This is a genomic window from Arthrobacter sp. 2RAF6 (genome assembly GCF_052115205.1).
In the GTDB taxonomy this organism is placed as follows: Bacteria; Actinomycetota; Actinomycetes; order Actinomycetales; family Micrococcaceae; genus Arthrobacter.
The window spans coordinates 57,672-115,342 of sequence record NZ_JBFRGF010000009.1; the positions used below are offsets into that span (position 1 = coordinate 57,672).

Annotated in this window: 43 protein-coding genes and 5 pseudogenes (1 of these 48 only partly in view); 19 read left to right on the forward strand and 29 right to left on the reverse strand. The window is 59.6% G+C overall.

Annotation, left to right across the window (positions count from 1 at the left end; translation table 11 throughout):
* The 8 genes from iolD to AB4Z38_RS09120 all read right to left on the reverse strand — a co-directional run.
* Positions 1 to 1,602, reverse strand: the 5' portion of a protein-coding gene (gene iolD, locus AB4Z38_RS09085; protein WP_441429402.1) for a 3D-(3,5/4)-trihydroxycyclohexane-1,2-dione acylhydrolase (decyclizing). Its footprint begins 348 nt before the window's first position; the window shows 1,602 of its 1,950 coding nt (coding positions 1-1,602); the start codon lies at positions 1,600 to 1,602; its stop codon lies beyond the left edge, outside the window.
* Between the two features lie 183 nt (positions 1,603 to 1,785).
* Positions 1,786 to 2,919 carry a Gfo/Idh/MocA family protein gene (locus AB4Z38_RS09090; protein WP_441429403.1) on the reverse strand — a complete coding sequence of 378 codons (1,134 nt, stop codon included), beginning with the start codon at positions 2,917 to 2,919 and terminating at the stop codon, positions 1,786 to 1,788.
* Between the two features lie 81 nt (positions 2,920 to 3,000).
* On the reverse strand, positions 3,001 to 4,761 hold the full coding sequence (locus AB4Z38_RS09095) for a hydantoinase B/oxoprolinase family protein (RefSeq protein WP_441429404.1): 1,761 nt from the start codon (positions 4,759 to 4,761) through the stop codon (positions 3,001 to 3,003).
* A gap of 2 nt (positions 4,762 to 4,763) precedes the next feature.
* Positions 4,764 to 6,854, reverse strand: coding sequence for a hydantoinase/oxoprolinase family protein (locus AB4Z38_RS09100; protein WP_441429405.1), 2,091 nt, complete (start codon positions 6,852 to 6,854; stop codon positions 4,764 to 4,766).
* A 34-nt stretch (positions 6,855 to 6,888) separates the two neighbouring features.
* Positions 6,889 to 7,788, reverse strand: a complete 900-nt coding sequence (locus AB4Z38_RS09105; RefSeq protein ID WP_441429406.1) for a fumarylacetoacetate hydrolase family protein — start codon at positions 7,786 to 7,788, stop codon at positions 6,889 to 6,891.
* 2 nt (positions 7,789 to 7,790) lie between these two features.
* The gene (locus tag AB4Z38_RS09110) at positions 7,791 to 9,083 is read right to left on the reverse strand and encodes an aspartate aminotransferase family protein (protein ID WP_441429407.1); all 1,293 of its coding nucleotides are present in this window, start codon (positions 9,081 to 9,083) and stop codon (positions 7,791 to 7,793) included.
* A gap of 20 nt (positions 9,084 to 9,103) precedes the next feature.
* Positions 9,104 to 10,051, reverse strand: a complete 948-nt coding sequence (locus tag AB4Z38_RS09115) for a C-terminal binding protein (RefSeq protein WP_441429408.1) — start codon at positions 10,049 to 10,051, stop codon at positions 9,104 to 9,106.
* A 246-nt stretch (positions 10,052 to 10,297) separates the two neighbouring features.
* Entirely contained in the window at positions 10,298 to 12,097 is a 1,800-nt protein-coding gene (locus AB4Z38_RS09120; protein ID WP_441429409.1) for a sigma-54-dependent Fis family transcriptional regulator, read from the reverse strand.
* 235 nt (positions 12,098 to 12,332) lie between these two features.
* Here AB4Z38_RS09120 and AB4Z38_RS09125 point away from each other — a divergent pair, with 235 nt between their 5' ends.
* Positions 12,333 to 12,980, forward strand: a complete 648-nt coding sequence (locus AB4Z38_RS09125) for a TetR/AcrR family transcriptional regulator (RefSeq protein ID WP_441429410.1) — start codon at positions 12,333 to 12,335, stop codon at positions 12,978 to 12,980.
* 98 nt (positions 12,981 to 13,078) lie between these two features.
* Positions 13,079 to 13,383: pseudogene (locus tag AB4Z38_RS09130) on the forward strand (DDE-type integrase/transposase/recombinase); the annotation flags it as partial.
* Here the strand turns inward: AB4Z38_RS09130 and AB4Z38_RS09135 are convergent.
* Positions 13,384 to 13,636 (reverse strand): annotated as a pseudogene (locus AB4Z38_RS09135) (IS30 family transposase); the annotation flags it as partial.
* A 156-nt stretch (positions 13,637 to 13,792) separates the two neighbouring features.
* Here AB4Z38_RS09135 and AB4Z38_RS09140 point away from each other — a divergent pair.
* The gene (locus AB4Z38_RS09140; RefSeq protein WP_441429411.1) at positions 13,793 to 14,113 is read left to right on the forward strand and encodes a transposase; all 321 of its coding nucleotides are present in this window, start codon (positions 13,793 to 13,795) and stop codon (positions 14,111 to 14,113) included.
* Positions 14,114 to 14,160: 47 nt separating this feature from the next.
* The gene (locus tag AB4Z38_RS09145) at positions 14,161 to 14,967 is read left to right on the forward strand and encodes an IS3 family transposase (RefSeq protein ID WP_441429412.1); all 807 of its coding nucleotides are present in this window, start codon (positions 14,161 to 14,163) and stop codon (positions 14,965 to 14,967) included.
* Between the two features lie 17 nt (positions 14,968 to 14,984).
* On the opposite strand, the pseudogene AB4Z38_RS09150 reads toward AB4Z38_RS09145, so the two are convergent.
* Positions 14,985 to 16,013: pseudogene (locus tag AB4Z38_RS09150) on the reverse strand (IS30 family transposase); the annotation flags it as partial.
* Between the two features lie 583 nt (positions 16,014 to 16,596).
* On the opposite strand from AB4Z38_RS09150, the gene AB4Z38_RS09155 reads away from it, so the two are divergent.
* From AB4Z38_RS09155 to AB4Z38_RS09175, 5 genes are all read left to right on the forward strand, one after another.
* Positions 16,597 to 18,057 carry an APC family permease gene (locus AB4Z38_RS09155; protein WP_441429413.1) on the forward strand — a complete coding sequence of 487 codons (1,461 nt, stop codon included), beginning with the start codon at positions 16,597 to 16,599 and terminating at the stop codon, positions 18,055 to 18,057.
* Between the two features lie 169 nt (positions 18,058 to 18,226).
* Positions 18,227 to 18,976, forward strand: coding sequence for an SDR family NAD(P)-dependent oxidoreductase (locus AB4Z38_RS09160; RefSeq protein WP_441429414.1), 750 nt, complete (start codon positions 18,227 to 18,229; stop codon positions 18,974 to 18,976).
* Positions 18,977 to 19,188: 212 nt separating this feature from the next.
* Positions 19,189 to 20,886, forward strand: a complete 1,698-nt coding sequence (locus AB4Z38_RS09165) for an aldehyde dehydrogenase family protein (protein ID WP_441429415.1) — start codon at positions 19,189 to 19,191, stop codon at positions 20,884 to 20,886.
* A gap of 333 nt (positions 20,887 to 21,219) precedes the next feature.
* Positions 21,220 to 22,851 (forward strand): sigma-54-dependent Fis family transcriptional regulator, encoded by a 1,632-nt coding sequence (locus tag AB4Z38_RS09170; protein WP_441429416.1) that lies wholly within the window; start codon positions 21,220 to 21,222, stop codon positions 22,849 to 22,851.
* An 889-nt stretch (positions 22,852 to 23,740) separates the two neighbouring features.
* On the forward strand, positions 23,741 to 25,531 hold the full coding sequence (locus tag AB4Z38_RS09175; protein WP_441429417.1) for a flavin-containing monooxygenase: 1,791 nt from the start codon (positions 23,741 to 23,743) through the stop codon (positions 25,529 to 25,531).
* Positions 25,532 to 25,677: 146 nt separating this feature from the next.
* Here the strand turns inward: AB4Z38_RS09175 and AB4Z38_RS09180 are convergent, their stop codons facing one another.
* The 3 genes from AB4Z38_RS09180 to AB4Z38_RS09190 all read right to left on the reverse strand — a co-directional run bounded on the left by AB4Z38_RS09180 (position 25,678) and on the right by AB4Z38_RS09190 (position 29,063).
* Positions 25,678 to 25,848: a hypothetical protein gene (locus AB4Z38_RS09180; RefSeq protein WP_441429418.1), complete on the reverse strand. Its 171-nt coding sequence runs from the start codon at positions 25,846 to 25,848 to the stop codon at positions 25,678 to 25,680.
* A 1,167-nt stretch (positions 25,849 to 27,015) separates the two neighbouring features.
* Complete coding sequence (locus AB4Z38_RS09185; RefSeq protein ID WP_441429419.1) at positions 27,016 to 28,434, reverse strand: aldehyde dehydrogenase family protein; 1,419 nt, start codon at positions 28,432 to 28,434, stop codon at positions 27,016 to 27,018.
* Positions 28,435 to 28,658: 224 nt separating this feature from the next.
* Positions 28,659 to 29,063 (reverse strand): cupin domain-containing protein, encoded by a 405-nt coding sequence (locus AB4Z38_RS09190; protein ID WP_441429420.1) that lies wholly within the window; start codon positions 29,061 to 29,063, stop codon positions 28,659 to 28,661.
* 148 nt (positions 29,064 to 29,211) lie between these two features.
* Between AB4Z38_RS09190 and AB4Z38_RS09195 the strand changes: the two genes are divergently transcribed.
* The gene (locus tag AB4Z38_RS09195; RefSeq protein WP_441429421.1) at positions 29,212 to 30,129 is read left to right on the forward strand and encodes a helix-turn-helix domain-containing protein; all 918 of its coding nucleotides are present in this window, start codon (positions 29,212 to 29,214) and stop codon (positions 30,127 to 30,129) included.
* A 153-nt stretch (positions 30,130 to 30,282) separates the two neighbouring features.
* On the opposite strand, the gene AB4Z38_RS09200 is transcribed toward AB4Z38_RS09195, so the two are convergent.
* Both AB4Z38_RS09200 and AB4Z38_RS09205 read right to left on the reverse strand, forming a co-directional pair.
* Positions 30,283 to 30,792, reverse strand: a complete 510-nt coding sequence (locus AB4Z38_RS09200; RefSeq protein WP_441429422.1) for a group I truncated hemoglobin — start codon at positions 30,790 to 30,792, stop codon at positions 30,283 to 30,285.
* Between the two features lie 11 nt (positions 30,793 to 30,803).
* Entirely contained in the window at positions 30,804 to 31,826 is a 1,023-nt protein-coding gene (locus AB4Z38_RS09205; protein WP_441429423.1) for a carbon-nitrogen hydrolase family protein, read from the reverse strand.
* Positions 31,827 to 31,968: 142 nt separating this feature from the next.
* Here AB4Z38_RS09205 and AB4Z38_RS09210 point away from each other — a divergent pair, with 142 nt between their 5' ends.
* Positions 31,969 to 32,874, forward strand: a complete 906-nt coding sequence (locus tag AB4Z38_RS09210) for a helix-turn-helix domain-containing protein (protein ID WP_441429424.1) — start codon at positions 31,969 to 31,971, stop codon at positions 32,872 to 32,874.
* A 128-nt stretch (positions 32,875 to 33,002) separates the two neighbouring features.
* On the opposite strand, the pseudogene AB4Z38_RS09215 reads toward AB4Z38_RS09210, so the two are convergent.
* Positions 33,003 to 33,263 (reverse strand): annotated as a pseudogene (locus AB4Z38_RS09215) (pyridoxal 5'-phosphate synthase lyase subunit PdxS); the annotation flags it as partial.
* A gap of 538 nt (positions 33,264 to 33,801) precedes the next feature.
* Between AB4Z38_RS09215 and AB4Z38_RS09220 the strand changes: the two are divergent.
* Positions 33,802 to 33,942, forward strand: a pseudogene (locus tag AB4Z38_RS09220) (DUF4192 family protein); the annotation flags it as partial.
* Between the two features lie 65 nt (positions 33,943 to 34,007).
* Positions 34,008 to 34,187: a hypothetical protein gene (locus AB4Z38_RS09225; RefSeq protein ID WP_441429425.1), complete on the forward strand. Its 180-nt coding sequence runs from the start codon at positions 34,008 to 34,010 to the stop codon at positions 34,185 to 34,187.
* Between the two features lie 142 nt (positions 34,188 to 34,329).
* Here the strand turns inward: AB4Z38_RS09225 and AB4Z38_RS09230 are convergent, their stop codons facing one another.
* The gene (locus tag AB4Z38_RS09230; protein WP_441429426.1) at positions 34,330 to 35,076 is read right to left on the reverse strand and encodes an NADPH-dependent F420 reductase; all 747 of its coding nucleotides are present in this window, start codon (positions 35,074 to 35,076) and stop codon (positions 34,330 to 34,332) included.
* Between the two features lie 94 nt (positions 35,077 to 35,170).
* On the opposite strand from AB4Z38_RS09230, the gene AB4Z38_RS09235 reads away from it, so the two are divergent.
* Entirely contained in the window at positions 35,171 to 35,797 is a 627-nt protein-coding gene (locus tag AB4Z38_RS09235; RefSeq protein ID WP_441429427.1) for a TetR/AcrR family transcriptional regulator, read from the forward strand.
* A 982-nt stretch (positions 35,798 to 36,779) separates the two neighbouring features.
* Here AB4Z38_RS09235 and AB4Z38_RS09240 read toward each other — a convergent pair.
* From AB4Z38_RS09240 to AB4Z38_RS09275, 8 genes are all read right to left on the reverse strand, one after another.
* Positions 36,780 to 37,745 (reverse strand): aldo/keto reductase, encoded by a 966-nt coding sequence (locus tag AB4Z38_RS09240; protein ID WP_441429428.1) that lies wholly within the window; start codon positions 37,743 to 37,745, stop codon positions 36,780 to 36,782.
* Between the two features lie 47 nt (positions 37,746 to 37,792).
* Positions 37,793 to 38,626: an SDR family NAD(P)-dependent oxidoreductase gene (locus tag AB4Z38_RS09245; RefSeq protein WP_441429429.1), complete on the reverse strand. Its 834-nt coding sequence runs from the start codon at positions 38,624 to 38,626 to the stop codon at positions 37,793 to 37,795.
* 439 nt (positions 38,627 to 39,065) lie between these two features.
* Complete coding sequence (locus AB4Z38_RS09250) at positions 39,066 to 40,448, reverse strand: NAD-dependent succinate-semialdehyde dehydrogenase (RefSeq protein WP_441429430.1); 1,383 nt, start codon at positions 40,446 to 40,448, stop codon at positions 39,066 to 39,068.
* Positions 40,449 to 40,512: 64 nt separating this feature from the next.
* Complete coding sequence (locus tag AB4Z38_RS09255) at positions 40,513 to 41,310, reverse strand: enoyl-CoA hydratase/isomerase family protein (protein ID WP_441429431.1); 798 nt, start codon at positions 41,308 to 41,310, stop codon at positions 40,513 to 40,515.
* Positions 41,310 to 41,696, reverse strand: a complete 387-nt coding sequence (locus AB4Z38_RS09260; RefSeq protein ID WP_441429455.1) for a Zn-ribbon domain-containing OB-fold protein — start codon at positions 41,694 to 41,696, stop codon at positions 41,310 to 41,312. Before AB4Z38_RS09260 ends, AB4Z38_RS09255 begins: the two co-directional genes overlap by 1 nt.
* A 31-nt stretch (positions 41,697 to 41,727) precedes the next feature.
* Entirely contained in the window at positions 41,728 to 42,864 is a 1,137-nt protein-coding gene (locus AB4Z38_RS09265) for a thiolase family protein (protein ID WP_441429432.1), read from the reverse strand.
* Positions 42,865 to 42,963: 99 nt separating this feature from the next.
* Positions 42,964 to 44,274: an NAD(P)/FAD-dependent oxidoreductase gene (locus AB4Z38_RS09270; protein ID WP_441429433.1), complete on the reverse strand. Its 1,311-nt coding sequence runs from the start codon at positions 44,272 to 44,274 to the stop codon at positions 42,964 to 42,966.
* A complete protein-coding gene (locus AB4Z38_RS09275; protein ID WP_441429434.1) occupies positions 44,240 to 44,560 on the reverse strand; it encodes a 2Fe-2S iron-sulfur cluster-binding protein in 321 nt (106 codons plus the stop codon). Before AB4Z38_RS09275 ends, AB4Z38_RS09270 begins: the two co-directional genes overlap by 35 nt.
* 189 nt (positions 44,561 to 44,749) lie before the next feature.
* On the opposite strand from AB4Z38_RS09275, the gene AB4Z38_RS09280 reads away from it, so the two are divergent.
* A complete protein-coding gene (locus AB4Z38_RS09280; RefSeq protein ID WP_441429435.1) occupies positions 44,750 to 45,973 on the forward strand; it encodes a cytochrome P450 in 1,224 nt (407 codons plus the stop codon).
* A gap of 914 nt (positions 45,974 to 46,887) precedes the next feature.
* On the opposite strand, the gene AB4Z38_RS09285 is transcribed toward AB4Z38_RS09280, so the two are convergent.
* The 4 genes from AB4Z38_RS09285 to AB4Z38_RS09300 all read right to left on the reverse strand — a co-directional run bounded on the left by AB4Z38_RS09285 (position 46,888) and on the right by AB4Z38_RS09300 (position 53,475).
* Positions 46,888 to 48,126 (reverse strand): IS30 family transposase, encoded by a 1,239-nt coding sequence (locus AB4Z38_RS09285; protein ID WP_441429456.1) that lies wholly within the window; start codon positions 48,124 to 48,126, stop codon positions 46,888 to 46,890.
* A gap of 1,372 nt (positions 48,127 to 49,498) precedes the next feature.
* Positions 49,499 to 51,055 carry an aldehyde dehydrogenase gene (locus AB4Z38_RS09290; protein ID WP_441429436.1) on the reverse strand — a complete coding sequence of 519 codons (1,557 nt, stop codon included), beginning with the start codon at positions 51,053 to 51,055 and terminating at the stop codon, positions 49,499 to 49,501.
* Between the two features lie 13 nt (positions 51,056 to 51,068).
* Entirely contained in the window at positions 51,069 to 52,361 is a 1,293-nt protein-coding gene (locus tag AB4Z38_RS09295) for a CaiB/BaiF CoA transferase family protein (RefSeq protein ID WP_441429437.1), read from the reverse strand.
* Positions 52,354 to 53,475 (reverse strand): CoA transferase, encoded by a 1,122-nt coding sequence (locus AB4Z38_RS09300; protein WP_441429438.1) that lies wholly within the window; start codon positions 53,473 to 53,475, stop codon positions 52,354 to 52,356. The genes AB4Z38_RS09295 and AB4Z38_RS09300 overlap by 8 nt, the downstream gene beginning before the upstream one ends.
* A gap of 104 nt (positions 53,476 to 53,579) precedes the next feature.
* On the opposite strand from AB4Z38_RS09300, the gene AB4Z38_RS09305 reads away from it, so the two are divergent.
* The 4 genes from AB4Z38_RS09305 to AB4Z38_RS09320 all read left to right on the forward strand — a co-directional run bounded on the left by AB4Z38_RS09305 (position 53,580) and on the right by AB4Z38_RS09320 (position 57,212).
* A complete protein-coding gene (locus AB4Z38_RS09305) occupies positions 53,580 to 54,254 on the forward strand; it encodes a TetR/AcrR family transcriptional regulator (protein WP_441429439.1) in 675 nt (224 codons plus the stop codon).
* Positions 54,255 to 54,495: 241 nt separating this feature from the next.
* Positions 54,496 to 55,440 carry an SDR family NAD(P)-dependent oxidoreductase gene (locus tag AB4Z38_RS09310; RefSeq protein ID WP_441429440.1) on the forward strand — a complete coding sequence of 315 codons (945 nt, stop codon included), beginning with the start codon at positions 54,496 to 54,498 and terminating at the stop codon, positions 55,438 to 55,440.
* Between the two features lie 91 nt (positions 55,441 to 55,531).
* Positions 55,532 to 57,022, forward strand: a complete 1,491-nt coding sequence (locus tag AB4Z38_RS09315; RefSeq protein ID WP_441429441.1) for a CoA transferase — start codon at positions 55,532 to 55,534, stop codon at positions 57,020 to 57,022.
* A gap of 58 nt (positions 57,023 to 57,080) precedes the next feature.
* Positions 57,081 to 57,212 (forward strand): hypothetical protein, encoded by a 132-nt coding sequence (locus AB4Z38_RS09320; RefSeq protein WP_441429442.1) that lies wholly within the window; start codon positions 57,081 to 57,083, stop codon positions 57,210 to 57,212.
* Positions 57,213 to 57,671 lie beyond the last annotated feature (459 nt).

Here is a 57,671-nt window from a genome sequence, read left to right on the forward strand (position 1 = left end):
GAATTCACGGCCCGGGCCGCCCTTGGCAACCTGGAGCGGCCAGATGCATTGGTGTCCGCGGTTGTCGATCACGATGGTAATGATCTTTTTTCGTTCCTGAACCGCCGTTACCAGTTCAGTGGGCTGCATCAGGTAGGTGCCGTCACCGATCAGCACGAACACGTCACCCGGCGCGTCGGGACGGGCCAAGCGGTAGCCGAGGCCTGCCGGGATCTCGTGGCCCATGCAGGAGTTGGCGTATTCGAAGTGGATATCGGTGCCGTTGGACGGATCCCACGCCTTGTGGATGCCTTCCACGGTGCCGCCGGAACCCAGAACCAGTGCGTCCTGGCTGTTCGTTTCCTTGTTGAGTATCTCGATGACCTGCGCCTGGCTCATGTTTTCGCCGGGGAAGGCCTGGAGGTCATGCTTGCGTACTTCGGCGGTAGCCTTCCGGGCATCGGCGATGTCGTTGCGGAAGTCCCCGGACGTGCTGTAGCCATCCGCCGCGAGACGCTCACGCAGTGCAGCCAGGTTCAGCTTCGCGTCACCGATCACCGGGAATGAGCCCATCTTGTGCGCGTCAAAGGACCCGACGTTGAGGTGCACGAACTTGACGTCCGGGTTCTGGAACAGTGAGTGCGAGGCTGTGACGAAGTCCTGCAGTCGCGAGCCCACGGTGATCACGCAATCAGCGCCGCCGGCGATTTCGTTGGAGCCAACGGTTCCTGTGACACCCAGGCCGCCCAGGTTCAATTCACTGATCGGGCCGCTGCCTTTGCCGGAAAACGTTTCCGAGACAGGGATGCCGAATTCGGCACTGAAGCGCGCCAGTTCCTCCTGCGCCTTGGAGTAGCGGACTCCGCCGCCGGCGATCAGCAGGGGACGCTTGGCATTGCGGATGATTTCAGCCGCGTCACGGATCTCGTCCTCCACTGCCGGACGACGACGGATGTGCCAAACACGCGGGGTGAAGAACGACTCCGGGAAGTCGAACTCCGCGCCCTGGATGTCCTGCGGGAGGCAGACCACCACTGCGCCGGTTTCCACGGGGTCGGTGAGGACACGCATGGCTTCGGGGAGAGTGGAGAGCAGCTGAGCCGGGTGGGTGATGCGGTCGAAGTAGCGGCTCACCGGGCGGAAGCAGTCATTGGCGGAGACATCGCGTTCGACCGGGTGTTCGATTTGCTGCAGAACCGGGTCACCGAAGCGATTGTTGATGATGTCTGCCGGGAACAGGAGGACCGGGAGGCGGTTGGTGGTGGCCGTTGCCGCGCCGGAAATCATGTTGGTGGATCCCGGGCCGGCGGAGGCCGTGCAGGCGAGGGTGGCTGCACGGTTGGAAGCCTTCGCGAAGCCGATGGCTGCGTGGACCATCGATTGTTCGTTCTTGCCTTGGTAGTGGGGGAAGTCCACGCCGTATTCGTCGATACCTTGGGCCAGTCCAACGGAGTTTCCGTGGCCGAAGATGCCGTACATGCCGGCAACCAAGCGCCTCTTCTGGCCGTCCAGTTCGCTGTACTGGACCTGGAGGTATTCAACGATTGCTTGTGCGACTGTGCGGCGACGGACGGCTTTGATGTCGACGTCGGTGCCGATATCAGCAGCGGCTGTGCTAGTCATGCGTTCTCCTAAATTCGTAGGTGCGTCGGCATTTGCAAACCGATTCGCCCGAACATCAGGTTTTCACCGTGGAGGACCAATATTGTGTCCCAGTTTGATACGCAGCCCACGGGCCCGGCACAAGAAAACAGCAGCCGACGGCGGCACATGAGTACCGCCGTCGGCTGCTGTTTTTGCTGGCCGTCAGTCGAATCGGTAAGGTTCCTGCGGGCCTACTGAAGGCAGCGGCCGGGGCCGCTCGCAGGTGCTCTCGATCTCGATATGGCGTCCTTGCTCGGAGGATGCTTCAAAGGCGAGGAGGACCTCCAGCACGTGGTAGGCGAAATCGCCGCCCGTGCGGGGCTCCAGCCCCTTGCGGATGGCGTACCCGAATTCGGCCAGGCCGATGCCTCGGTACGCGTCGTCGCGGTGGGTGATGGGCGTTTCCCGCCAGTCACCACCGCCAGGAGGGGTCATGTCCAACGAGAGATCACGGGGCTCACCGCGCCGAAGCACCGGCGCGCCGGAGAAATGGTCCGGGTTGGGCGCTGCGAGGGAGCCGCCCGTACCGTAAATCTCCAAGTGCGGCAGGTTGTGGTTCCAAATGTCCCAGCTGACGATCACCGTGGCCGCGGCACCGGACTCGAAATCGATGGTGCCCGTAACGTGGGTGGGGGTCTGGATGTGGATCACTTCCCCTTCTTTGCCGGGGCGGGGACGCGTCTCCGAAGAGCGGGGCGCCGTAGCGGAAACCCGCTTGACCGGACCGAAGAAGTTCACCAGGTTGGTGATGAGGTAAGGCCCGATGTCCAGCATGGGCCCGGCGCCGGGGCTGTAGAACGGGTCCACATTGGGGTGCCAGTGCTCGTAACCCCGGCACGCAAAGGATGCAAAGGCTGCTACCGGCTTGCCGATCCACCCATCGTCAATGAGTTTGCGGCTGGTCTGCATGCCCGACCCCAGGAAGGTGGTGGGCGCGGAACCTACCTTAACGCCGGCTTCCCGCGCCGCATCGAGGATTTCCCTGGCTTCCTCCAGCGAGGTGGCAAAAGGCTTCTCGGAGAGGACGTGTTTGCCGGCGGCGATGGCCTTGAGCGTCACCGGCGCGTGGAGCTTGGGCGGGGTGAGGTTGAGGACCAGCTCCACGTCCTTGTCGGCCAGCAGTTCATCCGGTGTGAGGGCTTTGGGAATCGAGTACTCTGCCGCCCTCGCTTTCACGGCATCCGCGTTCACGTCCGCCAGCGCCACGATCACTACGTCCGGGTGGACGCTGATCTTGTCCAGGTATTGGTTCAGAACGTTTCCGACGCCAATGATCCCGACTCGAATGGGTTCCATGTCTATCTCCGTTGTTGATCGTTGGAACATTCCGGGGCGAGGAATATACCCCTCCCCGGAAATAATTGCCATGACTGTGTTCTAGCTGGCCAGACGCTCCTGGCGGTTCTTGAAGGTGGCCTCTTCGTCCAGCACTCCGTTGGTGAAGACCACGCCGTAGTCCGTGAGTGCGGCGTCGGGGCTGACCCGGGACTCGCGGACGTCGTCCAAGACCGCAAGAAGGTCCCTCTCGAGAGGGTCCCCGTATCCTCCACCGCCTGGAGTGATGGACACGACTTTCTCCCCCGACTGCAGGTCGTAGCGGCCCACCACAGGAATTTCTCGGCGTTCTCCGGTCCGCAGGTCCTCGACCCAAGTGGCAGGGGCTTTGCCGTCGTGCCCGCCGCGGACACCCTTGGGTGGGTTGAGGCTGCCTTCAATGCCGTAGGTGAGGGTGACGCTTTCCCCTCGGGGTTCCATGGTGACGCGTGTGGCGAGTCCACCGCGCTGCCGGCCTGCTCCGCCGGAGTCGGCGACGAGAGTGCGTTCGTGGATCAGGATCGGGTAGCGCTGTTCATCCACCTCGGCACTGTCGTGGTAGAGCAGGGAGCCGCAGACAGGACGCTGGTAGGTCGGCCACCCGTCAACGTAGGGGGTTGCCGGGCCACCGACACCGCCCACCAGGATCTGGTTCACGTAGGGGTTGCCGTTGCGTTCGTCGATGCCGGAGATGACGGATTTCGCCGGTGCCTGGCCGGCCGCGCCTTCGGCCGTCCCATAACCGTCGTCGATCTGTGAGAAGGCAGCCTGCACGATGTTCACGACGCGGTCGGCGAGGTTGGTCGTTCCGGACGAGCAGGAATAGGGGTGCTTGGGTACACCGACGGCGCAACCGTCACGCAGCAAGACGTCGACGCGTCGGAAGGTTCCCGCGTTGCTTGGCAAGTTCTCCGGGATGCCCGAGAGGATACCCGCCAAAGCGGCGCCAGTGGCCGTTGCCTTCGTGAGGTTCAGGCCGTTGGGCAGGTTGTCCGGGTTGTCCCGCAGGTCGATGACGATTTTGCCCTGCTTGGGCTTCACTTCGAGGGTCGCCTGCAAGTGCACGCCGTCGGGGCCGGTGCCGGGGAAAGGATCGTGTGTTGATGTGCCGTGCAGGACGTACTCGGGGAGTTTTTCGATGGCGCTTGCTGTGAGGCGTTCCGAGTAGTCGAACCAGGCGTCAACGAAGTCCACCAGGTCTTCGACTCCGAACTTTTCGGCGAGTTCGTGGATGCGGCGCTCAGCGATGCGGGAAGCACCGACGGAGGCGAGGTAGTCGCCGTACCACTGGTCCGGGACACGGATGCGGGAGCGGCACATGCGGATGATGTCGTCGATGTCGGTGTAGTCGCGCTGGATCCGCACGCAGGGGAAGATCAGGGCGCCTTCTTCGTACACGTCCCGGGCGGTGGCGAAGAACGTGGTGGGCAGGGAGTTGCCGCAGTCTGCCTGGTGGGCCTTAGTCACGGCGGTGAAAAGGTGGCGTCCTTGGATGAAGATCGGCACCAGGATGACGTGGTCCGCGGCATGGGAGTTGCCCATGTAGGGGTCGTTGTGGAGGAAGGCGTCGCCTTCACTGATGTCGTCGTGCAGTTCCACCATGTCTTCGCCGAGCGGGCCGGCGCCGAAGACGTGCACGGGGACACCTTCTGCCGCTGCGAGTAATTGGTTGTCTGCCGTCAGGACGGCGCAGGAGAAGTCCCGGGCTGTGTTGATGACGGACGAGCGTGCCGAGCGGAGCAGGCCGCTGGTCATTTCACGGACGATGCCGTCGAATGCATTGGCAAGTACCGAGAGTTTTACGGGATCGAATTCGCGCGCCACGGTTATGCCTCCTTACGCGTGAGGTAGATGTTGGATCGTTCGTCGAGCGTGGCGTTCCATTCCGGCGGCACGACGATGGTGGTGGTGGGCTGGTCGATGACGGCCGGCCCAAGGATCTTGTCGCGCGGGGCGAGCGTGACTCCGCGGTACCGCTGGGTGCTGAAGCTCTCGCCACCGAAGACGATGGCGTCGGTTCGGTGGACCTCGGTGGTCCGTGTGCGTTCGTTTTCGGACTTGGTGTGCTCGGGCCGCGGGATTTCCACCCGGACGCCCCAGGTGATGATCTCCACCCGGCTGTCCGGATCGTGGGTGCCGTTCCGTCGGTCGTGTTCTTCGTGGAAAGCCCGTTCAATGATTCCGGCGGCATCGCCGGAGGTGTCGGGTGCGGCATCCAGGTAAACCTTCAGGTCCCAGGCCTGGCCCGGGTAGCGGGCGTCGACGAAATAGGTGATGTTGGGTGCATCTCCTACGCCATCGAACCGCTTCACGAAGAGTTCTGCCTTGGCGGTGAGCTCCTCGACAGCGCGGGAGGCTGAACCGGCGTCGAAACTGCGGGTGTCGTTGTGCAGCGGCGAGAGGAACTCGGTGGCGATGGGTGCGCGGTGGGCGCCGTAGGCGGCCAGGACACCTGCGGTGGCCGGGATGAGGATCGTGTCGGCTTCAAGGAGGACACCGATCGCGGCGGCGACCATGGCGCCTGCGCCGCCGCCGGCAACAATGAGCGCACCGCGAGGGTCGACGCCATGCTCGAGTGCGGCCTGTCGGATGGCCGTGGCCATGTGGTTCGCGGAGACGTCCAGGATGGCTTGTGCTGCCTGCAGAGTGTCCATCTTCAGCGGCCCGGCGATGCGGGTGTCGATAGCCTGGACAGCGGCCTTGCGGTCCAGGGTGAACCCGCCTTCGAAGCCCTCTGTATCGAGATACCCGAGTGCCACGCAGGCATCGGTGACGGTGGGCTCTTCGCCGCCGCGTCCGTAGGCGGCCGGCCCGGGGGTGCTGCGCGCACTCTGCGGACCGACGCGGAGCAGGCCGCCGCCGTCGATCCATGCGATGCTGCCGCCGCCGGCGCCGATGCTGGACACCGCCACGGAGGACAGTCCGGTGAGGTGCCCAACGAATGGCTCGCCCAGCCATGCTTCACGGGTGTGGCGGACAACGCCTTCTTCAACGAGCGACACGTCAAAGGTAGTCCCGCCCATATCGCATACAACGACCGTGTCGCGGTCCGGGGCGGCCGCCGCGCCGACCAGCGGCGCCATGGACGGGCCGGAGTTCAGCAGCAGCACGGGACGGTCCAGGACGTCTGCGACGTCGAGAACGGCACCTTCGGAGGTGACCACCAGGAGGTCGCCGGCGAAGCCATACTCCTGAAGGTCAGAGCGGAGCTTGCCCAGGTGGTCTGCCATCAGCGGCTTCAGGGAAGCGTCGATTGAGGCCGCGGAGGAGCGGCGGTATTCGCGGATGGTGGGGTTGGCTTCGTTGGAGAGTGTGTAGGGAATGCCGGGGAGGATTTCCTTGATGAGTTCGGCAACCCGCTTCTCGTGGGCGTCGTTGATGATCGACCAGAGGAAAGAGACGGCGACGGCTTCGATCCCGTGTTCCTTGAAGGAGCCGAGGACTTCCCGGACCTGTTCTTCGTCCAGCGGCACCAGGATGTCGCCTTCGGCAGAGATGCGTTCGGTGATCTCGAAGGTCAGCTGGCGGGGGATGTAGGGCGGCGGGTAGGCGGCCTTGGAGTCGAAGGCGTCCCGGCGTCCGCCTTCGCGCAGCAGCAAGGTGTCGGCGAAGCCGTCCGTGGTCAGCAGTGCGGTTCTGGCGACCTTGCCGGTGAGGACGGCGTTGGTGGCGTGGGTGGTGCCGTAGACAATGACATCGGCGTTGCGCAGTACCTCGTCGCCGCTCCAGCCGACGGACTCGGCCGCACGGCGGACAGAGGCTTCGAAGCCGGTGAATACGCGGTCGTACGTGGTCAGTGCTTTGCCGACCGCCATGTCGCCGCTGTTGGAACCGACCACGACGTCGGTGAACGTACCGCCGGTGTCGACGGCGATGCGGTACCTGGCCTCACCTGGTTGTGTTTGAACTTCACTCATAGGTCTTCATTACTTTCGTAGAGCTTGCAGGGAATTAGAGCTGAGGTTTGCCGACCCGGTTACGGAGCGCCCCGACCTTTTCGATCTCGATCTCCACCGTGTCTCCAGGTAGAAGCCAGACAGGCGGGTTCCGCTTGGCACCGATGCCCTGTGGGGTACCTGTGGCAATGACGTCGCCCGGCTCGAGTGTGAGGAAACTTGAGAGGTAGGAGACGATCCGGGCGATGGGGAAGATCTGGTACCGGGTGTTGGAACGCTGAACTTCAATGCCGTTCACGCGCGTGACCAGTTCCAGGGCTTGCGGATCACCCACTTCATCCAAGGTGACCAGGGCAGGACCCCAGGGGGTTGAGCCGTCGACGGCTTTGCCGGCCAGCCACTGGGTGCCGCGGTATTGGAGGTCCCGCGCAGTGACGTCGTTCAGTGGGGCGAGCGCGGCCACGTAGTCCAGCGCTTCCTCCTCTGTTACCTCGCTGGCCCGACGTCCGATAACGACTGCCAGCTCACCTTCGAAATCAAGGTTTTCGCTGACCTTGGCGCCCCCGATCTCGTCTTCGGGGCCAACCATGGTGGAGGCGAACTTCGCGAAGACGTCGGGGTACTCGGGTAAAGCCCGTCCGGTTTCGGCTACGTGGTCCTTGTAGTTCAGCCCGATGCAAAGCACCTTGGAGGGATCCGACACCGGTGTGGTGAGGCGCACGCCGTCCCGTGAACCCACGCGGGCAACAGGGTCTTGGCTGACCAGAGTCCCGATTTCGGCCGAAATTTCCTCAAGCCGGTCACCGTACAGTTCCAGGAACTCACGAACGGAGATTGTGGCGCCTTGAACAGCGTGGCTGGAACCCTGCAGGAGCAGTTCTAGGTCGTAGACAGCATCGTCAACCAGGACTCCGCCGCGAACTCCGGATTCGTGTTCGTAGGAAACGATCTTCATGCCTATTTGCCGCCTTCCGTTGCCGGAGCGTGTTCTGCGACTGCCAACACAGCATCCGCTAGGCGGTCGGCGATGTCGCAGACGACCTTCTCGTCCATCGGCGTGGACAGGGACAGCAGGTTGGCAGGGGAACCGAGAAGTCCCCGTTCGTAGGAGGCCCACCACAGCTGGTGCTGGGTTTGCTCGTCCACTTTCTCGGCTCCGGCAGGAACGGCGCGCAGCAGCGATCCACGTCCGCGGATCTCCCAGCCAGCATCGGCGATCCTAGCGTTCACGGTGTCCCGCGCGGAATCGCCCAAGTGGTTGAGTCGCTTGACTTCCTCCTGCGTGTACAAGCGCAACGACACCGCCCCGGCGGCCATGCTGACCGGGTTGCCGGAGAAAGTGCCGCCGTGTGGCAGGCTGCCCGGACGGGTCGGGTCCACTTCGGCCATGAGTTCGGCTTTGCCGCAGACGGCGCCAACGGGGAATCCGCCGCCGATGAGCTTGCCGGCGGTCAGCAAGTCGGCCGCAACGCCGTATTCTCCGCTGAACCCGTTGAACCCGAGGCGCAGGCTGATGACCTCGTCGATGATCAGGACAATGCCGTGCCGGGTCGCGAGTTCCCGGGCGGTCCGGACGAACTCGTCGGAGATCGTGAGCAGGCCGGCGCGGTTGGGCAGCAGGTCGAGGATGATGGCGGCGTACTGGTCGGGGGCGGCTTCCACCGTCTGGCGGAGGACCTCGACCTCGTTCAGCGGTACTGCTGAGACGTCGTCGATAACACCTTGGGTCACGCCGCGCTGGTAGGAGGGCCCGCCAGGGACCAGGGCCACTTCGGACGTTCCGTGGTAGCCGCCCTTGGTGACGATGACGCGTTCGCGTCCGGTGCTTGCCCGCGCGATACGGATCGCGGACATGACGGCTTCGGTGCCCGAATTCGTGAAACGGACCTGGTCAAGGTCGGGCAGGCGGGACAGCAGGAGATCAGCGAGTTCCCACTCGTAGAGGTTCGGAATGCCCCAGCTGGATCCCGTGGTGAGGGCCTTCGTTGCGGCCTCCACGATTTCCGGGTGGGCGTTGCCGTGGATCAGGGACGTGAAGTTGTTGTTCGCGTCGATTAGCTCGCGGCCGCGGTCATCCCACACGAGGTAGCCTTCACCCTTGATGGCGTAAGGGCTCGGAGCTCCGGTGTAATAGGTTGAGCGCCCGTAGCCACCAGGGAGCAGCGGGAAGCCGCGTGGCCCGCGGCGCAGGTGGGGATCTTCCGCGGGGTTAATGCCCGCGACGTTTTCCAGATGATTGGTTATTCCCAATTTCGAGTTCTCCAGTCTATTCAGTTCACAAGGTCGATCAGTGGCTGGCCGGTCAATGCAAGTCGGACCCGTTCGACGGCGCCGTCCTGGAGCGCGCCCGTGGACCGGTTGGAGCGCCAGGCAATGTGCGGAGTGAGGATCGTATTGGGGGCGGAACGAAGCGGGTGTTCCGGGCTCAGTGGCTCTTCGGCGAAGGTGTCGATGCCGGCGCCGGCGATGTGTCCGGAGGTTAGTGCCGACGCGAGAGCGGCTTCATCGATCAGGCCACCCCTGGAGACGTTGACGACGACCGAGCCCTTCCGCATCCGTGCCAAGACGTCCTCGGAGATGAGGTTGGCAGTGTCCTGGTTCAGCGGCAGGTGCAGCGAGACGACGTCGGAGTTTTCCAAGATGTCTTCCATCCCGGTCAGATCGACGAAGCTCTCGGTGACGAAGGGGTCGTAGGCGCGGACGCGGGCGCCGACAGCCGAGTACATCCGGGCCACGTGCTGGCCGATGCGTCCCATGCCCAGCACGCCGACTTCCAGCTCGGAGAGAACCGGTGTGTCGTAGCCGATGGTTCCGGCCCATCCCAGGTCGCGGATCGAAGCGTTGCCTGCCGGCAGGCGACGGGCCAGAGCCACGCCCATGGCAAAGGCGTGGGAGGCAACTTCCTCCGATGCCGTTCCCGGGACGATTGACACCGGGATGCCGGCTTCCGTGGCCGCGGCAACGTCGATGTTGTCATAGCCGATTCCGTACCTGATGACCGCGCGGCATTTGGACATCACCGGGAAGTCCGAGGCGGTGAGTTTGGCGTAGGGGGTGATCATCACAATGTCGGCTTCGGGAAGCGCTTTACGGAAGGCATCGGTGTCTGCCGCGGGGTTGAGTGTGTAACCGAACTCCTCCGCGAGGGCGTGCTCGCGGTTCAGGTTCGGGAAATGGTGAGGGGCCACCAATATGGTTCCCTGGGCATCGCGGGTCATAGTCTGTCGTCCTCTTCGTCTCGTACCCTCATTCGCTGCCGAACACTCCATGGGACGGGTGCCGGTGTCGGGTGTTTCAAGTACAACCCGATATCCAGGACTCCATCCGTGCCAGATCGAGACACCGGGTGGGACACTGTGCCACGGGCGGCACTCGCCCCGGGCAGGTATCGAACACGGAGGAGCCGGCCATCAAGTAGATGGCCGGCTCTTTCAGTCCATGGGAGCTATTCCCGGTGCTCCGGGTCAGAGATCGAAGCCCCGGCTGCGGAAATAGTCCATCCGCCGGTACAAAGTGGAGCGCCCTATCTGGAGGTTCTCTGCCGCCAGGCTGCGGTTTCCCTCCGCTTCCTGCAAAGCCGTCCGCAGCTCGCTGAGCTCTGCATCCTCCAGCCGCGAAAGCCTGCCCTTCGTCAGGACGCGGTGGAATCCCTGCGGCAAATCGTCCACTGTGACTTCGGCGCCTTCTGCTCTTTCCACCGCGTTACACACGACGGCCCGGAGCTGGTCAATGTTCCTTGGCCAGTCAGCGTGGGTAAGCGTCGTGATGAGCCTCCGTGACAGCCTGCGCTCCCCCAGTTCCGCTGCGATGGCATTGGCGAGTTGGGGGATGTCTTCCCTTCGGTTGCGCAAGGGTGCGACCGAGATCTCAAGGACGTCGAACGCTTCTGAGAGCAGCAGTGTGGCGTCGGTAGGGCGGGTGATGGTGAAGATCAGTTTGGTGGCCGAGTTGCCCCGCAGGTTGTGGGCGATTTCGCTGGCTTCGTGCTGGGAAATCTCGTCGGCGTGTTCGACAATTAACGTCGCCGGCAGTTTTGTTGCCACCTGGTGCAGCACATCCATGAATTGCGGGGCCCGGAGGGCGCCGCTTCGTGCATCAACCACCATTTGGCCTCCCCGCAATGATGCGATGGCACTGGCCAGACGAAGTTTTCCACTGCCCGACTCACCGATCATCACCACGGACCTCTCCTGGTCCACAGCCTTCCGGGCCAGGTTCAGGGTACGCTTGAATTCCGTGCTTGTGCCCTCCACGTGCTTCATCAAGCGCTCAGCGGTCCCTTGCGGGAGCGATTCGAGCCTTGAGGCGATACTTGCCGCAGCTTCAGCATGCTCCTTGGCGGGGGCATGGGGCCGCACCACAACAATTGCCCCAATGTTCGCGGCAGACAAGGTCACCGGCGAAATTTCCAAGGTGGACAGCCCCGGACCCTGCAGCATGACTTCACAGGTCATATCGCGGCCCGAGGACATCACTGCCTTGGCATAACCGGAGACGATCGAAAAATCGCTGTCCACCAGCATGGCCAAGGCCGAGGCATTCTGGAGCGAGTTCTTCCCGTCAACTGCGATCACTGCCCGGTTGCCCCTTCGCCGCGAGATTCTCAAGTACTCGCTCAGAAGAGCCCGTTCCCTGGAGGAAGTCCGCACCTCGATGTCTCGCTCGATCCGCGAGGCAACGCCCTCAAGCATCAGCAGCGTAGATGACGGCTCTAGGGCAGGGACGCGGTTGGCCGGGAGCGTCAGACCGATGACAGCCCGCACGCGGTTATGGAACGGGTCCCGCACAAGAGAGGCAAAACACCAGTTGCCCCGCATGTCCTCACGGAAGTGCTCCTCAGGCGCCAGCCAAACACCGCGTCCCTCCTCCAGCGCCAGGCCCTCTCCGTTGCTGCCGCAGCTCTCCTCCAGCAGCGAGTATCCGGCAGGGAAACCGTCGTCCCGGAGGAAACTAGCTTTGACAAGCACCCCGTTTGGCGCTGTCAGGCTGATATAGCCGCCCAAGTCAGCAGCCACCTCATCCAGCTTCTGTAGGTGCGGACCGGCTGCTGCCATGGTGTGTTCATCAATGCGGCCTTCACCAAAGAAGCCGCGGTCCGCGACCCCATCGACACCGGCAGCGCGGCTCCGGTACCAGGAACGGGCAACGATCGGCCGGATGCCGCTGAGGTCCGCATTTGGTTGCCTCAGGAAAAGTTCGCGTACTCGGTCGATCTGCTGCAACGCCGCATGCGGCCAAGGGGATAATACTTCGGCAGTAGCCATCTCAAGATCTTTCTGAGGAATCCGATACGAGCCAGGCGACGACGTCGCCTCCGGCACCATAGACTTCACGGCCTGATCCAGAACCGCTTCCGTGACCACGTCCGCCGCCTCCTGTGTCTAAAACTTGGAGAAGCGCTCAATGCGGGCGCTTCATTAACCCCACCTTCAGGATAGGCTAACTAATGGTCGTTAGCCAAGAGTTTTTTGGGGATTACTTCTTTGTTAGGGTCAAGTTATGAGCGGTAGGTCATACGAGGCTGCGCGCGACGCCTTCGCCCGCCAACTTCAGGAGTGGGACTGGGCAGGCCAAGGGGCCTCGCGGCGGCACATCCTTGAAGCCTTTCTTGAGTTGGCAATAGCGAACGGCTTCAGCTCGGTCTCGATGCGAACGATCGCAAATGCCGTTAACATCAAGCCCCCCAGCCTTTACTCACACTTCCCGAACGGGAGGGACGAAATCGTTGCAGAATCGCTCCGCTGGCACTTCCACCGCTTTGGCATGGCCTTGTTGGAAGCGGTCGGTCCGGCGACCTCTGCTGAGTCTTTCTGGGATGCCATGGTCAGGCTTCACTTCATTCGTCAGGTGAAGCTCCCGGAAAGCAACCTCTGGGACTTGCTGGTCGCCACCGACAGGATGGCCCATATCCTCCCGCCAGCCCTGCGCAATCAGGTCAATGACTGGGTAAGCCTCCATCAGAACATGTACGTGGCCGCCGCCACTGACATGGGCTACACGCAAGCCGAGGATCGGGTCAAGGTCATCATGACCCTTCTTGAAGGAGCCACCAGGTGGGCATCACCCGATTGCAATGACAATGAACTGGAGGCATTGACTAGTCGCGCCGTCACGCTTTCCCAGGTCGTTCTCGCTGCTCAATTTTAGTTCGAGCGCAAGGTTTCGGCCGACTCCCTGACTCGTGCTGACCCCACTGGGTTGCAACCCGGGCCTCCCACTCCCAAGCGTCTCCCGCAGTCCACCAGGACGTGTTCTCGCGCCGGATCGTGGGCTGGCAGGTCTCCACGAACCTCTAACACCGAGCTCGCCCTAGACGCCCTGCAAATGGGCCTGTGGTCCCGGACCAGGGACGGGGCAGATCTGGCCGGATTGGCCCATCATTCAGACCGCGGAGTCCAGTATCGGGCAATCCGCTACACCGAACGCCTCGCCGAAGCCGACGCGGTCGCCTCCGTCGGATCCCGCGGGGACAGCTATGACAATGCGTGCCGAGGCGCTGAACTCCTTGTTCAAGGCCGACCTCATTCGCAACAAAGGCCCGGCGAATTCCAGTGGTGCCTGCAACACCGGACTTAGTTGACTGGGTTCGAGACTAGCTCGGCGAGGACTTCTGCGGGCGTTCGGTAGCCGTGTCGTTTCCGTGGCCGGCGGTTGAGTTCCGCCGCGACGTTTTCGAGGATTCCGGGCCCGTGGAACGACAAATCGGTGCTTTTCGGGAAGTACTCGCGGAGGAGTGGAGTGGTCCCCGAAAGCTGGACACGGTAATTATGTGTCGAGCATCGAACGGGGTCGCAGCAATGTATTCAGGGAGCACTCTTAGCCGGTCGGACGCCGTTTCGGCCGTCGAGTTGTTCGAGCAAGGACTGACCGCGAAGTCCGTCGCGCTTGCTCTTGATCTAGCATCGAATCCTGTCCAAATGTTGTATCAACGATGGCAGGTTCGAGGATCGGGTGCGCTGATGACAAGAGACCGTAAGCAGTACGACATCGAGACCAAGCTCTTGATCGTGCGGCGTCATCTTCAGGGCGTATCCGGACGTGTCCTGGCCAAGGAGTATGACCTTCCCTCGCCCGGCACAGTCACGAACTGGACGAGCATTTACCGGCGCGATGGTGAAGACGGGTTACGCCCGAAGAAACGGGGCCGGCCACCAGTCAACCGCGAGAATGCACTTCCTGAGAGCGAGGTCGAGCAGCTCCGGAGGGAGAACGAGCGGTTGCGTGCGGAGGTGGCGTACCTGGGAAAATTGCGGGCCTTGAGGTCACAGGAACGACGCTGAAAGTTCAAGCGGTCGATGATCTCAAGGCCCAACACCGGTTACCGCTGTTGCTGCATCTGGCAAAGATTCCCCGGTCCACGTTCTACGACCACCGCAACCGGCTCACCCGGCCGGATCGGCACGCAAACCTCAAAGAAGCCATTCGTCAGGTCTTCACGCAGGCGCGAAGCGCTTACGGGCATCGACGCGTCCTGGCCATGCTGCTGCGACAGGGATGGACAGTGTCGAAGAAGACCGTGCTGAAGCTCATGCGTGGGCTCGGTCTGCAAAGCCCGGTGCGTCGCCGGCGCAGATACAACTCCTTCCGCGGCGAGGTCGGTAAGACGGCGGATAACGTGTTGAACCGCCAGTTCGAGACTGCGGTCAAACACACAAAGTGGGCCACCGACGTCACCGAGTTCACGGTGGGTGCCTCCAAGGTTTACGTCTCACCGGTCCTTGATCTCCATGACAACCGGATCGTCTCTGTCATGGCAGGTCCATCTCCGAGCGTCAAGATGGTCACCGATGGCCTTCGCACTGCGATCAGCGGCCTCGCTCCGAACGAGCGACCCCTGGTCCATTCAGATCAGGGATTTCAGTACCGGCATCCGCTCTGGCAGGACACGCTCCGCGACGCCGGACTCACTCAATCAATGTCCCGTAAGGGCACCTGCTTGGATAACGCCTCCATGGAAGGGTTCTTCAGCCACCTCAAAGAGGAATGGTTCCGAATCCAGCAACCCAGGACTATCGAGCAGTTCCACACCGGGCTAACCGAGTATCTGCATTGGTGGAACAGCACCCGAATCCAACGAAGACTCGGCTACCTCAGCCCCGACGAATACCTCGCCCACAAGCTCGCCACCGCGTAACGTTTGATTAGGAGTCCAGCTTTCGGGGACCACTCCAGGAGCCCGTTGGTGTTTTCGTTGTTGCCGCGCTGCCAGGGCGAATGTGGGTCGCAGAAATAGATCGGCATACCGGTCGCCATCGTGATCTCCTGATGCCGGGACATCTCCGCTCCTTGATCCCAGGTCGTCGAACGGCGCAATTGCTCGGGCAGGCTATTCATCGCGATGATCATGGCATCTGCGACGGTGCGGGCGGTGTGGTCCTCTGGCAGATGCAGCAACATCACATATCCGGTTGTGCGTTCGACGAGGGTCCCGATCGCGGATTTCGATGACGTCGAACCGATGATTAAGTCCCCTTCCCAATGGCCAGGAACGGCGCGGTCCTCGACCTCGGCCGGCCGGTCAGAGATCATCACCATCTCCTGGAACCGTTGCGGGCGAGGACCCTCCGGCCTTTGCGGGCGCCGACGAACCCGCCCGGACCGCAGCGCCGTCGCAACTTCCAGGCGCAAGGATCCGCGGCCCTGGACATAGAGGGCCTGATAGATCGTTTCGTGTGACACCTGCATCTCCGGATTCTCCGGATGCTCCACCTTGAGTCGGCCAGCGACCTGTTCCGGGCTGAACCGGTCGCTGAGCATCGTGGTGACCTCTTCCCGTAACGCTAACCCGTCCAGCTTCCGTGGCTTCGGTCTGCGGGCACGTGCCCAGGTCTGCTCCTGCGCGAGCGATGGCGAATACCGGTCACTGACGCGGTTCCTCGCGATCTCCCGGCTGATTGTCGACGGAGCCCGACCCAAAATGGCGGCGATACGACGCACTCCATGGCCCTGAGCAAGCTGGAAGCCGATCTCTTCCCGCTCACGCAACGACAAAAGCCCTGCACGGGGCACACTGAAATCCGGAAGCGGCGATGGCAACACCTTCTGATGGTCGCTCAACCATCGGTACGCGGTCGGACGCGACACCCCGGCGGCCCGCGCCGCTACGGCTACCGCTAGCCCGGCATCCAGCCCTTCCCAGAACGCTAAACGAACACTCAACGGCGACCACGGTCTGCCCATCGACGACACCCCACAGAATTCAGGGTGTTGCACTCACCGCCTGAACTCGCCCCCTTGGCGCTGACCCTTACGCAAGAAAGCCCGGATTTCGCCGGCGACCGCGGGGGCGCCGCCGGTCGTGGCGCCGGGTCCTGTGGCGCCACTGCCGCCGCCAGCGATGTGCACCCGCCGCCCGGCGTTCGGTCGGACATTGTCAACGGATCCCAGCCCGAGCAGCACGGCGTTCACCTGCTGGCGGGCATACAAAGGGTCCTTCGCTGCGCCGGAGCGAAGCAAGGACAGGTCCCGCAGCCCTTCTTCGTCAAGTCATCTGGCGGCGACTGCTTAGGACAAGCGCCAAAGGGGCATGGAATTTTCAGCGCTTGGCCCTAGTCTCCAAGCCCAGGAAGTCCAAGGCTTCGACCTCGAACTGGGCTAGAAGTTCTGGGGTGCGTAAAAGTGACACAGTTGCCGATTCCCATGAGCGGAACCATTGGAGTTTAACATTCGGCAACGGACGCTGGTCGGTCCGGAGCCAACAACGCTTAGCAGCACCCCCAATGCAGCGTCGACGACGACGACGCGCTAAAGAAAGGCAAGACCGATGCAAGAAGACCTGGTCACGACTCCGGTCCTAGTGCCCGAAATAGAACGATCGACCGAATTTAAGCTGAGCGGCAAGATGGGGACGTTCGGACTCCTAACCACCGTCCTGGCGTTCACGGCACCGCTCGGCGTTGTCTACGGTTTCGTCTCCGTCAACATCTCCTTCGGCATCGGAGTGCCGATCGCATTCCTCGCAGTCGGGGTCCTGATGGTGCTATTCGCACTCGGCTTCACCAGCATGACGAGGGCCATTCCGCGCCCCGGTGCGTTCTACACCTATATTCGCGCCGGACTCGGTCGGCCCGCTGGCCTGGGCGGATCCTTCCTCGCGCTCGGAACCTACGGGTTTAACATCACCTCGGCCATCGTGGTCGCGGGCATCGCGGTAAACAACCTCGCCAGCGCCTTCACCGGCCACGCGCTCGCTCCCTGGTGGGCGTGGAGCCTCATCATGCTTGTCGCGGCATGGGTACTCAGCTACTTCAATGTCGAGCTCTCGGCAAAGGTCCTCTCGGTCATCCTGTGCATCGAGGTCACGCTCGTGGTGATCTTCGACGCCGTCATGATCACCAATGGGGGCCCGGAGGGGCAGTCGTTCGAGCCATGGAACCCGGCAAACCTATTCACCCCAACGATCGGTGTCCTCCTGCTGTTTAGCATCGGAGTGTTCAACGGCTTCGAGGCGACGGCCATTTATCGCGACGAGGTACTGCGTCCCTCCGTGACGATCCCTCGCGCCACGCAGCTGACAATCGTCTTCCTCGCCGTCTTCTACGCGATCTCGGCCTACGCCCTAATCCTCTCGGTCGGCACGAACCAAGCAGTCACGACAGCCGGAGCGAACGCCCCCCAGATGATGCCGAACGCCCTGCTCAAGTACTTCGGGGTCTTCGCAGACCAGCTCGTCTCCATCCTGCTGATCACGAGCTTCTTCGCCTCGATGCTGTCCCTGCAAAACATCCTGTCGCGCTACACCCACTCTCTCGCCGTGGACGGGATCTTCCCCCGCTACCTCGCGAAGGTGCACGGCAAGCACGGTTCGCCTCACCGCGCAGCCGTCGCCGTCGGCGCCGTCCTCCTCGTGGTCCTGGTGATCCTGGTGCTCTCGGGCGGGGACGAGAACGCGCTCTACGCCGCAGCGGGCGGTGTTGCCTTTTACGGAATGCTGCTCCTGCTGGCACTGACCGCAGTAGCGATCATCGTCTACTTCCGGCGTAACCCGTCCGGCATCTCCTTTTGGCGGACCTGCATCGCACCGGCTATCGCGCTGCTCGGTATCGGATTCGCGCTCGTCACCGGAACACTGAACATGAACCTTCTCGTCACCGGTGACCCGCTGCTCCTCACAGTTCTCCTGCTCATCCCATACGCCGCGACCGTCGCGGGGATCATCCTCGCATTCATCCTGCGTCGCCGCAGGCCGGAAGTGTACAAGCGCATTGGACGCACCCTCGAGTAGAGCACCCGGCTCCCGCCGGCGTCGACTACGCGCGCCCCCCCGAACAAGCCCTATCCGCACTCGGAACTACTAACTGAAAACGCCCAGGCCAGCCCGCAATCAGCCGGGCCGGCCTGGCCGAAATTAGAGATTCCGGCGAAGTACTCCCACCTAGAGAATTGAGGAACCCATGAACCGAGTTCAAGACAAAGTCACTATCATCACGGGCGCAGCCCGTGGTCAAGGCGAAGCACATACACGGCTTTTCGCTGCTGAGGGCGCATCCGTGCTCATGACCGACGTTCTAGACGACGCCGGCCGCGCGGTCGCTGCCGAGCTACAAGAAGCCGGTCACGATGTGCACTACCGGCACATGAACGTGTCCTCGGAAGAAGACTGGGCGTCGGTTGTTGCTGAAGCAGAGCAGCGATGGGGACGAGTCAACGTGCTCCTCAACAATGCTGGAATCGTTGGTTCGATGAAAGCAGCCGACCAAGAAGCCCTATCGGCGTGGGCAAAAGTAACTGATATTAATCAGCAAGGCGTATTCCTAGGAATTAAGCACGTCGTCCCTGCCTTGCGCCGCGCGGGAGGCGGTGCCATCGTGAATACCTGTTCCATCAACGGCACCGTAGGAGGACCTGGATTTTTCTCTTACCAAGCCTCGAAAGGTGCGGTACGGATGATGACGCGAGCCGCAGCACTCGAATACGTCAATGACGGCATCCGGGTCAACTCAGTCTCGCCTGGACTTATCATGACAGCGATGGCTGCAGAGGAAGGTGCAGAATCCAATCGTGCTTTCGCTGATGCCACACCGATGAAGCGGGGAGGCCGTCCGGAAGAGGTCAGCTTCGGAGTGCTGTTCCTAGCGAGTGACGAAGCCAGTTATATCACCGGCACGGACCTGCTGATAGACGGCGGTTATACGGCTCAGTAACGACTCAGCGGCAGACCTCGCGCGGACCGCGACCTGGAAGCACCAGATCGCGGTGCGTAGCGAACGGCCGGTTCTGGGCCTGCGCTGCGTCGAAAAAGCGCTGCGAATCCTCCAAAATCGCCTGACATCCGGCTTGATGTCCCAATATCGGACAGAGCGAGTTCTGCTCACAGACCTAGTGTCGTAGTAGAGCGACGAACATCAGGCATTGGATGCACCCCGCCTTGGATTGGAGGATGTTTATTCGAATGTCAGAACAAGTTGCAAGCTTTGCCACCCGCTTCGCTACTTTGCGGAAGCGGCACATCGCCATACAAATGTGGCGGAATACCTGTTCCATCTTTAACGTTGGACGCTCGACGACTGGAGCCCAAATGACCAACCAAACCGCCGTCCCTACATTCACGTCGGCGCTGACAGATCGGCGAGCTACCATACCGACAATTGTCCCTCACATCATTTCCGGCGAAGAGCTGTTCGTTGGCCCGCGAATCTCACGTGAGGACCCTAGCGATCCTTCAATCATCATCAGCGGCTGTCATGACGCATCCGCGGAATTGGTACAGCGTGCAGTAAACGTTAGCCGTGTTGCGCAGCGGGAGTGGGAGCTTGTTCCACTCCGGGAGCGTATCGACCGCGTTCGCAGTGCAATTGTCTTTGTAGAAAGCCACATTGATGACTGGACAGTGCGAGTGGCTCTGGAGACAGGCAAGGGACATGTGCCCGCCCGAGCGGAAATCCTGGAAGGACTTGAATTCCTCCGTAGGTATTCAACTCACGCTGAACAGGAAGGTGCATTCGAGGAAGAACTTGAAGCCGGAGACGGCACCCTTGCCAACCAATCCGTTCTTCGTCCGTACGGGGTCTTCGGTGTTATCACGCCGTTCAACTACCCGTTTGCTCTGGCTGCCGGTCCTGCGATTGCAGCAATACTGGCTGGCAATGGTGTTGTTATCAAGACAGACCACCGTGGGGCCTGGTCCGGTCATGCAGTCTTCGAGATGTTTGATGCCATGGATCTGCCGATGGGATTGGTCAACGTGGTGCACGGTGCAGACGGCCCGGGAAGGGCCTTGGTTTCCTCCGACGTGGACGGCTTGTCGTTCGTGGGTTCGGCGCAGGTTGGGGCTGCCATCCTCCGCCAGGTCGCTGCGGGGCCTTACCTTCGACCGGTAATTGCCGAGATGGGGGGAAAGAATCCGGTCATTGTCACGGACACTGCAGACCTGGATGCAGCGGCCGAGGGTATCGTCTTCTCTGCTTTCGACCTCGCTGGCCAAAAGTGCACTGCACTGTCCCGCGTCCTGGTCACGCCCGGAGCACACGATATTCTCGTGAAACTGGTGACCGAGAAAGCGGCCGCATTGCACATGGCGGGTCCAGCAGATCCCGGGGCTTTCGCCGGGCCGGTCATAAGCGTCGAAGCAGTTGAGCGCTATGAACGAATCCTGACAGAGGCCCGACGCGCCGGTTTTTCGGTGGCTGGCGGCGGACGTCTTGACACCAGCAACTACCTAGTCCGTCCTGTAGTCATTTCCTCGGTACCGGAAGACCACGCTTTAGCGCGTGACGAGCATTTCCTGCCCTTGATCACGATCAGCGAAGTCCCTACTTTTGAAGCTGCGCTTGAAGCCGCAAACGATGTGCCGCTGGGGCTTACGGCCGGCCTCTATACAGGGGACCACGAGGAGATCCGCATGTTCCTTCGGCGGGTCGAAGCGGGTTGCATCAATGTAAATGTGCCCGGGCACGCCACCACCTCATGGTGGCCCGGGCTGCAGACCTTCGGTGGCTGGAAGGGTAGTGGGTCGACTGGCAAGCAGGGGTACGGCAAGTGGTACGTTCAGCAATTTGCTCGTCAACAGAGTCGCAAGCTCCCGGTGGAGCTTCAAGCTTTGCTGGACGACTGAGCGCAGCAAGGAATTAGTCTACGCAGAAATTGCGGAGCGCGGTTCAGCTCAGGTCGGACTCTCCAGTCATGAGCTGAACCGTTGGACAGATGTGTTGTCCGTTAAAAGACCCGGGAAGTGGTGGCCTCGATGACGATTTCTAATCTGCCAGAGTTTGAGCCGAGCACAATCAAGGCAGGACCAGAAGCGCTAGCAGCACTCAGGGCGCTGCGAGGGCGGTTCCTGGCCGATCCGCATCGGACTGATTTGTCGTCCCTGAGGCCGGTAATTGCCAGGTCGTGGCGACGAAGCCTCGCCTGCAATGTCAACCCCGGGACAAAGGTTGTCGAATCAATGGCTGATCCGCAACTAGACGAACAGTTGCTCAAATGTGCCGAGCCCGTCATGAGCGACCTCGAACGAATGTGTTTGGATACAAACGGGTGCGTGAGCCTGACCGATCCCCTCGGCACAATGTCCGTGGTGCGGGGCGAACCTTCGGTCCTTCGCTGGGCCGACCGCCTCTTCACTCTAGGAAGCCGCGTTTCGGAAGATCTCAGTGGGACCAATTCCGATGGTACTGCTCTCGAAGAAGGCACTTCAGTTCAGGTCTGGGGCAGTGAGCATTTCGCTGAGAACCTCCAGGATATTTGTTGCACGTCGGTGCCAATCCGGGATCCCCTGCGCGGATCGATTCGTGCCGTTTTGTCATTGACTCTGCCTGCGCCCATCGCAAACGAATCCGATCCTCGGTCCATCCTGTTGATCGTTCAGGGCGCTGCCGCGGAAGTATCGCGGAGGCTAGCGGCCCGGTTGGCTGCCCGCGAGCAGGCATTGTTGTCCGCATATCTTCGAGAGGTTCGCAAGCGTGGCTCCGACGCTGTGGTAGCCATGGATGGACGAACGACTATCGCAAGTCGGGCAGCCATGGGCATGCTTGCTCAAAGCGACTATGCGGTCCTCGCGGGATATGCCCGTACATCCCAAGATCTACGTCAACCGCTTGAGCACAATGTCACGGTTGTGTCTGGCCGCGTCCTGCAACTTCAGATACGTCAAGTCGACACGGGAGACGATCCTGTCGGGACAGTCATGCGGCTGCGGCCAGCGCCCGTTCCTCAGCCCAGTGCTACACGGGTCGGAGTATCCGAGCGATTGGATGGGTTTGAGCAGCTGGTGGGAGAGGGCCTTGCCTTCCGTCGAGCCCTGGAAGCTGCCGCCACGGCGTGCAGCCGAATGATGCCTGCTTACATAGTCGGCGAACCGGGAACGGGCAAGAGATTCCTAGCCGAAGCAGTGGCATCCCGTCTGGCTAGGACGTCGGTGGTTCTCGATTGCGGCTCAGGATCTCCTCATGACCGCTTTGACTATGGCCGGCTGATGGAAGCCTTGGACAATGAGTCCGCAGTTGTAGTTCACCATATTGACGCTCTTGCAGCTGATGATCGGGATCGGCTCGCAACTACGTTGGCTGACCTGGAACAGCCTCGAGTCGTGCTGACTTCAAGGAAGCTAACCGACATGATGCTTCCACTTATAGCAGCGCTGCGCGGGATCGAGATTCAAATGCCTGCCCTGCGGCAGCGTCGGGACGACATACCAATGCTTGTGCGTAGCTTTCTGAGTGCCTCGGCCAACGGTCCGCGTCGCGCCTCTCCTCGCCTAATTGAGGCGCTTGCGGTGGGCGATTGGCCCGGCAACATTCGGCAGCTCAGGGACGTTCTGGAATCAGCATCAGCTCATGCTGTGCAGGGCATCATTGGCCCTGAGGATCTAACGGAGGCCCACAAGGGATTGCTGGCTAGAAGTCGGCTCACACGCCTTGAAGAAGTGGAATTACAACAGATCCGAGAAGCCTTGACCGAGGCCGACGGCAACCGGGTGAGGGCCGCGGTGATTTTGGAAATCAGCCGCTCAACACTGTATAGAAAGATGGATACTTACGCACGTCGCGGCTTTGAACTTGGTCTTCAGGCGGACGACTGAATGTTGGTCTTCGTCGCGTGGGTGGTTCATTGGCGAAGAAGTTGCCCAACTCTTCCTGCGCCCCCGACCGCGGGGACCGCTGTCGCTGCGGTGTCGCGGAGGAGGTGTGACCTGCGCACAGACAATTCGGGGTATAAACACCCAGAAACAACTCGCGGTACTGCGACTTGGTCCTTGGCTGATCGTCAATCTACTCAGATCGTAGGGACCAAAGGCACTCCCGACTTAGGCTAGGGCTAGCCGGCCGGGTTTCTGCCTGCGTGCCCGAGAACCAGCATTTCAGGGAGGTCAACTGGACGCGTTCGAAGCGCAGATCCGGAATGCGATCGACGGCGAGTTCATCCGACTAGAGCTTCCAGAGCACGGTTCTGCTTGGGAAGCCCCAAAAAAGTCGCTGCCCATCTTTCGACCTCAGCTGTCCCGCTGGATCCGAGCGGGGCGCAGCGGGGTGCTGTTGTTGCGTGTCTGGCAACAACCAGATCGAAGTTCTTCAGGGTTTCAACAAGACCTTGATTAATGGGCCGGCGGAGGCACCTCGTCCCACCTTCAGCGTCTTGACCATGGTGTTAAGACTGTGTCCAGGGCAGTTGTCTTTGCGCTGAGTTTGAGTGGTTGCGGAATCTACGGCAATTTGTGACCTGTCTCAAAACAGGACTGTGCCGAGTCCCAAGATAGCGGAGCCTAGATCCATGGGTGTTCACAAAACTCTATTGCCGGTGTCTGCGGCCTACATGCACGGCCACTGACGTTTCAGGCCCACGCGTCGCCGACCGGACGTCGCTGAGCTGTCGACCGCCACATCATCCAGCCGCTCTCCCAGCGGTCCCGACCCACTGCCTTGCGGATCATCGTTGACAAGGCAGAAAAATGCACAAAGGAGCACACCAAAATGACCACCTCAGCCATCAAATCCACGGCCATAACAGCCAGCGCCGAGGCAGGTGACGATATCGTCTCCTCTTGGGTCGCGGCACTAGAAGGTGCGCTGAGTTCCCGCAATGCCGCGGCCATCAACGAGTTGTTCGAGCGTGATTGCACAGTGCGCGACCTTTTGGCGCTGTCCTGGGACTTCCGAAACGCCGTCGGTCGCGACGAAGTCGTTGAACTTTTGAGTGCGGCTGACTCATCGACAGAAATCTCTGTGAGGGTTCGACGTGAGCCGCTCCCTATCTTGGGCCATGAAAATGGACGTCGAACCATCGCGCAGTTCCTGAGCTTTCGCACGAAAGTCGGCGAGGGGGAAGGATTTGTCAAGCTAGTCGAGGGGGAGGGCGGCGCTTATCGGGCTATGGCCTTTGTCCTCGCCCTCAGCGCTGTTGACACCCACCCCGAACAAGTCGGCGACCTACGGCCTTTGGGGCGCAGTCACGGCCCGAATCCGTCCCGTCTCCCATGGCATGAGGAACTTGATCACGAGTTCACGCGAAAAGACCCCACCGTGGTTATCCTGGGTGCTGGGCACAACGGCCTGATGCTCGCCGCACGACTACGCGTTTTGGGAATTCCTACCTTGATCGTAGAGAGCAATGCACGGGTGGGTGATAACTGGAGGAATCGGTACAGTTCGTTAGCTCTGCACACGCCGCTTGCCTCTGATCAACTGCCGTATGTCCCATTCCCGCCTACTTGGACTCGCTTTACGCCGAAGGACAAATTTGGGGACTTTCTCGAAAGCTACGCGTCGTTGTTGGACCTCGCGGTGTGGACGGGTTCGACTGCAGAGAATGTGAATTTCGATGTAATGGGCGGCCGATGGTCATTGGACGTTATTCGCCCGGATGGTTCACGCCGGACGCTCACTCCGCAACACCTCGTTTTCGCTACGGGAATGAACGGGGAGGCTCACCGGCCCGATCTCCCGGGCGAGGCGGACTATAAGGGGACCGTCATACATGCGGTCGACTACAAAGGTGCCGAGGCATGGGCCGGGAAGCAAGCTGTTGTTGTGGGCACTGGCGTCAGCGGACACGATCTCGCGCAGGATCTCGCGGAGCATGGCGTCGACGTGACCATCATCCAGCGTTCAGGCACGGTGGTGATGGACACGTCGACCTTCCACGCTGTGATGCATGCGAATCACACGGGGGGTCACTACACGGTTGACGAAGCTGATTTGGTCAACGCTTCGACGCCTTTCGGTGCGCTTCCCTCATACGGTGCGGCACAGCTTGCCCTCGTCAAAGAACGGGACCACGAACTTCTCGCGGCTCTCTCCGCGGCCGGATTCAAGCTCAGCGATGGACCTAACGGCCAAGGCGTGCTTGGCCTGATATTCGGGCAGAACGCTACAGGGTACTACTACAACGCCGGCGCGTCGGAACTCATCGCTGATGGCACTGTCAAGCTGCGCCACGGTAGCGTCACTAGTTTCAACTCTGCCGGGATCGTACTCGATGACTGCAGTTCTGTCGAAGCCGACCTCGTAATTTTTGCAACGGGATACCGTGGCCCCGCAACTGCCATAAGGAAAGTGCTCGGAGATGCAGTCGCAGACCAGGTCGGCAATTTCGCGGACGTCGGCGAGGACCGCGAATACGGACGCCTTTGGCGTCAGACCGGCGTCGACAAATTGTGGTTTATGGTTTCGCTCGGCATCGGCGACGGACGCTTCTACTCCAAATTGCTCGCGTTGCAGATCGCGGCGATGGACGCAGGGACCCTATGCAACTCAGGGAACTGACGACAGCCCCACTGAGAATTCAGACAAGCGAACACAAGCCGCGGGCAGCCGGCCATTGACCAGTAGCTGTGGTGAGTTTTACGAATGCGCACTGCGGCGACTCTCCCACGTCGTCCCCTTGCTCCGATCGCTAGGTGCATTCCCCCTTACATGCTTTCCTCGGGGACTCCTTCCGAGACCAGTGAGGACAGGCCTTCGACTTCCATCGACCGTAGGATGCCGGCCCGCCTGGCAGTCGCGGCTGCCTTCTCACGGTGGATCGCCTCGAAGTGTACTTCGTGGTCGAAATTGCCGTCGTCGTCCCAAGAGCCCGTCACCGTTGTGTCTCCTTCGCGGGGATGGGGTGGCCGGGACAGTATAAGTCCCGGCCACCTTCGAGGTTAGCTGGCGAGCAGCTCGATCAGTTCACGGGCGTCGGGCACCAGTGCTGCGCCGCCGTCCTTCATCAGACGGTGGCAACCCGCGGAATCGGTCCACGAAACCGGACCGGATGGAATCCATGACTTCGGAGACAAACTTCTTCAAGGCCCTCCAGAACGCTCTCCGTGGTGGAAACGGAAAGATGGCGAGCAGATCCGCGCGGACAAGGCGGCAGCCGGCGAGGCCTATCTGGCTATCGTGGGACACACCAATTCAGCTTGGTGGGTACAGGACTGGGACAGTCATGGCCGGGTCTATTTCTCCGCCCAAGGACCATTCAGAGTTGCCAGCGACAGCACGCCTTCCTCAACGGCACTGAGTAATACACTCCGCGGCTCTTCACCACATCTCCTCTTGAAGGCCGGGCTACACAGGCGTTTGAAGAGAGCGGGCAAGTCCACCCCGTCTCCGCCCCCTACGCGCTCAGTGGGCTTCTTCATCAGAGTCAGGCAGACCAAGCGCTAATCGGATTGTAGTTCTGTCGCCGGCCTCGTGGTTCATGCGGTATCCGACGCAGCACATGAGCAGGCAATGCGTCGCTTGGCGGAGGCAACAGGAATCGCGCCGGTCGAGTATGCGACAACGCGGCTATTGGGAACCAGAGCTGAGGCGAGCGCCGGGGATGCAAAAGAAGACTTTGCTGATCAGAGAATCCGAGCTGTCCTGGCGACTTTCGGCCGCGACGACCAGATCACAATCGTCCCGCACATTGATACTGAAATGGGACACCTCAGTGCCGTTCAATTCCCTTGGAACTAGGACGGCTGTCGGCTGGGCTGCGCGGAAGCGTGAAACATCAAGCCAAGCAGGCTGTTGAAGATAGACAGTATATTCATCGAATTCCACGATCCGGAGTTCCCCAATAGTGTCGACGGCCCAGAAGAGCTCCATAGCTTCGTGAATTTCCACCACCCGGACTTGGAAGTTGCGAGTTCCTTTCCGGGCATGGATCTCATCTCCGATACTCAAATCACGGCAGTAAAGTACTTTACCGGGGAACGTCGGTCCTTAGAATGTCCCGGCCGGCACTTGTAACAGCGCCGGCCAGGACATGATTGATGGTGTTATCCGTTGATGATCTGGGGCTGTCCCAGGTGTTTGAGGCCCTCGACGCCGAATTCCAGGCCGTAGCCCGATTGCTTGGCTCCGCCGAAGGGCACCCGCGGATCGACTGCTCCGTGTTTGTTAATCCACACAGTGCCGGCTTGCAGGCGCGCGGCAACGGTACGTGCCCGCTCAAGATCCGGAGACCAGACAGATGCCCCCAGCCCTACATCGAGTTCGTTGGCCATGGCTATGGCTTCGTCGACCGTCCGGTATCGGATGATGGGCAGTGCGGGGCCGAACTGTTCTTCTGTGACCAGCGGGTTGCCGTTGTCGATGTCGGACACGAGAGTCGTGGGGTAGAAGTAGCCCGGCTGATCTGTTTCCGGGTTACCTCCTATGAGGATACGGGCCCCAGATTTCCGTGCTTGGTCGACAAGTCGTTCCACGATGTCGTACTGGGCCTTGTTCTGAAGCGGTCCCAGGACGTTGTTCTCGTCAAGCCCAACCCCCATTGGCATTGCCGAAGCTACCTCGGTGAGGGCCTCACAGACTGCCTCGTAGATATCCTCGTGGACGTAAAGGCGCTTCAGTGCCGCGCAGGTCTGGCCAGTGTTGATGAAAGCGCCCCAAAAGAGTCCTTCGGCGATGGCCTTGGGGTCTGCATCCGGAAGTACGATTCCGGCGTCGTTGCCGCCCAATTCCAGTGTCAGGCGCTTGATGGAGTCCGCGGAGGACTTGATGATGGCCTTGCCAGTGGCGGTAGAACCGGTGAACATGATCTTGCTGACGGCCGGGTGGGAGGCCAAGGCCTCACCAACGTCCCGTCCACCGGAAACGGCGGTCAGAAGGCCAGCCGGTATGACCGAGTTGAGGACTTCCACGAGGGCGAGAACGCTCAATGGGGTGTATTCGCTGGGTTTGACGATGACCGCATTGCCCATTCGCAGCGCGGGGGCGACTTGCCAGATAGTGATCATCATGGGCCAGTTCCACGGTCCGATGGCACCGACGATCCCAAGTGGGCGGTAATGCACTTCGGCCCGGGTTTCGCCGTCGTCGACGAGTATTTCTGGCTCCAGGGGCGTGGCGGCGGCGGCCCGCAACCAGGCTGAGCACGCACCGACTTCGAATCGTGCGTTGGGTCCGTTCAATGGCTTTCCCTGTTCACGGGAAAGGATCTGCGCCAGTTCCTCGGAGTGGGCATTAACTGCTTCTGCGGCGGCCAAAAGTACAGCCGAGCGGACTTCGTGCCCTGCCTCAGCCCAAGCCGGTTGCGCCGCTCTGGCTAGATCTATTGCATTCTGGAGGTCCGCGACCCCGTGCTGAGGGGCGTAGCCCACTGTTTCACCAGTGGCCGGATCCTTGATTTCGCGGCCGTTATCGGCGGCGTTGATGGATGCCAGCAGAGTATGCTTCGTCTCTGGAACAACAGTCATGATGGTTCCTTGTCATGGAGTTCGGTAAGGGTTACGGGAAGCGCCCGCGGATTGCACCGAGTTATGCGTTCGACGGGGGGCGTGTGCAGCAAGGCCTTATTGGTTCGCCGTCGCCCTGGCCACCAGTGATGCTGTCGAAAGCCGGTGGTCGTATTCAACTTGGGTGGGTGGAGCATGGCTTAGCCGTGGCGCCGCTCGACGCGACCCCCTGGCTAAGCGGATAGCTACTGGGCGTTGCTGGCGCCGTCGGTGACGACTACGAACTTCTCGAAGGGCTCGTGAACTGTCCAGCGGCTAAGGGTTCCCTTCTTGAAGGAGTAGAGGTCCCCTGCCTTCAGCTCGACGGTTTCTCCCGAGTCGAGCAGTTCGATGCTCGCGGAGCCGCGGATGACGTAGCCGGACTCGTCGCCCAGCGGAACGTCATATAGCGGTGAGGTTGCCGGCTCAACGCGCCAAAACGCAGCGACGTGCATTGTTCCGTCGTAGGCAGTGGTACGCAGGACAGCAATCTCCCCAAAACGCGAGACCCCGCCGGTGCCCCCGGCCTCCGGGTAGTCGAAGGGGACGAACTCGGCAGCAATGTGGCTGGTGATGACATGATTCCAAGTACTGCTGGTTTGACCGGACATCGGTGTCCCTCCGTAGTAGTAGGCATTGACGCGTATGATGCGTTCTCGTCAAGCTAGTTTGTGACGAAACCCACACAAGTGGTCGACGCTTCGCGCAGAGGCAATAGCCGTAACGTGCAAACTTGGATTCAACCGGCAGGACCATCAGATGGATTCCTCTACCAATAGCCCCGCTACCTGGGTGCGGATGATTTCGGACAACTTCATCTCGCTTAAGGTCAGCGATGCCACGGCGGATTTCCAAGGTTCGTTGCACCGGGTTGAATTGGGCGGAGTGCGGTTGACCAGGGTTGGAACAACGAATTCGCGTGTTCTCCGTACCGACGAAGCCGCACGGGCGGACGCATGCGACGACCTGCTGATTCTGATGTCTCTATCAGGTAATGCAGTCGTGCGGCAAGAGGACCGGGAGATTATCCTGAGGCCAGGAGCCGCTTCAGTGCACGTTGCGAACCGGCCCTATGAACTAGCCTTTGACGGTTCCAGCCGCGTGCTCGTTCTGCAAGCGCCTCGCCGGATAGTGCCCTCATCTGAGCTGCTCTCTGTTGAACGCCGGAGGGTGGCTACCGATAATGCGATGACGCGGGTTTACAGGGCCTTCGCAACAGAAACGCTCGACGTGGCTGACCAACTTTCCCAAAGTGAACACGACGAACTCGGTGCTACAGCTGCGGGGCTGGCGCTCAGCGTTCTCGGAGCGGTCCCTGATCGGTTTGCGTCTTCGGCGGAAGGGTATCGATACGTTCTGGCCACCGCGCAGTCGTTCATCCGCGCCCATCTGAGTAACCCCGAACTATCGCCCGCGTTGGTGGCCGATAGCCAGCACGTCTCGCTGAGAACGCTGCAACTTGCCTTTGCCGTGTTCGACTCCAGCCCTGCGGCCTTCATACGTGCCGAGCGATTGGATCTCTCCCGGCGCCTGCTCGCCGACCCTCGCTATGCCACGCTATCTGTAAGCCAGATAGCTTGGCGGGTCGGGTACCCAGAGGTGAACGTCTTCATCCGATCCTTCAAACGTCAGTATGGGACCACCCCTGGTCAATGGCGGAGAGAACCTGCGTCCTGACCAGGAGTTGATGTGCGATGTACTTGGTACGTCACGGAACGTCACGTCTTTGGTTCGGTACCCCCAACTTGGATGCCTGTCGACAGGGTTTCGCAGGCCGGAAACACCAAACCTGCGAAACCCTGCACTGATCCGCCTTGTAGCTTGTTTGCGTTACTCTCGAGCTTGTCCGCTCTTGCGCTGCGGCCATACGACGCCGACACTCTTCATCCCTTTGGTGACATCCATTTCAGGGTGGTCCAGCACTACCGAGCGCAATGAAGGGCTACCGACCACGACCGGTTTGAACTTCTCGAAGCTGGCGTTGATCTCCTGCTGGAGCTCCTCAGGGAGGCCATACTCTTCGTAGCATGCGTAGAGACAATCAAACATTGCATTCCAGTGAACATCGGTCAACCCCATGCCGCGGTGAGCTGTGACCATGTCACGTCCCCGATAGCGAACATTGCCTCCCCACTCGGCGGCTAGGAAATCGACGAAGTTAATGTGTTCCCTGTTGAAGGACGACTCGGGCATGTGGTCCCATATGTGGCCAATGTCCGGATGCTGCATGCCCTTTTTCAGAGCTGCACCAGCGAACGCGAAGATTGCGTCGTAACCGCCGAGCCGCTCGTAGAGAGAGGCAGAAGCTGGGGCAGTGGTTTCTTGAGTGGATTCACGCATAGTTTAACTCCTTAGATTTCCACGTATTGTTCGACAGCTGGTTTTGACTGTTCGGCCGTTGGCGCCTGAGTTTCGGCGTGGGATTCGGTGACGACCGCGTTGCGAGTGCGGTTGAAGTGGACTTTAAAGACGTCGGGGCGCGAGTAGTGGCCCACAGGGTCCGCCGCGTTCTTGGCTTGGAGTATTGCCGCGTAGTCGATGTCAGCGTAGATGATGCCTTCTACTTCGGGAGGAAGTGGCTCTGCCAGGCTGCGGCCGTCCGGGCCGAAGATTCGTGCATGTCCTCCGCCGAGGTTCAGGAACTGCTTCTTGACTTCCGTGTCCGCCATGAGTTTCTGGCCGGCGGGGCCGACCAGACCGCAAGGGGCAACAACGAATGTCTGCCCTTCCACTGCGTACTGCCGGGAAGCCCCGACGTTAACCTCCGGGCTCAGGGCGTGCACCGCACCCTCAAAAAGCGAGAAACTGGGCCATGCTGCGACGTGAAGTTGCTCGCCTTGGGCGAACATGGCGTACTTCGTCAATGGCTGGAGATGTTCCCAGCACGCCAAGTGGCCCACCCTACCGAGTTCGGTATCAATAACCTGAATATCAGATCCGTCGCCTTCGCCGAAAAGTGTGCGCTCCACATGGGTCGGTTTCAGCTTGCGACGCGTTAGCTTTGTGGTCCCGGTTTTGTCGATGAACGCCTGCGAAATGTAGAGCGAGCCACCGTCACGCTCACTGAACCCGAGCGAGATCGATATGCCGAAATTTCGTGCCGCCTCTTCGACACGGATAAATTCAAGGCTTCCGGGGACCAAAGAGTTCTGAGCATAAGTGAGCTGGAACTGCGACTGCCAGGCTACCGAGTCGAGCCAGAGAAACCACGGGTACCCGGGTATCCACACTTCCGGAAATGTAATGAGGTCAGCCCCGTTATCAGCGGCTTCCCTGGTCAGGGCTATGGTCTTTTCGATGCCACCTGATAAGTCGTTCCAGACTGGTTCTGCCTGGACTGCGGCTACGCGGAGCTGCTTGGAATAGTCGGACATGCTATCTCCTGGGGTGTCTGAGGGAGTACAGGGAAACTCCGTACTTCATTGTGATAAGCACCACGCGCAGAGTTCTCGACGATGCCCGCATGCCGTTCGACGATTCGTGTACACCCCCGCGGCGAGAACCTAGGCTATTCACATGCCCTGCACAAGTGCCGAAACAGCCGAACAATGGTCCTCTGCCTGCAGCCAGGCTTTCGTTCCGCTGAAAGTTCGCTCGGCGTCCGTAGGCTTCACCGCCAGTCTTGAGCAGGCCCAGTTGCCGAGGAATGTCAGCATCGCCAAGGTCGTCAGCGAAGCCTCGGAGGTGTACAGGAGCCATGATCTGGTCAGGATGCATGAACGTGATGACATGCTGCTTTCCTTGCAACGCTCCGGAGTGGGGAACATCCTGCAGCATGGACGTTCCGCTCCGTTACAGCGAGGCCAAGCTGCCATGTACGACGCGTCTTCCCCCTACAGCCTGCAGTTCCCTTCGAAGATGAGCGAAATGGTTCTACAGGTTCCGCGGTCCGTAGTGCCGCTGACGGGTCTGGCTTTTGAAGGCCTGACAGCGCGTGTGCTCCCACCCTCTGCGTCTTTGACGGTCTTGACCAGTTTGTTGTGTTCGTTGGATCCAAAAGAGGCGGAAATCGGGAGCGAGATTGCTGCTGAACATCTGGCCGACGCCACGGTGAGTTTGCTAAAAGCAGTACTCGTATCAACAAGTATCGCGGGGAGGCCAGAAGTCGATGCTTCCATCTTGCACGTTGCGTTTTGTGGGTACGTCAACCAGCATTTCAGCGAATCTGACCTTGGGGTGGAGAGAATTGCTGGTGCGCATCACGTATCCGTGCGCTTGGTGCACAAAGTTTTTGCCGCAGAAGGCGATACTCCAGCTGGATTTATACGTCGGGTTCGCCTCGGGCATGCACGGTTTTTGCTTCGGGACGGGCATTCAGTGACAGGAGTTGCTTATCGTGTGGGCTTTTCAAACCCTGACACGTTCACCAGAGCTTACAAACGACACTTTGGCCTTCTGCCATCAGAAGACTCACGCCTTTAGGGGCCCCTTTCCTTCACCTGATCGCCCCCCGCCGAGCAGGCCATTGCTGGCTTGTTAGTCGGCCCATGGCCAACCTAGAAAGCGCGGATCCGTCAGAAGTCTCGGGCCAATTCATACCGCTCCCGACATGTGCCGCCGGAAACGACGGCGGCGGCACGCTGGGCCGGGTTGCCGGACTTGAAGATGCCGGAACCGACGAACACGCCGTCCGCACCGAGCTGCATCATCATCGCTGCGTCGGCCGGGGTGGCGATACCGCCGGCGGTGAACAGGACGACCGGGAGCTTGCCTGCGGCGGCGATTTCCTTGACCAGTTCGTACGGGGCCTGCAGTTCCTTGGCCGAGACGTACAGTTCGTCCTCCGGCATGGAGGTCAGCTTCTTGATCTCGACCTGATCCTCGAGAAGCGACGGTCCAGCGGGCTCATCGTCCTCAGCCGGCACGCCGAAACACAGCTCCACCGCCGGCTGGTGGAAATCCGCGACTGTGAAATGGCCAGCCCCACGATAGACGGGCGCCTCGACGCACACGGCCGCTCAGTCGTCGAACGCGCCGAACTCGCCCTTCAGAGACGCTCCGGCGCACGGCTCACGGCTCACGCGAAAGATTCTGGTCCAAGTAACAAGACGCTCAGGCGTCATGCGGCGCTGCCCCGACCCAGCCATGAAGACGCAGAAGAATCTTCGCTGTTTGTCATTCTGATGCTCGATCATCGCTGGGCGGGTCCTCCGCGCAACCAGGGCGCTTTACGCCGACCCCCCTCCAAAACTTCTCTCCGCGCTCCGCTTCTTTCCTCGCGAACTTTTGGATTGTTGCCGGTCCCCCAAGTTGCACTCCGGCCCCTCATGCCCAGCACTGGACCCTCAATCAGAACGACGACGAAAAACCAACGCCCACGGCCAACGCCGCCCCTGAGGGAGAAAGATCATGGAAACGCTCACCATCACGACCCCCGCCGATGTCCTCAGCTTCATCGGCCACACACTCGGCTTCTGGCCGCAGGAAAGCCTTGTGTGCATCACGCTGGACACCAACCACATCGGCGTGACGCTCCGCGTGGACCTCCCCAAGCGCGACGGTGGAGAACTCGCCTACGCCCGAACAGTCGCCGGCTACCTCGCGTCGACGGCCTCATGGAACAAATCCTCCTGGCCCAAACCCCCGGCAAGCCGCAATGGACCCGCGTCGAATGGGCCCAGCAAATACTGCTCCACGCCTACACGCACAGCAGCACCCACCACTCGGCGCCGCTCCTCACCGCCATCGGCTACATCAACTGGTGGGAAGGCCGCGGCAGCAAAGCCCACCAATAAAGGCCTACTCCTTGGTACCAATGGACTCGTTGCCCCATCTACCGTCAAGCACGATAGCGACGCACCGTCAAGATCTCCTCATGAACGAAGTGGGGCGCGGACGGGCTCCTACGCCCCACCTCGTGTGCACCGCAGGAACCGTCTAAGCACCCGCTGGAAGAAGCCCGCCGGGCTGCGCACGAACGGCCTGCTCCAGGAGCATCTTCACTTGGTTGGTCGCGACAGGTGTTCCGGGAGTGTCAACCATCCATCGGAGGCCTTCCTCCTGCGACATGTTTTCCGGGCGGGTGCTGGGCATGTACGGCGCAACATAAACGGGTGTGCCGGGTTCGAATCGCCAGCTCTCCGCGAGGCTTCCAGCAAAGACAGCGTCATATCCAATCCGATCGATAAGGTCACCCACGACAGTCTCCGCCTGCTTGGAATCTGCCGCGAACGGAAGCGCGCTCCGACTCGAGGCACCGGCAGGTCTGGCGCTGGAACCGAGATTCGCAAACGAGATGGCGTTAAAGGCCTTCGCGACCAAACTGTCCGATAGGTGACTCTGCACAAGCTCGCTTGACGTGGATTCGCCGCGGTCAAGGACGGCAATGTTTCCGTCTCGTTCCGGATAGTAATTCATGGTGTCTATGACCACTTTTCCTGCCAAATCTGCCTGCGATAAGGTCCCGTAGTTCGCAAGCGGAATGGTTGCTATCACCACTGGGCCGGCCTGGGCAGCTTCAGCGGGAAATCCGGCCCGTGCATTTGGTCCAAGCGTTGACACAAGTCCGCTCAAGGTGCTGGGGTCCCTTGAGTTGCTCAGAAGCACTTCCATCCCCGCATCGATCGCCAGTTGGGCCAACGTTCTGCCAATCATTCCCGCGCCGATTATTCCAATTGTTGTCAAGACTGCTGTCCCTTCTTGATGTGATATGGCAGTGAACTGCCATATGCGACTCTAGCAGTACTGGCAGAGAACTGCCAGATAGTATAATGTCAGGGTGAACAATATTGAATCTCCCGTTCGAGCTGATGCAGCACGAAATGCCGAAAGCATCATCCGGGCAGCCCGTGCGGTGTTCCTCGAAATGGGCCCGGAGGCCTCCCTGGACGAGGTAGCAGCCCAGGCTGGTGTCGGGGCACGAACGCTATATAGGCATTTTCCGAGCAGGGAACATCTGGTCAAAGCAGCGTTGGATCAATGCATCAGGGAGGATGTTGCGCCCAAAATCCGGAGTGCGGTTTCGGAGCTTGACCCTCGCGTCGGTCTAAGGGAGGTGATGACCGCGGCTACCGACATGGTGGCCCGCGAGGAAAACGTTATTGCCGCCGCCCGCAACGCCTTGGTGCCTACCGCGCGTTCAGCCAGTGTCATCACCACTGCGCTGGCTGAACTTCTGCACCGAGGACAAGCAAGCGGGCAAATCCGGCCAGACGTGTCCCCAGGGGACCTGTTTACATTCCTGGCGATGCTGACCAGCGTTCATTGGGGCCGCGGAGTCGAGGGCAGCGGACCCAGCCGGGCCATCGCACTTCTCCTTGAATCATTACGTCCTGCGGATACCAATGCGCTGCCGGAAATCGAGGCGGACGACTGCGAAATACCAAGGACAAGCCACCGGAGCTGAACGATCCGGGTCCCCACATGTTGAACTGCGCCTGTCGACCGAAGGACCATGGCACTAACTCGAGGCAGATCGCGAAAATTGGACTACTCCCCCGCGGAATGGCTTCCCTGCACGAGGTTACTCCTTCTCCACCGCCATCGGGCCGGCGCCAATTGGTCTGCGGCTTGCGGCGGGGACAAAATGCAGAAACGCATGCTGCACACCAAACGTGAAGACGCCGGCGTTGCGATCCGAGCCCGGCGTGCTGGGAAACGTCTCCAGCACGCCGGGAATACCTGTTATGTCGGGTCTGACTCAGTAGGCCGAGGCAACTTCTGGAACTGCGGGTGCGATTCCCCCCGAGTGTCTGGGCGATCGACAAGCCGAACAACGCCATGGAGATGCCGCCGACGATACCGAGGCTAAAAGCTTCCGTACAGGGCGCTCCTGCAAAGAGTCATGATGACCCTATCGATGGGAGCAAACTGGGCTTTACTGACAGCCAGATTGACGGACAGAGGAGTGATGACGAAGTACAACTTGAGTGCCAGAGCCACGCAGGGAGAATGACGGCCATAATGCCTGGGATTCCGAACGCCAGGCACGTCCCCCGAATTCGAGAGCGTGCGCCATGGGCATTGTAAGTGCGCCGCCCTTGTACCCAAATCGATCGTAGACGACGGCGCCGACCGACTTAAGTATGCCAAACTGCAAAATATGACACGATCAAGCCTGCCGTTGCCATGTCATGACCTTTGGTTTGAGCAACCGGGGTTGACCGGGACGACCATTCCCGATTCCGTCGAGATTAAGAAGCGCCGAGAATAACAGGTTTCCGCAGTTCGGTGGCGGCGGTGCGTCATTAACCGGCGGTAGCACGTCATTAATCACAGGAGGTCATCACCCTGGACGAATCCAGACTGATGACCTCATTCCCACAGCTAAAGCGGACACAGGGTCCCCAATATCGCCGCCGTTGATCATCAATCCCAACGTCAATTGGCTAGACCCAGCTGGGCAGCATTTCCGCTCGGTATCGGGCTCCAAAGCCGCCGCTAGGCAAGATTCCTGCGATGCGGTCCAGATCACTCCGCGTCAAATCAACGTTGACGGCGTGGATATTTTCCTCCACTCTTCGAGGGTCACGGGACCCGGGAATCGGGACAATGTGTTCGCCTTGAGCAAGTAACCACGCGAGGGCTAACTGCGCCACGGTAGCCCCTCGAGTTTGCGCAAATTCAGATAACTGGCGCGTTGCTTCCACGTTCTTCTCAAAGTTTCCTGGTTGCCAGCGCGGGTCGAATGCCCGCATATCCGTCTGGGCGTCGTAGTGGCTAGCCGGCTGGGCAGTGCCAGTAAGGAAACCGCGGCCGAGCGGCGAGTATGGTACGAATCCAATGCCAAGTTCCGACAGGACTGGAAAGAGTTGTTCGGCGTCCCGTTCAAAGAGGGAATATTCCGTCTGGAGTACCGATACGGGTTGGATCTCATGGGCGGCGCGAATATTTTTCTCGCCCGCCTCGCTAAGTCCAAAGTATTTCACTTTGCCAGCGTCAATCAGGTCCTTGACCGCACCTGCCACCTCCTCTATGGGAACAGCAGGATCTACGCGGTGCTGATAGAGAACGTCGATATGCCCTGTGTCCAGATACTTCAGGCTTTTATCGACAACTTCACGGATGTGATCCGGATTGCTGTTTAGGGACCAATCGGGGTTGTAGCCGAATTTAGTGGCGAGGGTTACTTCATCACGGAATGGAGCGACTGCCCTGCCCACAATCCGCTCATTCTCACCCCAGCCATAAAGCTCGGCGGTATCGAATAACGTTACGCCCAGCTCGTGGGCCCGTCGAATAGCCTTGATGCCGCCCTGTTCGTTTGAAGATCCATAGGCCAGAGAGATTCCCATTGAACCATAGCCCAAGGCAGAGGTAGCCAGGCCTTGCTGGCCCAATATGCGCTGTTTCATTTTTCCCTACTGTGTTGTGGACGTGATTGATTGCTGTGCTGTTGCACCTAATTTTCACGCGGACCGTATTTTCCTTCAGCCAGGCGTGCGACTGACGACCACGACTCCCAGGTATCGAGTCGCCCCTTGTACACGTCCGGCAGGAGTCGGAGAGGCGCTTCTCCAAAAAAGACCCTCAGGGGAGGGTGTTCCGCATCTACAACCGCAAGAATTGCGCTGCCAAATCCGAGGGGCTTCGGCGAAGGCTTGGCGAAAACCTGTGAGAGGGCTGTACGAACCCCTGCATACTCCGGCATCTGCTCAACAAATGTCGCGGAAGAGCCTGCCCAATCAGTATCAAATCCGCCAGGCTCGACGATAGTGACGTTAATCCCAAAGCCAGCCAGCTCTTGTGAAATACTGTCCGAATAGCCCTCCAGCGCCCACTTAGAGGCGTGGTAGGCGCTTAGTGTTGGGAATGTTGTCACGCCTCCAATGGATGAGATCTGTACGATATGACCAGATCCTTGTTGACGAAGAATGGGTATAACTTCATTCGTGACAGAGACCGCGCCGAAGAAGTTGGTCTCCATCTGGTCTCGGACCTGCTGCAATGAAACTTCCTCGGCAGTTCCGAATAGGCCGTAGCCAGCGTTGTTGATCACGATGTCCAATCGACCAAATGATTCGTGTGCGGAACGAACGGCACTCTTGACCTGTGACTCGCTCGTGACATCAAGTGCGAGAGGGAGGATTGCGTCGCCGTAGCGCTCCAAGAGATCAGAAAGCGTCTCGATATTACGGGCGGCCGCCGCGACACGATCACCTCGTTCGAGGGCCGCCTCTACGAATACCCGGCCGAATCCCCTTGATGCTCCAGTCACAAACCATGTCTTACCCATAACTTTTCTCCTTTTCCAGGACTGCTCGAATTGATCTGAATGATGCGGTTAGACCTGTGGGGCAAGCCGAATTAGTGCGCCTCTGATTCTGCGTCGACTCTCCATGCGCGAAGCGCGAAGTAGGAAGCCGCCGTCACTATCACTCCTGCAAGGACCAATGGAGCACCAGGACCGATTCCCTCCCCAATGACTCCACTGATGATTGGCCGGAAGATCGCAGCGAGATCGAACATGATCCAATACAGTGCCGCTCACTTCGCAGTGCGCCGATGCCGAAGGCTGAAAGAAACCCTACGAGTGCTATGACGTAAACTGGGGCAGGAAGTTTTTGCATTTGTCTCCGAGACATTTCGGATGGAGTAAGGCCCGGCTGGCCCCCTCGGTGCCTTCTCCGCCGCAGCCCGGGGACAAATCGCGGTCTGCGTCCAGCCAGGTCCACCTAGTTGAGTTGGCCTCGTGCTGTGCGAACGAGTTTTTTGTTGGCAAACTCGTTCAGACCAAACTCTCCTAGTTCGCGGCCAAATCCGGAGGCCTTCACTCCCCCGAACGGGAGTTCTGGCTCGGTGCCAGCAGTGGCGTTTATCCCAACCATGCCAACCTCGAGCCTTAGGGCCACTTTCTCTGCCAGTTCGTGGTCGCCGCTCCAGACCGAACCTGCCAGACCGTAGATCGTATCGTTGGCGAGGGTAACGGCCTCGTCGACATCGTTGACTCGATGGAGGACGGCCACAGGCCCAAAGATTTCTTCATTCCAAGCACGCATGCCAGGTTTCACGTCCGTAAGGACGACAGGTGGCATGAATGCTCCTGAAAAATCGTGCGCGTCACCGCCGGCCAGCACGGTCGCGCCGGCCGCAACAGCCTCATCGACGATCCCTTGAATCTCCTGGCGCGCCTGCACTGAAACCATCGGCCCAAGGAGGGTGCCCTCGGATGTTGGATCGCCGGGGACGATGGCGGACATTGCATGTACGAACTTGGTAGTAAACGCCTCGTACGTGTCAGCCATAATGATGAACCGCTTAGCCGCCACACAGGCTTGACCCCCGTTTCCGATCCGAGCTGTCACCGCCTGTCGCACAACCCTGTCAAGGTCGTGATCATCGAGAACAATAAAGGGATCGGACCCGCCCAGCTCAAGGACGACCTTTTTCAGGTAACTGCCGGCCAGTGCACCAACCGCGGCTCCCGCTTTTTCGGAGCCCGTGAGGGAGACACCTTGTACGCGAGGGTCCGCGATTACAGACTCAAGATCCGCATGCTTGGCGAAGAGATTAATATATGCATCATCAGGCAAACCGGCGTCATGGAAAAGCTTTTCTAGGGCAAGTGCTGATTGAGGACAGTTGGCTGCGTGCTTGATCAGGACGGTGTTGCCCAACAAGAGGTTGGGCGCTGCAAACCGAACGACCTGATAGTAGGGGAAGTTCCAAGGCATGATGCCTAGAACCGGACCTATTGGCACCGTCTTCACCACCGCAATGTCACCACTGGAAGGAAACAGCGGCTGGTCCTTCAAAAACTCCGATGCGTTGGCTGCGTAGTAGTCAAGAATATTTTGGAAGAGTCGTGTGACTTCAGTCCTTGCCTGCTGAATAGGCTTACCCATCTCCAACGTCGCGATCTGGGCAAGTTCCTCAGCGCGCTCGCGGGCTAGTTCAGCCGCGCGGCTGAGCACGGAGACCCGTTCATCCACTGGTGTATCCCTCCAGGAGGAAAAAGCAGCTGTTGACCGTGTGACGGCGTCCTCCAGCTCTTCCGGCGTCAACGTATTGTATGTCGCATGCACTTCCCCGGTAGCTGGGTTTTTTGTCGTATACATAGCATTCCTCTGTGTCTTTGTTGCTGCGCTGAATCGTTGCGGGCAAGGGTGTGCAAGGGAATTCTCAGACACCTTGGCCTTGGCTCCGCTGTCCGGACCGGAAGCCTGCCAACCCCGCACTGAAAGCGTCGCTTTCGGATTGAATCTGCTTACTGATGCGTTCCCCATACTCGAGTGCCGAATCCCACTGAGACACCTCGTCAGGGATGGTCCACAGAGCACGTTTTGACCATTTGAGTGCCGCCCTATCAAAGCCAGCAACTCTGTCCGCCAGTTCCTGGACTGTTATCGCTAGGTCCGATAAGGGCACGGAAGCATTGACCATTCCCCAGTCGGCTGCGGTGGTTCCATTGATTCTCTGAGCCGTAAGGATGAGCCAGGCAGCGCGCTTACGACTGATACGTAGCTGTGCGGCCGGACCAGCGAGAGTCGGATATAGCCCGAATCCCATCTCCGGCATACCAATCTGCGCTTCATCCGCAGCCACCGCCAGATCTGCAACGTTAATCAACGTGGAACCTCCACCAAGTGCGAATCCATTGACCGCGGCGATAACTACAGAAGGGTGATTTCGCAGTTCATTCTGAACTCCGGACCAAGTGCTTCTGCTGTCCAGTTCAGCATTACCCGCATTTCCGGACGCACCTTCCGTGAGGTCAACTCCGGCACAGAATGCCGGTCCGTTTCCAGTCAAAACAATGACTTTCGACTGCCGGCATTCATCCAAAACTTCGATCAAACGAGTTCTGGCCGCCAAGTTCATGGCATTGCGCTTGTTCGGCCTATTCAACGTGACCCATGACACCCCATTGTCTCGATGCGCGAGAAGAATCAGGTCACCATTTTCCGAGAATCCGGTCATTAGGAGGCCACCCTGAATTTTGGCAAGGCATAGTCGTCGTTGAGCGGCTCAAAGACTACCTCGACCTGTTGATCGCAGATGAGGTCTTCTGGTGCATCAACAATGGTGCTCATGACCATCGGTCCATCATCCAGTTTCACCAACGCGACAATGTAGGGGACGTCCTCAGAGAATGCGGGGAAGTACTTCTGATGCATGATGATCCATGACCACAATGTTCCTCGTCCTGTGGAGGCCCGCCAACTGAAATCGGGGTCCAGGGTCACTGGATCAATTGGCGACTCGGGATAGCGGGGAACACCGGAAGGTCCGTACTGAAGCCGGAATTCTCCTCTTACTGTTCCTTCCCAAAATCCGCGGTTCAAGTCCGTGATCGCTGGCAGCATCTTTTCGAGTTGTTCCCGTGTGGGCACAGTCTCACTCTCCTATCAAAATGTGTGACGTAGTGATTGGGGATGCGCAAATGTATTGGGCAACGTTTGCGTCGCGTACTTGTCGTTCGCCTGCTTCGCCTCGCAATTGAACGACGGCTTCGACATGATGCGCCCAACCCTGCATGTAGCTCTCTCCGGTGTGGCCTCCGGCGGTATTAATGGGGCTCGCTCCATCCCGCCCTATCCTGTCAAGGCTCGCCCACTCCCAGGCTTGCCCTTGCGGGGCATAATTAAAACCTTCCAAGCTGAACAAGATGGTCGGCGTGAAATTGTCGTAGATCTGGGTAACGTCGACGTCTTTTGGCGTCAAACCAGTTTGGGTGTAGAGATCTTTCGCAACTCTTTGAGAGGCGTCGTAGAAAAAGCTGGAGCTCGTGTAGTAATTGCTTACATCCGCTGCAGACGCCGTCCCGGCAATCCTGACTGGACGATGCGGCAGGTCTTTCGCCCGGTCGATGGTGGTCAATATGATGGCAACGCCGCCGTCATTGATGATGCAGTAGTCATAGAGTCTGAGTGGTTCGGCAATGAAGCGGGAGGCGAGGTACTGCTTGGCCGTTATCTGCTCGCGCATCACAGCAACTGGGTTCAAGGCCGCATTTTGACGGTTGTTAATGGCAAGGGGGGCCAGAGCACCATCAGGAACCCCGTACAAGTGGCGGTAGCGTTGATACATCATTGAGACGTACGCGCCAGGAGAGGTCATTCCATATAGGGAGTCGTACACAGAAGTCGGACTTGCCGTGTAACCTCCGCCATACTTCATTTGCACCGACCTTCCGTTGTTGCCATAGACGCACGCGACAACGTCAGCCTGGCCAGTGGCAATCAGGGCAGCGGCCTGTTGTATGGCTACTCCGCTCATTCGGCCAGAGCCTTCAAGGCCGTTGATTACACGGACATTTCCTAATCCGAGTACGTGGCCACCGTGTTCGTACTGAATCCTTGCGGTTAGAAGACCGTCGATTTCACTCTTCGCCAGACCTGAGTCGGCTATGGCCAGCCGGAGGGCCTCGGCCCCTAATGCGTACTGGTCGCGCTGGGCATCTTTCTTGGCATAGAGAGCGCCAAAATCAGTTTGTCCAACCCCAACAATGGCAACTTCTCGTAGGTCATTCATATTTCTCTACTTCCATGAAACTCGGCGTCCCCCACTTCAACCATATGGTTGTTTGATATTTAGTGCTAACGTTCGACAAACGGTTTCGGGCAGGTTCGCCTATATCGATGCAGGTAGTGGGACCAGGTCCCGCAATGGAATTGCGGCGTTCGCCAGGAGAGCGGAGTCGACTACTGCACCTGCTGCTACTAGCTTCTTAGCGAAAGCGAAGTCCTTTGGACTATTTGCGATATCCGCCGAGATAACTACCCCGCACTTCAGGTAAAAGACGGTGATGGCACGAGCCCTGGAGGGGTCGTGCCGGACTACGAGTTCGTCGTAGCCTCGAGACAGTCCGACGACCTGCAGTTTCACATCGAACTGGTCCGACCAAAACCATGGAACGCTGTTGAATGGGAGGCAGTCCCCCGTCAAGTTGGCCGCGACCCTCCTCGCCTGGGCGGAAGCATTTGGAACGGACTCCAGCCGGCTGAGCCCGCCGTGTTGCTGGTCTGGGTACCGGGCCACGTCGCCTATTGCGTAAATATCAGGGTTGGAGGTCTGCAGGTACTCGTTTACGAGGATGCCGTTGTCCACCTTCAGCCCTGCACCCAATGCAAGTTCCGTGTTGGGAACAAGGCCTATCCCTGCTATAAGGAAGTCCGCCTCGATCTTCGTGCCATCAATCAGGTACAACGACACAAAGTTTCCAGCGTCGTCGGTTTCAAACTTGTCAATACGAGCGTTGAACCGTATCTCAACGCCTTCGTCCTGGTGGAGCTGACGAAAGAAGTCCGAAACTACGGGAGACGTTACGCGAGAGAGCAGCCTGGGGTTGGCTTCAAGGAGCGTTACGTCGACCCCTAGGGAGCGTGCCACAGAGGCCATCTCAAGGCCGATGTATCCTCCGCCAATAACTACCATGCGCCTCGCCTGGCGCAGGTGTTGCCGAATGAGCGACGCGTCTCGGGCGGAACGGAGTGTAAAAACGTTCCTCGCACCTGATAACTCAGGATTTGGGAGCGAACGAGGTCGCCCCCCAGTCGCAAGAATCAGCTTGTCATAAGGAACAGTAGTTCCGTCCTCGAGAACGACATGACAGTCTGCGCTGTTGACGCTAATTGCGCGAGCCTCCGTAAGTATTTCAATTTCGTGATCGCGATAGGACTCGGCTGTCCGGAGAATAAGACCCCCCTCGTCCACCTGACCCAATAGGAATGCTTTCGAAAGTGGGGGTCGACTATAGGGAAGAAGAGGTTCGTCCCCGATCATGGTGATTGGCCCTTGATGCCCTGCCATACGCACGGCCGCAGCTGCATCGCCGCCAGCCTGACCCGCTCCGACGATCACGACGTGATCTGTTGACGCCACCCGCGGCGCTTCGGTTACCACCGGACTACTGCGCTTCTGGCACGTGCACAATGAGGCCATTCAGATTGGCGTTGCACTTGAGCTGACATGACAAACGACTGAACTGCGTCGGTGCAACTGCCACGGCCTCCAGCATTGCCTCCTCGTCCGGACTTGGAGTCCCAACCTTTCCGGCCCAGCCCTCGTCGACGAAGACGTGACATGTGGCGCAAGAGAGATCCCCCCCGCATTCGCCCACAATGCCGTCAACGAAGTTACTCACGGCAGCATGCATCACGGTTTCAGACTCGTCCGCTTGTACATGCTGGCGCTGTCCTGATTGATGGACATACACAATCTCTGTCAAAGCAACCTCCTCGTTGCCATCGGACGCTCATTGGCGTCGCGATGAAAAATTCAACCAACCATTTGATTATAGACAGCCCGGCCATCGGGAAGCAACGGGATCTCTTATATAACTTGTTGGTTGACAGTCTTCGAAGGTAACCCTAAAGTGAGGAAATCCCGTCGTTTGGCCGTATCAAGGAGGATACTAATGACCCCAGCAGCGACATCTGCCGAGACCTTGCCCGATCTAAGCAGGCCTGAGACGTTTAGTGAGGAAGTGCCCCACGAAGCCTTCGACGCTATTCGGCGCATGCCTGCGCTCTACTGGCAACGGGCCGAGTTCGGAACTCCCAATGGCGGTTTCTGGGCTGTGACACGGTTCGAGGACATTCTGGAGTTTGAGAAGCGTCCTGACCTTTTCAGTTCCTGTGAAGGCCCCGGGTTTCCCTTAATGGGTAGTGGTCCAAACAACGAGTTCGGCGACAATCTGATGTTCATGGATCCGCCCAAGCACGGCCGCGTTCGCCGAGCGGCCGCCGCATCATTTGGGCCGCGAGTTGTGGCAAATTTCGACGGCTGGATCCGCGAGATCGTCGCAGAAGTGCTCGACGATACCCTCCCCTCGGGCAAGTTTGACTACGTGGAGCACGTGGCAAAGCTAATTCCCTCACGAGTCGTGGCGCGCGTCTTGGGTGTGCCTTTCGAGCGACGGGGTGACATAGTGCGATGGACAGATGCGATCTTCCACGCCTCAGCTTTCCCAGATTCGGGCGCAGTTATGCTCCAACAGTCGACAGATGAGATCTTTCCCTACATTCGGGAGTTGCAGCAGCAAAAACTGCGCGTTCCCGAAGATGATATGGTCACCGTTCTCGCCCAATACGTTGAACGTGGCGAGATTTCGCAGGAGGAATACCAGTACTACGTGAGCCTTCTCATGGTCGCGGGGTACGAAACCACGCATACCCTGATTGGACAATCAATGCGTATGATCCTAGAAGACCCCGCGATCGCCGAACAGACGTGGCGGGATGTCGAGGCCGGTGAAACTATGCGGGTGGTCGACGAGTTCTTGAGGTTCATCACTCCCGCCATGAACATGGCGCGTGTAGCAACGGAGGACGTCGAGTTTCTTGGTCAACAAATCCGCAAAGGTGATGTCATCCAGCTCTACTTCGTAGCAGCCAACCGCGACCCCGCGGTGTACACGAATCCTCATGTGTTCAATCCCCGGCGACCTGAGACAAAAACCCTCGCATTCGGAAGCGGAGCACACCGGTGCATCGGCAACAGCCTCGCCAAACTTGAAGTGCGAATATTGCTGGAAGAGCTCCACAAGCGCTCAGTAAAACTGGAACTCGACGGTACTCCCCGCCGGGGGCACAGCACCTGGATCAATCAATTGTTTGCGCTTCCCGTCAAGGTCGGATGAGCATGTCCTGCAGGGTCAACATATGGCCCTGCAGGCCCTCCAGCCTGAAGATCCAGGTCTCCGAGGTTTCCATTTGCTGTTGCCTCGCCCACGAGTTTGTTGCAGCATCAGGGAACGCACACCTCGTTACTGCAACCGACAGGCGCGATAAACAGGATTCCAAGTCGTCGCGTTGTCGATGCTATCCGAAAGGTGGAATGTCCGCGTTTACGAGGATCGGCACACCGGTATCGGCACACCGGGCAGTTGGAAGTCTTCGATGAAGTCCGAAATCGCATCTGATTTCTTAAGTGATGATCAGTAGTCCCGGATCGAACCTCTGCTGCCGACTTCGAACGGGCGGCGGTGCCGCCCGTTCCGTGGCATCGGCCGGTTGTTGAAAGCATCAGTCCGATACCGCAGCGGGATCCATGGCGGGACCTGCTAGCAGAGCTCGGTCTCCGGCATACCCTTGTAGAAGCGCACCGCCGTTTCGCCTCCGACGGGACCTGAGACCGAGCCATGCCAGGGCTTCTGGCCGAAGTGGACGCCACAGGGCAGACCTACGGGACAGTTTCGGTGGACTCGCCCATCAACGGAGCCCACGAGCGCGGGATGACCCTTCCCCGCGCCACGGGGGAACTCCCGAATTACAAGCTGCTAGCTGAACCTCCGGACCATGCGAGCAGTCGCTCCCGTGGCGGACTAAAAACAAAAACCCATAATGCTGCGAAGGTGAGGGCCCGCGTCTGGCGGCTCGGCCATGTTCCCAGTCGTCATGGGAGCGATCCGCGTGCCTCGCCTCGACGGGGCCGTGCAAGAACCGTTCCCGATGCCCTGGCGTCGCGACTGTCAATGGCCATCAGTTTCTGCCCACCGGCGGCCAGTGAATGTGCCCGCTGCTTGAATTCTAGGGGTCGTTGCAACGCCCTTGCTTAGCTGGCTATCAGTAAATCACGTAGACGCTCGGCTGGGGTGTCCCAGTCCAGTGTCTTGCGTGGTCGTGCGTTGAGTTCCTGGGCGACGTGTTCCAGGTCCTCTGGCCCGTAGGCGTTCAGGTCGGTGCCTTTCGGGAAATATTGGCGCAGCAGCCCGTTTGTGTTCTCGTTGGATCCCCGTTGCCAGGGACTGGCGGGGTCGCAGAAGTAGACGTCCATGTCGGTGGCGATGCTGATCGCCTTGTGTTTGGCCATTTCGGCGCCTTGGTCCCAGGTCAGGGATCCCCGCAGGTGCGCCGGGAGGGTGGACATGGTTTTGATCAGCCCGTCGCGGACCGATTCGGCGGTGTGATCCACCGGCAGGTGCACCAACATCACGTAGCGTGTGGTGCGTTCGACCAGCGTTGCGATCGCCGACTGGTTGTAGGCTCCGGTCACCAAGTCGCCCTCCCAATGGCCCGGGACGGCGCGGTCTTCGACCTCGGCGGGGCGTTCGGAAATGTTGATCATCGGGTCACGGAACCGGCTTGTGCGTTCCTCGGGGTTCCTGTGCTGCTTGCGGCGTGTCCGGCCGCTGCGCAGGGCCTCTTTGACCTCGCGTTTGAGTCCGCCTCTGGCCTGGAAGTAGAGGGCCTGGTAGATCGTTTCGGTACTCACGCGCATCTGCTCGTCATCGGGAAATTCCTTGATCAGCAGCTTCGAAATCTGTTCCGGGGACCAACGGGTGAGGAGCTTGGTCTTCACGTAGTCGTGCAGTTCCCCGGGTTCTGCCAGCTTACTGTCCTTCGGCCGTGCCCGGGCCGCAGTGGCGGCCCGGTGAGCACCGTAAGGCCGGTAACCCAGCACCGGGTGGCTGTTGCGCTTGATCTCCCGGCTGATGGTGCCCACGGACCGGCCCAGGGCCCTGCCGATCTCCCGCATGGAAGTCCCGTGGGAGAGCAGATCCGCGATCCTCTCCCGCTCCTGCAGGGAAAGGTAGCGGGCGCTGATGGGCTGCTCCAGAGCTTCCAACGCCACCGGTGCGGGTACCGGCTCCGCCACTGAGACTGGCAGCTCCGGCACCGCCGCTGCCGTCAGCTCCGGCGCCGCTGTAGGGGCCGGAGGTTCCGCGAATGTAGTTCTCACCTTCTGTGTATACGGCAGATCCGCGGCCTGGCCTTGGGTGGCGGCCGTGTCCTTTGCAGCCTGTTGCCGGTCCCAGTTGTAGGAACTCGGTTTGCTGGCGCCGACAGCCATGGCGGCGTCCCTCCGGCCGGCTCCTTCCTGGCGCAGGCGCAGGTAGTGAAGCTGCTTCGCCGACGGGCCTCGCGTACCGACCGAGACCAGACCGGCGGCCTTGACCCAGTTGTGGCAGGTGGAATGGTTCAGGCCCAGTTGCCGGGCTGCCGCGCTGACATTGCCGACCTCGTGCAGCAGACCCAGGAACTCCTCAATCACCGCCGGTGGGGGGCGATGCGCAGGAGCAGCCCTCCCGGTTCCTATGGCCCGTGGTTTTCTCCCGGCAGGGTTGACCTTGCCGGCCCAGCTATGCGCGGTGCTGATGTTCAATCCCAGCTCCTGGGCCGACGCGGTAATGTTGCCCGTCCTGTCCAGAACGGCATAGAAGTGGTCCTTCTCCGCCTGGCTGTACTGGCGCTGCGGCCTGATCCCGGCAGCGTTCGCCCACTTCTGGCACGTGCTCCTATTGATGCCGAGCTCCTGAGCCGCCTCGGCGACAGTTCCCAGACGCGCCACGGCGGAAAGGAAATCCTGTCTTTGGGCACGGGTATGGGACTGCTGGGAACGCTTCCCGAGCGCCCCGGTCCTCGACGCCGGGTCTTCCGTGAAAGAAGATTTTTTCCCTAAGGGGAGACTATTTTTCGATGGTGATTCCATGGTGTTGCAACTCCCGATTATCCGGAGGTGTTGCAACGATGACTAGAACTCGCCCAGTGGGCATTTTCGTGGCCGCCTACGGGCAGTTTTTCATGGCCGCTAACACGCGACCTGCTATGACAAGTCCCGCTGACATCCCGCGCCGGCGTCGTTCTATGCCCGTGATCATCTGGCTACGCCAATAAGGAGACACGCCGTAGGCGGATCGCATAAGAGGCAAACGGGAATAGCCGTCCTCGGCAATGGATCGGGAATCGCACTACAGCGGTCGGGGATCTACTTCCGATTCTTTTGGACCACGTTGATGATCCATCGTGCCAGGCATAACGTTATCGCCGCGGTGCAGAGCCGAACATTTTCTGCGCATGTCCCTTAGATGGCCTGATGTCCGCACCAAACCGAAGATCGTGCGTATAGCAAACAATCGAGGACGCTTTGCCCAATATCTCAAGAGCGGGCAGTGTAAGCATGAACCAGCCAAAACTTTGCGTGCTGGAATCCATGGGATCACGACCGCAGACAGCCTACATTTCCGTGTTGAAGCTGTGATTGGGGCAGTCCATCCATCCGGGCATTCGTTAGCTCCAGTCCGCACAGTCTGAGCATAAGAACGATCGTCAGCCTTGTCCGGTTATTGCTCGCCAAAGTCCTTCCCTGGCAACTACCCCACCGGGCGTCCTTCACGAGCGGGCTGTCTGGCACTCACAGCGAACCGGCTGTGAGTGCCAGAGGATTAGTGACGCCCGAATGTTTGACGGTTCCCCTGGTTTATCCAGACCGCCTTTTCCTCTGTGTAAGCGTCGAGAGCATCTGGTCCGAGCTCCCGCCCAATTCCGCTCTGTTTGAAACCTCCAAACGGAACGTTGAACGAAACCAAGCGATAGCTGTTGACCCATACGGTCCCAGCGCGGACCCTTCCAACCATGCGGTGGGCCCGCCCGACGTCGTTCGTCCAAATCCCCGCCGCAAGTCCGAACTCCGTGTTATTCGCGATGCTTACCGCTTCGTCTTCATCTTTGAAGCGGATGACGCTTGCTACAGGGCCAAAAATTTCATCTTGAGCAAGCCTGGAGCCATTGTCGACGCCAGCAAAAACAGCCGGCTCGATGAAGAGCCCGTTTCCGTTGCCGCTTGCGTCCGCGCGAGTGACTCCGCCAGTGACAAGTTCGGCCCCTTCGTCCTTACCGATCGAAACGTATTCCAGCACCTTCTGGAACTGTGCTCGATTTGCCACCGGTCCAACGTCAACAGACGGGTCCAGGGGATCTCCAAGGCGAAGAGACCTGGTGGCCTTCGCCAATCGCTCAACAAACTCGTCATGGATGGCATCCTGGACCAAGACACGTGAACCTCCCATGCAGGTCTGGCCCGTGGCTGCGAATATGCCCGCCATGACTCCATGAACGGCATCGTCAAGGTCCGCATCGGCAAAGATGATGTTGGGCGATTTTCCACCCAATTCGAGAGTGACCCGTCCGATTCGTTCTGCGGCTTGCTTGTAAATTGCCCGACCCGCGCCCGTGGAACCGGTGAACGCAATCTTGTCGACTTCCGAGTGGGAGACTAAAGCTGACCCGGTGGGCTGGCCAAAACCGGTCACGACGTTTATTACTCCTGGTGGAAACCCAGCTTCCATAGCCAGCTCGGCCAACCTGAGCGTTGACGTCGGAGTAACTTCTGAGGGTTTGATGACAATGGTGTTTCCAGCGGCAAGAGCTGGGAACAGCTTCCACGACAACAGCCCCAGGGGGGTGTTCCATGGGGTGATGGCAGCGACGACGCCGATCGGCTCCCGGACGCTATAAGCGGTGGTATTCGGTATCAGTGACTGGAAGGTGCGGCCGTGAATGTTCTCAGCCAAGCCTGCAACGTAATGAGCCTGCGGACCCAACGTCCGGGCGCCGGCAAGCATTTCAGTGATGAGTTTGCCGTTCTCGTGGATTTGGATTTTTGCGAGTTCCTCGGCGTGTTCCCCTATGAGATCGCCGAACCGCCGAAGCAGTTGCGACCGGACGAGAGGCGATGTTGTGCCCCAACCATCCTGGTCGAACGCGCGACGAGCTGCCCGCACCGCGCGGTCGACGTCCTCCACCGTGGCTGCGGGAATCCTTCCCCACGGGACATTGTCGAACGGATCCACACACTGAAACGTTTCTCCGCTCGAGGACTGGACCCAGTCTCCATCTATCAGCATTGCGTAGTCGCGATCCGTATCCGGTGAAAAACGTTCGGCCAGAACCGAACTAGGCAGATTGTTCATGTGCTTCTCCTGTACATCGTTGTCAGTCATTGAGCCTGTCGTCCTAATTGGTTGGCGCCGCTGAAGCCAGTTGCGGGCCGTCGTTCAAAACACCACAGCCGACTAGATCATTGATCGTTTCATCGTCAATGGCTAGTCGCTCCTTGAGCACCTCGCTGGTATGCTCTCCGAGGTTTGGAGCATGGCGTCGAATATTTCCGGGCGTCCCAGAGAGCCGGGCAGAAAAGCCCCGCTGCCTGACGGTTCCCAGGGGCGTATCGACTTCCCTGAAAAAGCCAAGTGCGCCAAGTTGTTCGTCTTCCAGAACTTCAACAGCATTTGTCACCCGGGCAGCCGCTATTCCGGCTTCAGCGAAGGCCCTGACGACCGAAGGCGGTTCCAGCCAGGATGTCCATCGGGCAATGCCTTGATCGATTTGGTCGTGCGCGTTCCATCGCAATTCAGGGGATGCAAGTGTGGACTCGCTTGGGTTGATACCCACAACCCGGGCAAGTTTCGCCCACGAGATGTCGTCATTGGGGATCGAGAGAGCAACCCACTTCTCACTATGGGCTGTCGGATAGACCCCTTGAATGAAGTCCTCAGCTCTGTTGCCCAGAGGAACGGGGTCGACTCCGGAAACCGATCCTGCCATTACCTGTTCTCCCAGGGAAAAGGTCACGGCTTCCCGCTGAGAGAAGTCGATCCAAGTCCCCGATCCGGTACTTTCGGCTTGGCGGAGGGCGGCAAGAACAACACCTGGAGCCAGGAAGGAAACCAGCTGATCCGGATAGTTCACGTTGTTTCCGGACCATCTAGGCGTGCTTGCGTCGTATCCGGTCACGGACATCAATCCACCCAGAGCATCCAACGTTGAGCCGAACGAGGCGTATCGGTTTTCTGGCCCATGGATGCCTTGACTAGTAAGGGAAAGAAGGACGATAGCTGGATTAGCCTCGCAAAGGTCCTCATACGTTAGGCGCAGGCGTTCCAACACGCCTCGGCGGAAATTCTCGACGACGACATCGCTTGACCGGACCAAATCCAGCAGCAGAGACCTCCCTTGGGCCGTCTTCAGATTAATACCGACGCTGCGCTTTCCCCGGTTCACAGTATGAAACGGCGGGCTGCGATCATAGTCGTCATTTCCTGTGGACGAAGAAACCTGCTTCCAGGCGCGGAAAGGATCGATGTGAGCCAAGGACTCCACTTTGACAACATCCGCACCGAAGTCGGCGAAAACACAACTTGTCGCTGCTCCCGCCGTGATGGTGCCCAAATCCAGTACCCGTACTCCATGTAGTGGACCCGGGAGTTTGGTTGCATCTTGGCCGGCAAGCTGCCCCTGCTCATTCACATGTAACTCCGTCCAAAGTTTTCAGTGCGCCAACCATCGCTTCGCCACGCGGCCGCTGCCCCCCCAAAGTGAAGGGCACGCCTGGCTGCTTCGCTGACGGCACCCCGGGGATGCCTGCACTCTCAAAGAACCTCTGGTCCAGGTACTGCTCGGAGGACAAAAGGTCTGAGATGAGCTCAACGCTGCCCACGGGTATACCTCGTGCTTGGGCTGCATGGTACAGAGCCTCCTTCGTCCACGTCCCAGAGCACTCGGACAGAACGAGCGTAAGCTCTGCCTCATGCTCGATCCGACCAGTAGGACTGGCAAATTTGGGCGAAGCAAGGCGGGGATCCGAAAAGAGCGACACCACCTGCGCCCAGTCAGTATCACGGTAGTAGAACGCGACGTGCCCATCTTGAGTCCTCAGAATGACAGGCCCTGAGCTTCTTCCCCGCGACAGAACCACGCCATTCGCCTGGTAGTACGTGGCGCCCTTCCACTCCAAGTAGGCCACTGTCTCAAGGTAACTCGTTCGTACGACCTGCCCTTCACCCGTCTTGTCGTGATGGTGCAGCGCAATCATAGTGCCAGTGAAGGCCTGCATTCCGGTGGAGTATGCGGCCTGGTTTCCGGCCAATGCCAGCGGATGCCTGTCTCGGTCGCCAACAAGATTGATCAGGCCTCCAGCGGCCTGGACAACCAAATCAGAAAAAGGATCCCCAACCCGCGGTCCCTGCTCACCCCAGCCACTTATGGCTGTGACAATCTTTCCACCACGGCTAAGCCTCTCCACTCCCACGCCCTCCGACACGAAACACTGATGAGCTCCGATTACGATCTCCGCTGACCGGATAAGAGACGCAGCGCCGCCATCGACGCTTGCAGCACTCTGAATCGTTTTGCCCTTGTTCAAATACGTGAAGAGGAAACTCGTTCCATCAGGTCCCATAGGCGCGCGTGAGCGTGAGGCGAAGCCAGTTTCCGGTTCAAACCTCGTAACGGCAGCTCCCAAGGCTCCCAAAAGTTTTCCGGTTAGCGCAACAGCAATGTCATCCCCAAGTTCGACTACGGAAAGACCGGACAACGGACCACTATGTCCGAAGTCTGTTCTCCCCACACTGCGTGTTTCCATGCAATTTTCTCCTCCTGCAGGTTCGGCGAGCTAGTGGGTTTTGTTTCAACCAACTAGTTACTTGATTCTATCGAAACGATCCTGTTAGTCAACCAAGTGTTCGGTTGAACGGTGGTAACCTAGCCTCCATGGCACGAACCTCTAAACAGCAGCCCGAGAGCCCAGCAGCCCAGGAAGAGGAAGTCGACGGACCCTCCCGGAGGGATCGAATTCTCCAGGTTGCCACCGAGCAATTCGCCCAAAAGGGCTTTGCTGCCGTACGAATTGATGAAATCGCCAAAGCCTCGGACTGCAACAAGCAGTTGATCTATTACTACTTTGGCAACAAAGCCGGCCTCTACGATGCCGTGCTTTCGGCCATGATCGAAGGTACGGCTCCCGCATGGACGGCCATGGAATCACTACGCCTTGAGGACACTGCAGGCAAATTTCTTAGCGCGGGTTCAGGTGCAAACTCGAAGTTTTGGCGCCGCCTCCTTGTGTGGGAGGGTATCGAAAATAGCGAGGGCGGCGGCCAGGAGATTCGCATGGAGGCAGAGCGGACCAAGGCTTGGCACCGGGAGATTGACATCGTTCGACGCTCCCAAAGCCAGGGGGACTTAAGAGCAGACATGGACCCTGCAATGGTGGCGTTGTTCATTGTCATGATGTCCATGGGGCCTCATGCGCTGCCCCAGATTACAAAAATGCTCACAGGCGAAGATCCTGGCAGTGAAAATTTCGCTGAACGTCGTCGGGTCTTTGCCGCGCAACTCATCCAGGCGCTTCGTCCGGAGTGAGGGTTTGCGCTCAACAAGCCCGGCCCGTCCTCGATTTCAACCAACCAGATGGTTGACTCGTGAAACGGTAAAACCTAAGCTAGTTCTGTACACGAACTAAGGCCTCTAAGGCATATCTATGTTGCGAATGGAATCACTTCGCCCAGACTTGCCAACGATGGCTCGTCTACCGGTAGGGCTCGCATCCCACTCACAACAGATTCGCGTAGTTGAGCCCCCTATTCAGCGAAAGGACCACAAAATGTCTTCTCTGACAGATGCAGTTGTAGTTGTTACCGGCGGAGGTACCGGCGTTGGCCGCGCACTGGCCCGGGAAGCCGCCTCACGGGGAGCACGCGTGCTCATCGGTTCCACCGGGGACGCCAGCGAAACAGTGAGCCTCATAGCGGCAGCCGGCGGTCGGGCTGAGTGGGTTCTGACCGATGTTGCTGACTACGAATCTGTGATGAATCTCAAAGCGGAAGCTGTGCGCCGATTCGGACAAGTCAACGTGGTTGTAAACAACGCAGCCAGTGGCGGCGAAAACGCTGGTCTTGACACCGCTGACCCGACGAAGGCCCGGCGCCTCTTCGAGGTGAACGTGCTTGGAATGTTCAACGGAATCAGGGTGTTTGCTGAGGAACTCAAAAGGTCTGCACAGCGCGGGCAGGCCGCCTACATTCTGAACGTCGGGTCGGAACATTCACTGGGAGTTCCCCCACACGTGATGGCACTTAGCACCTACACCGTCAGCAAGTACGCCAATTTGGGATTTACTGACGTTGCGCGCCGGGATTTCGAGGATACAGGCGTCGGTACCAGCCTTCTGGCACCGGGGTGGGTTCTAACGGAACGGGTGGGTGAATTGATCGCCGCACACCCCGAACTCCGGTCGGCCATTGAACCATACGCTCAATCCTCTGAGGACGTCGCCAAACAGGCTTTCGACGGCCTATTGAGCGGAATACATATTATTGCCACAAATCCCGCGTCTCGAGCGTTCGCATTGGAGCACGCACGCGACGTGATGGCTGACGTTCAAAGACTTCCCTTGGTGGAAAGCCTTGAATCTGATATTTCGCACGCGCACGACGGTACGGGTGATGCCACTAAGTGCCCTGTTCCTCACGCGTCCTTCCTCGGGACAGCTGAGACCCCGCCCACCACACCAGGCCGCGCAGGACAACGGCGACCGAACCACATTTAGAGAGCCATCCATCCAGCAGCCGGAAGCCTATGGGGCACGATCCATTCCATCCCTAGTGGTCCTGCCGGTCCACAGTTTGCCAGAGGAAGCAATGTTCACTCCCCCTATTTCAGCAGCATCTTCAGATTTCCCCATCGCAAAGAGCTTCCTCCGAGAAATCTGGAATTCCTTGGGCGGAGAGGCGCCCGCCCTCGAAAGAGTGACGTTCCACAACGAGGGAGACCTTTCCTCGCCGTTTCCAGTTGCTGATTTCGCAGCCGCCACCTTTGCCGCCGCGGGGCTATCCGCGAGCCAACTAATTCACGACGCTGGCCTAGGTGCGCCCGAAGTCAGGGTGGACCGGAAGAATGCGACAACCTGGTTTGATTTTCCTATAGCGCCTTCGAGGCTCATCGACGAGCCTCTCCCCCATGGCATCCACTCAAAGTGGATGGTTGAGTTCCAGACTCGAGACGCCCAGTGGATTCGAGTACAGGCAACGTACCCTACGCTTCGCCAGCGATTGTTTGGAAGCCTCGAAATCAAAGGTGACCTAAAAGATGTCGCTGAAGCGCTTTCCGGTTTGAATGCTGACGAAGCAGAAAACCGCCTGATCGCCGGTGGCGCGGCGGCAGCCGTAGCCCGGTCTCTCGATGACTGGCGTCATCATCCCCAAGGTGCCGCCGTCGCACGTGAACCCATTGCCGCATGCGAGGACACCCTCATGGGCGTCGACTCTTGGCGACCCACACCGGGACGGCCGCTCCTCGGTGTCCGCGTTTTGGACCTGACGCGGGTCGTGGCAGGCCCAATGGCCACCAGATACCTGGCGGCCCTCGGCGCGGAAGTCCTAAGGCTGGATGCGCCAAACTCGGACGAAGTACTGCTGGGAAAAGCTAACGACATTGTCCTCGGCAAGCGATGGGCATTGCTCGACATCAAAACGCCGGAGGGCAGGGAACACTTCAAGAAATTGCTGGCATCAACCGATGTATTGGTGCACGGCTATAGGCCAGGGGCACTTGACCGCCTCGGGTTCGATCAAGAGACACGGTCTTCTCTTCGGCCTGGACTAGTAGAAGTTGCCTTGTGTGCTTATGGCTGGACAGGCCCATGGAGGGAAAGGCGGGGCTTTGACACCCTTGTACAGTTCTCATCAGGAATCGCACATGAAGTGAGCCGGTGGGCAAATCAGGACCCTGACCGTCGACTTCCGCTCAACGCGCTGGGACATTCAGTTGATGCGACCCGACCGCGACATCTGCCGGTGGAGGCCCTCGATTTCGGCACTGGATACCAACTCGCTGCGGCGGTGCTTGAAGGCCTGCGACGAAGGATGAACACGGGATTGGGATCTGTCACCAAAATGTCACTCGCCCGGTCGGCTGCCCTGCTTGCAAATGGAGGATCTCCTCAAAATCAGGAGACATTCGACTTGCCTATCGAGGCTGACTTTCTGGATGATCGCATCTACAGCATGGGCGGAAGAGCGTCCCAACGCCTACCGTTCCCTTTGACCATCGAAAACACCCCCCACTTTTGGGACCGCATCTCGGAGAGGCCAGGATCATCTGCGCCGACGTGGTCTTACGATCGGCCATGACGCGTCCAGTCTTGCTTGACTGACGGATGGTGCAAACAGCTCGGTCCACAATGTCCGCATGCCGCTCGGCGCTGACGATCGCCACGCCGTTGTCCTCGACATGGAGAATTCCCGCGAGGACAACGGCGTGCTCGTTTGGCCAAGCAAAGCACCGCTGTGTATCGAGCCTCTCGCCATCCGCGGCAGCTGAGGCGCGGCGAAAGCCTGCGAAGACCCAACGAGTGTAGAAGTGCGGCGCCAGCTGACTGGATGGTGGAGTACTTGTACTGACCACCCAAGCTCGTCCCGGGTCTGGACACGGCGCTTTCAAGAAGTTGTACGCTCCGGACACCTGGGGGACTAATCGGGTCTCCCGCTTCCGCAAAATCGCTTTCGAGTTCCTCATGGATTCCTAGAATCTCCTCGGTCGTAAGGAGTCTTCTCTCACGAGCCGTTCCCTTCGCCGTCCACTCAAACGGCGGCGCCACAGGCCGTGAATCACTCTTTAGAACCTCGCGCCGCTGTTCCAACCTGCGCGCCGTACTGTCAGTGGTGGACGCCAGATACGAGTTAAGTCGCCTGATGGAGCCCCTTGGCATGGTGATGGTGGCGGACTTCAATGTGAAACCCAACTCCTCCAACAGGTCCGCCAATTCGTTGCGCTCCAGCC

What these genes read in the sequence shown, in the direction of transcription:
- AB4Z38_RS09090 (WP_441429403.1), bottom strand. Translation starts at nt 2,919, where the DNA reads ATGGAACCCATTCGAGTCGGGATCATTGGCGTCGGAAACGTTCTGAAC.
- AB4Z38_RS09100 (WP_441429405.1), bottom strand. Translation starts at nt 6,854, where the DNA reads ATGAGTGAAGTTCAAACACAACCAGGTGAGGCCAGGTACCGCATCGCC.
- AB4Z38_RS09105 (WP_441429406.1), bottom strand. Translation starts at nt 7,788, where the DNA reads ATGAAGATCGTTTCCTACGAACACGAATCCGGAGTTCGCGGCGGAGTC.
- AB4Z38_RS09115 (WP_441429408.1), bottom strand. Translation starts at nt 10,051, where the DNA reads ATGACCCGCGATGCCCAGGGAACCATATTGGTGGCCCCTCACCATTTC.
- AB4Z38_RS09120 (WP_441429409.1), bottom strand. Translation starts at nt 12,097, where the DNA reads ATGGCTACTGCCGAAGTATTATCCCCTTGGCCGCATGCGGCGTTGCAG.
- AB4Z38_RS09125 (WP_441429410.1), top strand. Translation starts at nt 12,333, where the DNA reads ATGAGCGGTAGGTCATACGAGGCTGCGCGCGACGCCTTCGCCCGCCAA.
- AB4Z38_RS09140 (WP_441429411.1), top strand. Translation starts at nt 13,793, where the DNA reads ATGACAAGAGACCGTAAGCAGTACGACATCGAGACCAAGCTCTTGATC.
- AB4Z38_RS09155 (WP_441429413.1), top strand. Translation starts at nt 16,597, where the DNA reads ATGCAAGAAGACCTGGTCACGACTCCGGTCCTAGTGCCCGAAATAGAA.
- AB4Z38_RS09160 (WP_441429414.1), top strand. Translation starts at nt 18,227, where the DNA reads ATGAACCGAGTTCAAGACAAAGTCACTATCATCACGGGCGCAGCCCGT.
- AB4Z38_RS09165 (WP_441429415.1), top strand. Translation starts at nt 19,189, where the DNA reads ATGCACCCCGCCTTGGATTGGAGGATGTTTATTCGAATGTCAGAACAA.
- AB4Z38_RS09170 (WP_441429416.1), top strand. Translation starts at nt 21,220, where the DNA reads ATGGCTGATCCGCAACTAGACGAACAGTTGCTCAAATGTGCCGAGCCC.
- AB4Z38_RS09175 (WP_441429417.1), top strand. Translation starts at nt 23,741, where the DNA reads ATGACCACCTCAGCCATCAAATCCACGGCCATAACAGCCAGCGCCGAG.
- AB4Z38_RS09185 (WP_441429419.1), bottom strand. Translation starts at nt 28,434, where the DNA reads ATGACTGTTGTTCCAGAGACGAAGCATACTCTGCTGGCATCCATCAAC.
- AB4Z38_RS09190 (WP_441429420.1), bottom strand. Translation starts at nt 29,063, where the DNA reads ATGTCCGGTCAAACCAGCAGTACTTGGAATCATGTCATCACCAGCCAC.
- AB4Z38_RS09195 (WP_441429421.1), top strand. Translation starts at nt 29,212, where the DNA reads ATGGATTCCTCTACCAATAGCCCCGCTACCTGGGTGCGGATGATTTCG.
- AB4Z38_RS09200 (WP_441429422.1), bottom strand. Translation starts at nt 30,792, where the DNA reads ATGCGTGAATCCACTCAAGAAACCACTGCCCCAGCTTCTGCCTCTCTC.
- AB4Z38_RS09205 (WP_441429423.1), bottom strand. Translation starts at nt 31,826, where the DNA reads ATGTCCGACTATTCCAAGCAGCTCCGCGTAGCCGCAGTCCAGGCAGAA.
- AB4Z38_RS09210 (WP_441429424.1), top strand. Translation starts at nt 31,969, where the DNA reads ATGCCCTGCACAAGTGCCGAAACAGCCGAACAATGGTCCTCTGCCTGC.
- AB4Z38_RS09225 (WP_441429425.1), top strand. Translation starts at nt 34,008, where the DNA reads ATGGAACAAATCCTCCTGGCCCAAACCCCCGGCAAGCCGCAATGGACC.
- AB4Z38_RS09240 (WP_441429428.1), bottom strand. Translation starts at nt 37,745, where the DNA reads ATGAAACAGCGCATATTGGGCCAGCAAGGCCTGGCTACCTCTGCCTTG.
- AB4Z38_RS09245 (WP_441429429.1), bottom strand. Translation starts at nt 38,626, where the DNA reads ATGGGTAAGACATGGTTTGTGACTGGAGCATCAAGGGGATTCGGCCGG.
- AB4Z38_RS09250 (WP_441429430.1), bottom strand. Translation starts at nt 40,448, where the DNA reads ATGTATACGACAAAAAACCCAGCTACCGGGGAAGTGCATGCGACATAC.
- AB4Z38_RS09255 (WP_441429431.1), bottom strand. Translation starts at nt 41,310, where the DNA reads ATGACCGGATTCTCGGAAAATGGTGACCTGATTCTTCTCGCGCATCGA.
- AB4Z38_RS09260 (WP_441429455.1), bottom strand. Translation starts at nt 41,696, where the DNA reads ATGCTGCCAGCGATCACGGACTTGAACCGCGGATTTTGGGAAGGAACA.
- AB4Z38_RS09265 (WP_441429432.1), bottom strand. Translation starts at nt 42,864, where the DNA reads ATGAATGACCTACGAGAAGTTGCCATTGTTGGGGTTGGACAAACTGAT.
- AB4Z38_RS09270 (WP_441429433.1), bottom strand. Translation starts at nt 44,274, where the DNA reads ATGGCCTCATTGTGCACGTGCCAGAAGCGCAGTAGTCCGGTGGTAACC.
- AB4Z38_RS09280 (WP_441429435.1), top strand. Translation starts at nt 44,750, where the DNA reads ATGACCCCAGCAGCGACATCTGCCGAGACCTTGCCCGATCTAAGCAGG.
- AB4Z38_RS09285 (WP_441429456.1), bottom strand. Translation starts at nt 48,126, where the DNA reads ATGGCTGTCGGCGCCAGCAAACCGAGTTCCTACAACTGGGACCGGCAA.
- AB4Z38_RS09290 (WP_441429436.1), bottom strand. Translation starts at nt 51,055, where the DNA reads ATGACTGACAACGATGTACAGGAGAAGCACATGAACAATCTGCCTAGT.
- AB4Z38_RS09300 (WP_441429438.1), bottom strand. Translation starts at nt 53,475, where the DNA reads ATGGAAACACGCAGTGTGGGGAGAACAGACTTCGGACATAGTGGTCCG.
- AB4Z38_RS09310 (WP_441429440.1), top strand. Translation starts at nt 54,496, where the DNA reads ATGTCTTCTCTGACAGATGCAGTTGTAGTTGTTACCGGCGGAGGTACC.
- AB4Z38_RS09315 (WP_441429441.1), top strand. Translation starts at nt 55,532, where the DNA reads ATGTTCACTCCCCCTATTTCAGCAGCATCTTCAGATTTCCCCATCGCA.
- AB4Z38_RS09320 (WP_441429442.1), top strand. Translation starts at nt 57,081, where the DNA reads ATGCCGCTCGGCGCTGACGATCGCCACGCCGTTGTCCTCGACATGGAG.